The 56615-nt window shown below is 70.9% G+C and carries 51 protein-coding genes and 1 pseudogene (2 of these 52 only partly in view); 19 read left to right on the plus strand and 33 right to left on the minus strand.

Annotated elements, in window-relative coordinates; translation table 11 throughout:
• On the minus strand, positions 1–74 hold the 5' end (the start) of the coding sequence (locus Q9R33_RS05955) for an MFS transporter (RefSeq protein WP_056369765.1). The gene continues 1135 nt to the left of window position 1, outside the view; 74 of the gene's 1209 nt are visible here — the first part of the coding sequence; it begins with the start codon at positions 72–74; its stop codon lies off the left edge, out of view.
• A gap of 404 nt (positions 75–478) precedes the next feature.
• On the opposite strand from Q9R33_RS05955, the gene nrdH reads away from it, so the two are divergent.
• The 6 genes from nrdH (at position 479) to Q9R33_RS05985 (ending at position 6443) form a co-directional block, all read left to right on the plus strand.
• A complete protein-coding gene (gene nrdH, locus Q9R33_RS05960; protein ID WP_045299982.1) occupies positions 479–712 on the plus strand; it encodes a glutaredoxin-like protein NrdH in 234 nt (77 codons plus the stop codon).
• A gap of 1 nt (position 713) precedes the next feature.
• Positions 714–1160: a class Ib ribonucleoside-diphosphate reductase assembly flavoprotein NrdI gene (gene nrdI, locus Q9R33_RS05965; protein ID WP_311293146.1), complete on the plus strand. Its 447-nt coding sequence runs from the start codon at positions 714–716 to the stop codon at positions 1158–1160.
• A 38-nt stretch (positions 1161–1198) separates the two neighbouring features.
• Positions 1199–3298 carry a class 1b ribonucleoside-diphosphate reductase subunit alpha gene (nrdE, locus tag Q9R33_RS05970; protein WP_056369994.1) on the plus strand — a complete coding sequence of 700 codons (2100 nt, stop codon included), beginning with the start codon at positions 1199–1201 and terminating at the stop codon, positions 3296–3298.
• A gap of 33 nt (positions 3299–3331) precedes the next feature.
• Positions 3332–4306 (plus strand): class 1b ribonucleoside-diphosphate reductase subunit beta, encoded by a 975-nt coding sequence (gene nrdF / locus Q9R33_RS05975; protein ID WP_045299980.1) that lies wholly within the window; start codon positions 3332–3334, stop codon positions 4304–4306.
• Positions 4307–4458: 152 nt separating this feature from the next.
• A complete protein-coding gene (locus Q9R33_RS05980; RefSeq protein WP_311293147.1) occupies positions 4459–5475 on the plus strand; it encodes an alpha/beta hydrolase in 1017 nt (338 codons plus the stop codon).
• A 38-nt stretch (positions 5476–5513) separates the two neighbouring features.
• Positions 5514–6443 carry an alpha/beta fold hydrolase gene (locus Q9R33_RS05985; protein WP_056369769.1) on the plus strand — a complete coding sequence of 310 codons (930 nt, stop codon included), beginning with the start codon at positions 5514–5516 and terminating at the stop codon, positions 6441–6443.
• 26 nt (positions 6444–6469) lie between these two features.
• Here the strand turns inward: Q9R33_RS05985 and Q9R33_RS05990 are convergent, their stop codons facing one another.
• Positions 6470–6679, minus strand: a complete 210-nt coding sequence (locus tag Q9R33_RS05990) for a substrate-binding domain-containing protein (protein ID WP_311293148.1) — start codon at positions 6677–6679, stop codon at positions 6470–6472.
• Between the two features lie 10 nt (positions 6680–6689).
• Here Q9R33_RS05990 and Q9R33_RS05995 point away from each other — a divergent pair.
• Positions 6690–6896, plus strand: a pseudogene (locus Q9R33_RS05995) (family 1 glycosylhydrolase); the annotation flags it as partial.
• A gap of 289 nt (positions 6897–7185) precedes the next feature.
• On the opposite strand, the gene Q9R33_RS06000 reads toward Q9R33_RS05995, so the two are convergent.
• Genes Q9R33_RS06000 through Q9R33_RS06100 form a run of 21 tightly spaced genes read right to left on the minus strand, consistent with a single transcriptional unit; the run spans position 7186 to position 33936 of the window.
• The gene (locus Q9R33_RS06000) at positions 7186–7575 is read right to left on the minus strand and encodes a hypothetical protein (protein ID WP_311293149.1); all 390 of its coding nucleotides are present in this window, start codon (positions 7573–7575) and stop codon (positions 7186–7188) included.
• A 13-nt stretch (positions 7576–7588) separates the two neighbouring features.
• The gene (locus Q9R33_RS06005) at positions 7589–10807 is read right to left on the minus strand and encodes a DUF6519 domain-containing protein (protein ID WP_311293150.1); all 3219 of its coding nucleotides are present in this window, start codon (positions 10805–10807) and stop codon (positions 7589–7591) included.
• A gap of 21 nt (positions 10808–10828) precedes the next feature.
• Positions 10829–13006 carry a hypothetical protein gene (locus Q9R33_RS06010; protein WP_311293151.1) on the minus strand — a complete coding sequence of 726 codons (2178 nt, stop codon included), beginning with the start codon at positions 13004–13006 and terminating at the stop codon, positions 10829–10831.
• Positions 13003–15552 carry a baseplate J/gp47 family protein gene (locus Q9R33_RS06015; protein ID WP_311293152.1) on the minus strand — a complete coding sequence of 850 codons (2550 nt, stop codon included), beginning with the start codon at positions 15550–15552 and terminating at the stop codon, positions 13003–13005. Before Q9R33_RS06015 ends, Q9R33_RS06010 begins: the two co-directional genes overlap by 4 nt.
• Positions 15549–18272, minus strand: a complete 2724-nt coding sequence (locus tag Q9R33_RS06020) for a putative baseplate assembly protein (protein WP_310245803.1) — start codon at positions 18270–18272, stop codon at positions 15549–15551. The genes Q9R33_RS06015 and Q9R33_RS06020 overlap by 4 nt, the downstream gene beginning before the upstream one ends.
• Positions 18269–18643 (minus strand): GPW/gp25 family protein, encoded by a 375-nt coding sequence (locus tag Q9R33_RS06025; RefSeq protein ID WP_310245805.1) that lies wholly within the window; start codon positions 18641–18643, stop codon positions 18269–18271. The genes Q9R33_RS06020 and Q9R33_RS06025 overlap by 4 nt, the downstream gene beginning before the upstream one ends.
• Entirely contained in the window at positions 18640–18957 is a 318-nt protein-coding gene (locus Q9R33_RS06030; RefSeq protein WP_310245807.1) for a hypothetical protein, read from the minus strand. Before Q9R33_RS06030 ends, Q9R33_RS06025 begins: the two co-directional genes overlap by 4 nt.
• 8 nt (positions 18958–18965) lie before the next feature.
• Positions 18966–19493 (minus strand): phage baseplate assembly protein V, encoded by a 528-nt coding sequence (locus tag Q9R33_RS06035; protein WP_056369786.1) that lies wholly within the window; start codon positions 19491–19493, stop codon positions 18966–18968.
• Entirely contained in the window at positions 19490–20629 is a 1140-nt protein-coding gene (locus Q9R33_RS06040) for a hypothetical protein (protein ID WP_310245809.1), read from the minus strand. Before Q9R33_RS06040 ends, Q9R33_RS06035 begins: the two co-directional genes overlap by 4 nt.
• Entirely contained in the window at positions 20622–20996 is a 375-nt protein-coding gene (locus Q9R33_RS06045) for a LysM domain-containing protein (RefSeq protein ID WP_310245811.1), read from the minus strand. Before Q9R33_RS06045 ends, Q9R33_RS06040 begins: the two co-directional genes overlap by 8 nt.
• Position 20997: 1 nt before the next feature.
• Positions 20998–21642, minus strand: coding sequence for a hypothetical protein (locus Q9R33_RS06050; RefSeq protein ID WP_311293154.1), 645 nt, complete (start codon positions 21640–21642; stop codon positions 20998–21000).
• On the minus strand, positions 21639–23315 hold the full coding sequence (locus Q9R33_RS06055) for a DUF4157 domain-containing protein (protein ID WP_310245813.1): 1677 nt from the start codon (positions 23313–23315) through the stop codon (positions 21639–21641). Before Q9R33_RS06055 ends, Q9R33_RS06050 begins: the two co-directional genes overlap by 4 nt.
• Positions 23312–23812 (minus strand): hypothetical protein, encoded by a 501-nt coding sequence (locus Q9R33_RS06060; protein ID WP_310245815.1) that lies wholly within the window; start codon positions 23810–23812, stop codon positions 23312–23314. Before Q9R33_RS06060 ends, Q9R33_RS06055 begins: the two co-directional genes overlap by 4 nt.
• Positions 23809–27060, minus strand: a complete 3252-nt coding sequence (locus Q9R33_RS06065) for a DUF4157 domain-containing protein (RefSeq protein ID WP_311293155.1) — start codon at positions 27058–27060, stop codon at positions 23809–23811. The genes Q9R33_RS06060 and Q9R33_RS06065 overlap by 4 nt, the downstream gene beginning before the upstream one ends.
• Positions 27057–27317, minus strand: a complete 261-nt coding sequence (locus Q9R33_RS06070; RefSeq protein ID WP_311293156.1) for a hypothetical protein — start codon at positions 27315–27317, stop codon at positions 27057–27059. Before Q9R33_RS06070 ends, Q9R33_RS06065 begins: the two co-directional genes overlap by 4 nt.
• Positions 27314–29185 (minus strand): ATP-binding protein, encoded by a 1872-nt coding sequence (locus Q9R33_RS06075; protein ID WP_311293157.1) that lies wholly within the window; start codon positions 29183–29185, stop codon positions 27314–27316. Before Q9R33_RS06075 ends, Q9R33_RS06070 begins: the two co-directional genes overlap by 4 nt.
• Positions 29182–30507, minus strand: a complete 1326-nt coding sequence (locus Q9R33_RS06080) for a DUF4255 domain-containing protein (protein ID WP_311293158.1) — start codon at positions 30505–30507, stop codon at positions 29182–29184. Before Q9R33_RS06080 ends, Q9R33_RS06075 begins: the two co-directional genes overlap by 4 nt.
• The gene (locus Q9R33_RS06085; protein ID WP_311293159.1) at positions 30504–31145 is read right to left on the minus strand and encodes a hypothetical protein; all 642 of its coding nucleotides are present in this window, start codon (positions 31143–31145) and stop codon (positions 30504–30506) included. The genes Q9R33_RS06080 and Q9R33_RS06085 overlap by 4 nt, the downstream gene beginning before the upstream one ends.
• Positions 31142–31882 (minus strand): hypothetical protein, encoded by a 741-nt coding sequence (locus tag Q9R33_RS06090; RefSeq protein ID WP_311293160.1) that lies wholly within the window; start codon positions 31880–31882, stop codon positions 31142–31144. Before Q9R33_RS06090 ends, Q9R33_RS06085 begins: the two co-directional genes overlap by 4 nt.
• Before the next feature lie 9 nt (positions 31883–31891).
• Positions 31892–32413 carry a phage tail protein gene (locus Q9R33_RS06095; RefSeq protein ID WP_056369810.1) on the minus strand — a complete coding sequence of 174 codons (522 nt, stop codon included), beginning with the start codon at positions 32411–32413 and terminating at the stop codon, positions 31892–31894.
• 17 nt (positions 32414–32430) lie between these two features.
• On the minus strand, positions 32431–33936 hold the full coding sequence (locus tag Q9R33_RS06100) for a phage tail sheath subtilisin-like domain-containing protein (protein WP_311293161.1): 1506 nt from the start codon (positions 33934–33936) through the stop codon (positions 32431–32433).
• Positions 33937–34369: 433 nt separating this feature from the next.
• Here Q9R33_RS06100 and Q9R33_RS06105 point away from each other — a divergent pair, with 433 nt between their 5' ends.
• A complete protein-coding gene (locus Q9R33_RS06105) occupies positions 34370–35053 on the plus strand; it encodes a hypothetical protein (RefSeq protein WP_311293162.1) in 684 nt (227 codons plus the stop codon).
• A gap of 3 nt (positions 35054–35056) precedes the next feature.
• On the opposite strand, the gene Q9R33_RS06110 is transcribed toward Q9R33_RS06105, so the two are convergent.
• Positions 35057–36160 (minus strand): methyltransferase, encoded by a 1104-nt coding sequence (locus Q9R33_RS06110; protein WP_311293163.1) that lies wholly within the window; start codon positions 36158–36160, stop codon positions 35057–35059.
• Between the two features lie 89 nt (positions 36161–36249).
• On the opposite strand from Q9R33_RS06110, the gene Q9R33_RS06115 reads away from it, so the two are divergent.
• Together Q9R33_RS06115 and Q9R33_RS06120 are read left to right on the plus strand one after the other, a co-directional pair.
• Complete coding sequence (locus Q9R33_RS06115) at positions 36250–36669, plus strand: MarR family winged helix-turn-helix transcriptional regulator (protein ID WP_082497048.1); 420 nt, start codon at positions 36250–36252, stop codon at positions 36667–36669.
• Between the two features lie 60 nt (positions 36670–36729).
• Positions 36730–37194, plus strand: coding sequence for a DUF3817 domain-containing protein (locus tag Q9R33_RS06120; protein ID WP_310244442.1), 465 nt, complete (start codon positions 36730–36732; stop codon positions 37192–37194).
• Between the two features lie 81 nt (positions 37195–37275).
• On the opposite strand, the gene Q9R33_RS06125 is transcribed toward Q9R33_RS06120, so the two are convergent.
• Positions 37276–37647: a VOC family protein gene (locus Q9R33_RS06125; protein WP_311293165.1), complete on the minus strand. Its 372-nt coding sequence runs from the start codon at positions 37645–37647 to the stop codon at positions 37276–37278.
• Between the two features lie 168 nt (positions 37648–37815).
• Between Q9R33_RS06125 and Q9R33_RS06130 the strand changes: the two genes are divergently transcribed.
• The 6 genes from Q9R33_RS06130 (at position 37816) to Q9R33_RS06155 (ending at position 45191) form a co-directional block, all read left to right on the plus strand.
• Complete coding sequence (locus Q9R33_RS06130) at positions 37816–40374, plus strand: ATP-dependent Clp protease ATP-binding subunit (protein ID WP_311293166.1); 2559 nt, start codon at positions 37816–37818, stop codon at positions 40372–40374.
• 239 nt (positions 40375–40613) lie between these two features.
• Complete coding sequence (locus tag Q9R33_RS06135; RefSeq protein ID WP_311293167.1) at positions 40614–41489, plus strand: LLM class flavin-dependent oxidoreductase; 876 nt, start codon at positions 40614–40616, stop codon at positions 41487–41489.
• The gene (locus tag Q9R33_RS06140) at positions 41486–42250 is read left to right on the plus strand and encodes an LLM class flavin-dependent oxidoreductase (RefSeq protein WP_311293168.1); all 765 of its coding nucleotides are present in this window, start codon (positions 41486–41488) and stop codon (positions 42248–42250) included. The genes Q9R33_RS06135 and Q9R33_RS06140 overlap by 4 nt, the downstream gene beginning before the upstream one ends.
• Positions 42247–42648: a hypothetical protein gene (locus Q9R33_RS06145; RefSeq protein ID WP_056368176.1), complete on the plus strand. Its 402-nt coding sequence runs from the start codon at positions 42247–42249 to the stop codon at positions 42646–42648. The genes Q9R33_RS06140 and Q9R33_RS06145 overlap by 4 nt, the downstream gene beginning before the upstream one ends.
• Complete coding sequence (locus tag Q9R33_RS06150; protein ID WP_311293265.1) at positions 42645–43616, plus strand: DUF1731 domain-containing protein; 972 nt, start codon at positions 42645–42647, stop codon at positions 43614–43616. Before Q9R33_RS06145 ends, Q9R33_RS06150 begins: the two co-directional genes overlap by 4 nt.
• A gap of 42 nt (positions 43617–43658) precedes the next feature.
• A complete protein-coding gene (locus Q9R33_RS06155; protein ID WP_056368174.1) occupies positions 43659–45191 on the plus strand; it encodes an ATP-dependent DNA ligase in 1533 nt (510 codons plus the stop codon).
• Between the two features lie 13 nt (positions 45192–45204).
• Here the strand turns inward: Q9R33_RS06155 and Q9R33_RS06160 are convergent, their stop codons facing one another.
• Both Q9R33_RS06160 and Q9R33_RS06165 read right to left on the minus strand, forming a co-directional pair.
• Positions 45205–45861, minus strand: coding sequence for a response regulator (locus Q9R33_RS06160; RefSeq protein WP_056368173.1), 657 nt, complete (start codon positions 45859–45861; stop codon positions 45205–45207).
• The gene (locus Q9R33_RS06165; protein ID WP_082496945.1) at positions 45858–47510 is read right to left on the minus strand and encodes a sensor histidine kinase; all 1653 of its coding nucleotides are present in this window, start codon (positions 47508–47510) and stop codon (positions 45858–45860) included. Before Q9R33_RS06165 ends, Q9R33_RS06160 begins: the two co-directional genes overlap by 4 nt.
• A 180-nt stretch (positions 47511–47690) precedes the next feature.
• On the opposite strand from Q9R33_RS06165, the gene Q9R33_RS06170 reads away from it, so the two are divergent.
• From Q9R33_RS06170 to Q9R33_RS06180, 3 genes are all read left to right on the plus strand, one after another.
• A complete protein-coding gene (locus Q9R33_RS06170) occupies positions 47691–49223 on the plus strand; it encodes a CitMHS family transporter (protein ID WP_056368171.1) in 1533 nt (510 codons plus the stop codon).
• A 141-nt stretch (positions 49224–49364) separates the two neighbouring features.
• The gene (locus Q9R33_RS06175) at positions 49365–49985 is read left to right on the plus strand and encodes a hypothetical protein (protein ID WP_311293169.1); all 621 of its coding nucleotides are present in this window, start codon (positions 49365–49367) and stop codon (positions 49983–49985) included.
• Positions 49982–50686, plus strand: coding sequence for an NAD-dependent deacylase (locus Q9R33_RS06180; protein WP_056368168.1), 705 nt, complete (start codon positions 49982–49984; stop codon positions 50684–50686). Before Q9R33_RS06175 ends, Q9R33_RS06180 begins: the two co-directional genes overlap by 4 nt.
• Positions 50687–50744: 58 nt before the next feature.
• Here Q9R33_RS06180 and Q9R33_RS06185 read toward each other — a convergent pair whose 3' ends face one another.
• The 6 genes from Q9R33_RS06185 to Q9R33_RS06210 form a co-directional block, all read right to left on the minus strand.
• A complete protein-coding gene (locus Q9R33_RS06185; RefSeq protein ID WP_056368166.1) occupies positions 50745–52013 on the minus strand; it encodes a sugar ABC transporter permease in 1269 nt (422 codons plus the stop codon).
• On the minus strand, positions 52010–52840 hold the full coding sequence (locus Q9R33_RS06190) for an ATP-binding cassette domain-containing protein (protein WP_056368164.1): 831 nt from the start codon (positions 52838–52840) through the stop codon (positions 52010–52012). The genes Q9R33_RS06185 and Q9R33_RS06190 overlap by 4 nt, the downstream gene beginning before the upstream one ends.
• Before the next feature lie 93 nt (positions 52841–52933).
• The gene (locus tag Q9R33_RS06195; RefSeq protein WP_310245868.1) at positions 52934–54010 is read right to left on the minus strand and encodes a substrate-binding domain-containing protein; all 1077 of its coding nucleotides are present in this window, start codon (positions 54008–54010) and stop codon (positions 52934–52936) included.
• A 298-nt stretch (positions 54011–54308) separates the two neighbouring features.
• Entirely contained in the window at positions 54309–55556 is a 1248-nt protein-coding gene (locus Q9R33_RS06200; RefSeq protein ID WP_310245870.1) for an ABC transporter permease subunit, read from the minus strand.
• On the minus strand, positions 55553–56485 hold the full coding sequence (locus Q9R33_RS06205; protein WP_311293170.1) for an ATP-binding cassette domain-containing protein: 933 nt from the start codon (positions 56483–56485) through the stop codon (positions 55553–55555). The genes Q9R33_RS06200 and Q9R33_RS06205 overlap by 4 nt, the downstream gene beginning before the upstream one ends.
• 51 nt (positions 56486–56536) lie before the next feature.
• Positions 56537–56615, minus strand: the final stretch of a protein-coding gene (locus Q9R33_RS06210) for a substrate-binding domain-containing protein (RefSeq protein ID WP_311293171.1). It continues 1019 nt past the right edge of the window; 79 of the gene's 1098 nt are visible here — the last part of the coding sequence; its start codon lies off the right edge, out of view; it ends in the stop codon at positions 56537–56539.

The raw sequence follows: 56615 nt of genomic DNA on the forward strand, positions 1-56615 counted from the left end.
AAGCGCGCGGTGAGCTGCGCCGCGATGATGCGGGCCACCCCGGGGGTGCGCAGAAGTTCCCGGTAGCCGGCCACCCGACAACGTTACGGCACGCCCTGCGTCGTCCTCGCACGGCCCCGCCGACGGCCTCGACGCACACCCGTTCGCGACACGCCCGCGACACGCCGGGAGCGTTGTCCACAGGCGAATCCGATGTCGGAGGGGCTGGCTAGCCTGCAACCTGTGGACGGACGCGGCCGTGGCGTTCGAAAGCCCCGTGATCCTGGCCTTTTCCAGACCCTGGCGGCTGTGGATGAATCCGTGGACAACCTGTGTTGTACATGGGGAGAACGGTGGAAAATCACACCGATGTAACTACTAGCCCTTGTGGTGCTATCGAATGTCGGTACCCATATGTAGTATTGGACTCCCGGTGGGGGGACTACCGGGAAAGAGCACCGGATGCCACCGGGGGAAGCACTGAGGAGACGGAATCGACATGGCGATCACGGTTTACACGAAGCCCGCGTGCGTGCAGTGCACGGCGACGTATCGAGCACTCGACTCCAAGGGGATCGAGTACGAAATCCACGACCTCTCGGAGGACCCCACGGCCCTCGAGCAGGTCAAGGCGCTGGGCTACCTCCAGGCGCCGGTCGTCATCACCGATGAGGACCACTGGTCGGGCTTCCGTCCCGACAAGATCGACGAGCTCGCCTCACGTCTGGCCTGACATGTCGGCGGTCGTGACGCAGCGCGTCGCGACGGACGCGCCACTGCTGGTCTACTTCTCGAGCGTGTCGGGCAACACCGCACGCTTCATCGAGAAACTCGGCGCTCGAGCGGTCCGGATCCCGCTTCACTCCACGGATCCGGCGCTCGTGGTCGCCGAGCCGTACGTCCTCGTGACACCCACCTATGGCGGAGGCCAGGGCAGGGGAGTCGAGAAGGGCGCTGTTCCGAAGCAGGTCATCCGCTTCCTCAACGACGAGCGCAATCGGAGCCTCATCCGCGGAGTCATCTCCGCGGGGAACACCAACTTCGGCGAGCATTTCTGCGTCGCCGGCGACATCATCAGCCGCAAGTGTCACGTGCCGCACTTGTACCGGCTAGAGGTATTCGGCACGCCTGAAGATGTGGAACGCGTGAGCGCGGGATTGGAACGCTGGTGGGAACTCTGACGGAGACCGACTTCAAGACGCAGGCACGCTTCGAGGGCATGGACTACCACGCCCTCAACGCGATGCTCAACCTGTACGACGCGGACGGCAAGATCCAGTTCGACGCCGACAAGCGCGCTGCGCGGGAGTACTTCCTGCAGCACGTGAACCAGAACACGGTGTTCTTCCACTCTCTCAAGGAGCGTCTCGACTACCTCGTCGAGAAGGAGTACTACGAGCCCGCCGTGCTCGAGCGGTACTCGTTCGCGTTCATCCAGCAGCTCAACGACTTCGCGTACGGCAAGAAGTTCCGCTTCGAGACATTCCTGGGCGCGTTCAAGTACTACACGAGCTACACGCTCAAGACCTTCGACGGCAAGCGCTACCTCGAGCGCTTCGAGGACCGCGTCGTCATGACCGCGCTCGCCCTCGCCGACGGCGACGAGCTGCTGGCCACCAACCTCGTCGACGAGATCCTCTCGGGGCGCTTCCAGCCTGCGACGCCGACGTTCCTCAACGCCGGCAAGGCGCAGCGCGGCGAGCTCGTCTCGTGCTTCCTGCTGCGCATCGAAGACAACATGGAGTCGATCTCGCGCGGCATCAACTCGTCGCTGCAGCTGTCCAAGCGCGGCGGCGGCGTGGCGCTGCTGCTGTCGAACATCCGCGAGGCGGGTGCGCCGATCAAGCAGATCGAGAACCAGTCCAGCGGCATCATCCCCGTGATGAAGCTCCTCGAAGACTCCTTCTCGTACGCCAACCAGCTCGGCGCGCGTCAGGGTGCGGGTGCGGTGTACCTCAACGCCCACCACCCCGACATCATGAAGTTCCTCGACACCAAGCGCGAGAACGCCGACGAGAAGATCCGCATCAAGACGCTGTCGCTGGGCGTCGTCGTCCCCGACATCACGTTCGAGCTCGCGAAGAACGGCGAGGACATGTACCTGTTCTCCCCGTACGACGTCGAGCGCGTCTATGGCGTGCCGTTCGGCGACATCTCGGTCAGCGAGAAGTACCGCGAGATGGTCGACGACCCGCGCATCAAGAAGACGAAGATCAACGCGCGCGAGTTCTTCCAGACCCTCGCCGAGATCCAGTTCGAGTCGGGCTACCCGTACATCATGTTCGAGGACACGGTGAACAAGGCCAACCCGATCAAGGGCCGGATCAACATGTCCAACCTGTGCTCCGAGATCCTGCAGGTGAACACGCCCACCACGTACAACGAGGACCTGTCCTACGCCCAGATCGGCAAGGACATCTCGTGCAACCTGGGCTCGCTCAACATCGCCCTGGCGATGGACGGCGGCGACCTCGCGAAGACGGTGGACACCAGCATCCGTGCGCTCACGGCGGTCAGCCAGCAGAGCCACATCGCCTCGGTCCGCTCGATCGAGGACGGCAACGACCGCTCGCACGCGATCGGTCTCGGCCAGATGAACCTCCACGGCTACCTCGCCCGCGAGCACGTCTACTACGGGTCGGAAGAGGGTGTCGACTTCACGAACATCTACTTCTACTCGGTGCTGTTCCACGCGCTGACCGCGTCGAACAAGATCGCGATCGAGCGCGGCGAGACCTTCGACGGGTTCGAGGACTCGACGTACGCATCGGGCGAGTTCTTCGACAAGTACATCGAGCAGGAGTGGGTGCCCGCGACGACCAAGGTCGCCGAGATGTTCGCCGGTCACCACATCCCCACGCAGGACGACTGGCGCGCGCTCAAGGCCTCGATCCAGCAGCACGGCATCTACAACCAGAACCTGCAGGCGGTGCCGCCGACCGGCTCGATCTCGTACATCAACAACTCGACGTCGTCGATCCACCCGATAGCGGCGAAGATCGAGATCCGCAAGGAAGGCAAGCTCGGCCGCGTCTACTACCCGGCGGCGTTCATGACGAACGACAACCTGGAGTACTACCAGGACGCGTACGAGATCGGCTACGAGAAGGTCATCGACACGTACGCCGCCGCCACCCAGCACGTCGACCAGGGTCTGTCGCTCACGCTGTTCTTCAAGGACACCGCGACCACGCGCGACATCAACAAGGCCCAGATCTACGCCTGGCGCAAGGGCATCAAGACGATCTACTACATCCGCCTCCGCCAGATGGCGCTGGAGGGGACCGACATGAGCGAGTGCGTCAGCTGCACGCTCTGACGGTCTGATCAGGATTCCGAGAGAAGAAGGACGATGAGCGAGAAGCTCCAGCTCCTGGACCACGTCCAGGCCATCAACTGGAACCGCATCCAGGACGACAAGGACCTCGAGGTGTGGAACCGCCTCGTGAACAACTTCTGGCTGCCCGAGAAGGTGCCGCTGTCGAACGACATCCAGTCGTGGAACACGTTGACGCCCGAGGAGCAGACCCTCACGATGCGCGTGTTCACGGGGCTCACGCTCCTCGACACGATCCAGGGCACGGTGGGCGCGGTGTCGCTCATCCCCGACGCCATCACTCCGCACGAGGAGGCCGTCTACACGAACATCGCGTTCATGGAGTCGGTGCACGCGAAGTCGTACTCGTCGATCTTCTCGACGCTGTGCTCCACGAAGGAGATCGACGAGGCGTTCCGCTGGTCGGTCGAGAACGAGAACCTTCAGAAGAAGGCTCAGATCGTCATGGAGTACTACCGCGGCGACGAGCCCCTCAAGCGCAAGGTCGCCTCGACCCTGCTCGAGTCGTTCCTCTTCTACTCGGGGTTCTACCTCCCGATGCACTGGTCGAGCCGCGCCAAGCTCACCAACACGGCCGACCTCATCCGCCTCATCATCCGTGACGAGGCCGTGCACGGGTACTACATCGGCTACAAGTTCCAGCGCGGACTCGAGACGGTCGACCAGGCCAAGCGCGACGAGATCAAGGACTACACGTTCTCGCTGCTCTACGAGCTCTACGACAACGAGGTGCAGTACACGCAGGACCTCTACGACGGTGTCGGCCTCACCGAGGACGTCAAGAAGTTCCTGCACTACAACGCCAACAAGGCCCTCATGAACCTGGGCTACGAGGCGATGTTCCCCTCGACGGTCACGAACGTGAACCCGGCCATCCTGTCGGCGCTGTCGCCGAATGCCGACGAGAACCACGACTTCTTCTCGGGGTCCGGCTCGTCGTACGTCATCGGCAAGGCCGAGGCGACCGAGGATGAGGACTGGGACTTCTGAGACCCGAACCATCGAAAGCCCGCGGTTTCCGCGGGCTTTCGTGTTTTTCAGCCCGCCCGATCCTCGTGCAGCGATCTGATCTGTGACGCCGGCATCCCGCGGAACGCTGATCGCCGTGCGGTTGTCACAACTGCGCGCTCTGCCCGGTCTTTGTGTTCAAGCCGGTGAATGCCGGCGGATCCGACGAACCGATCACCACACACAGATGGGCCTGCGACATAACCGAACACATCCTGCAACCGGAGGCACGCGCGTTCGCAGAGGCGGCGGCAGCTCCGCCCACCCTCGTCGAACGCGGCGTCGACGGGGCGCGAAAGCTGCTCGACGACGTGCAGTCGGGGCCGGTCGACCTTCCCGATGTCGAGGACGAGTGGATCACCGTGCCGGCTGCTGTCGGCGACGTCAGGGTCCGGATCGTCAAGCCGGCCGGCACGACGGGGTTGCTTCCCGTGGTGCTCTACGTCCACGGCGGCGGCTGGGTTCTGGGCAACGCGGGCACCCACGACCGCCTGGTGCGCGACCTCGCCACGGGCGCCCGCGCTGCGATCGTGTTCGTCGAGTACACGCGTTCGCCTGAGGCGCAGCATCCCGTCGCCATCGAACAGGCGTACGCGACCGCCCGGTGGATCATGGACAACGGTAGGCAGAAGGGACTGGATGCTGCGCGCCTGGCCGTCGCCGGAGATTCTGTCGGCGGCAACATGGCGGCGGTGCTCGCGATCCTCGCGAAGAAGCGCGGCGATGTCAGATTCATCCACCAGTCGCTGTATTACCCGGTTACGGACGCGCGGCAGGACACCGCCAGCTATCGCGAGTTCGCGGAGGGCTTCCACCTGCGTGCCGACGCGATGGCGTGGTTCTGGGACAACTACCTCCCCGACGTGCACAAGCGCAGCGACGTGACCGCGTCACCGCTTCAGGCGCCCGTCGACGAGCTCAAGGGGCTGCCCGAGACCCTGCTGATCGTCGACGAGAACGACGTGCTGCGCGACGAGGGCGAAGCCTACGGTCGCAAGCTCATCGAAGCGGGTGTGTCGACGACGCTCGTGCGCTACGACGCCACCATCCACGACTTCATGATGCTCAACCCGCTGCGCCCGTCGGCCGCGACGACCGCCGCGATCGACCAGGCGATCCACACGCTCCGCAAGGCGTTCGCCCGCGACTGACCCCACCGGAACCGACCCACCCTCCCGAGGAGTCCCTCATGATCGATGCGAACGTGCGGATCCGCCATGTCCCCGCCGGCGTCCTCGACGTCGCTTACTACGACCTCGGGCCTGCAGGCGGCGAACCCGTCGTGCTGCTGCATGGATTCCCGTACGACGTCCACAGCTATGCCGAAGTGGCTCCGCTCCTCGTCGAGGCGGGCTTCCGCGTTCTCGTGCCCTACCTTCGCGGACACGGTCCGACGCGCTTCCTGAGCGCGGACACGCCCCGAAGCGGACAGCAGGGGGCGCTCGGAGCCGACCTGCTCGCCTTCCTCGACGCGCTCGGACTCCACGAGCCGATCCTCGCGGGGTACGACTGGGGTGGACGTGCCGCCGGGGTGGTGGCCGCCCTGCACCCCGATCGGATCGGCGGGCTCGTCTCGGCAGGCGGCTATCTCATTCAGGACATCGCCTCCGCGAACACCCCCATCGATCCGGACCGCGAAGCCGGCTTCTGGTACTTCTGGTACTTCGCGACCGCCCGCGGCCGGGCGGGTCTGGAGCGCAACCGGCGCGAGATCGCCCGCGTGATCTGGCGACGCAACTCGCCCGAGTGGGACTTCAGCGAAGGGGAGCTGGTACGTGCTGCTCGTGCGTTCGACAACCCCGACTACGTCGACGTCGTGATCCACTCCTACCGGCATCGACTCGGCCTCGCCGAGGGCGCCGACGCCTACGCGGACGTCGAGGCGCAGCTCGCCGCGCTTCCGCCGATCAGCGTGCCGACGATCACCCTCGACGGGACAGCGGACGGCAACTTCCCGGCATCCGACGGCAGCCACGACGCCCAACTCTTCGCAGGTTGGCGCGAGCACCGCAAGGTTCCCCACGCCGGTCATCACCTGCCCGCCGAGGCGCCGCGGGCGTTCGCCGATGCGATCCTCGCCGTCGCCGAGACCCCCGGTGACGGCGCGGGAACGCCCTGACCGCAACCGCAGGACACCGGTCCGCGTCAGCCTCGCAGTGGAGCGGTCGACGAGCGGATGACCAGCGTCGTCGACAGCTCGGTGCGCGCCGCGGGGTGCGGGTGTCGGCCGGCGCGCACGCGGACGATCACGTCGACGGCGGCGCTGCCCATCTGCGCGAGCGGCTGGCGGATGGTGGTCAGGGGCGGGTCGATCCAGGATGAGTGCGGGAGATCGTCGGAGCCGATCACCGACATGTCATCAGGGATGGCGGACGGCTGCGACGTGCGCGGGTACCTGCACTGGTCACTGCTCGACAACTACGAGTGGGGCTCGTTCCGGCCCACGTTCGGGCTCATCGCCGTCGATCACGAGACGTTCGCCCGCACGCCGAAGCCGAGTCTCGGCTGGCTGGGCGGCCTCGCGCAGCGCAACGAGATCCCCGCGACGCCCCGGGTGCAGCTGTCCGTCTGAGCGGCGGTTCCCACTGGACCGGGAGGACGGATGCCGCGGGCCGCGGCATCCGTCCTCCCGTTGCCGTCGAAATAGGCCCGGATCAGCCATTCACTCACGGCGCGGCGTGGCGCCGGTGAACCCGTTCCAGAAAGCCGCCCGAAACTCGCGTAATAGATTCCCTAGGGCGTTGTCTCTTCAGTGGGGGATAGCGCCGGAGCCCCGGTCCGGCACCCCGGCCGTGGGTCCCGAGCTCGCGGCTACCGGGGGCGCCGGCATTCTCGCGTCGGCCCCCCGGTCAACCCCCGCGTCATGCGCCCGGGTCACGCAGCGCCTTGAGGGCCATGAGCCACTCCTTGCTCGCATCGTGCAGCTGGGACCGCGCCTGCTCGGCGGCCGCGTCCTGACGATCCAGCTCCGCGCGGGCTGACTCGATGCTCGTGCCGAGTTCGGGCACGCGTCGCGCCGCTGCCCTGAGCTCACGGGAGCCGAGCAGTCCGCGGGCTGACTCGGCGCGAGCCCGGCGGGCCTCCTCGCCGCGTTCGAGAACTTCGGGCAACGCCGCGACGCTGTCGGTCAGCACGTCGAGCAGCGCGGTGACGGCCGCATCGTCGGCGACGCGATCCTCGCGCGGCGCCTCGTCAGCCTTCGACCGGCGGCGGGGCTTGGGCTGAGGCTTGGGCTTGGACGTGGGAGTCATGATGCTGCCTCTCTCAGATGCCGATGACGTTGAGGGCGTCCCATGGCGGGGGGACGGGCGCGCCGTTGAGGAACAGGATCCCGGTCGAGATGTTGCCGAGGACCGACGCCCCCGAGAGGAACAGGTCGGTCGTGGGCTCCCTGCCGCCCCAGAACCGGTTCTGGGCGACGGTGCCGGTCTCCGCGCGCAGGCGCAGCGCGGTCGTGCCGAACTCCCGGTTGCCGCGGATCTGGTTCGAGGTGACGATCGCATCGCCGCGCAGCCCGACGATCATCGCGGGGGGCGCATCGGCGGCTCCGCCGGCGACGATGTTCGCGTCGACGGTCACGAGCGGGGCGACGATGCGGGCCGATCCGACCGCCGCCGCGGCGGCGACTCCGAAGACCAACGGGCCGAGTCCGGTCACGATGCCGCCCGCTTTCGTGAGGCCGAAGTCGAGTTCGCGTTCGTCGCCGCTGCCGACGAGCAGCCCGATGAAGCGACCGCCGTTGGGGTCGAAATCGGGGTCCGCGGGGTACCTGCGCGACGCGTTGCCTTCGATCTGAGAGCGGGCGAAGCCACGCACGGCGATGCCGATCTCGCCGCGGCCGCCGTCCACCGGACCCACGCGCTCCACGGTGTTGCCTGCGACGCGCGACTCTGTGACGGCGACGACGTCGATCCCGATCGATTCGCCGCCCATGCTGCGCGCCGTGCCGACACCGCGCACGGTGTTCGATTCGACGGAGGCGTGCGCGGCGTTGACGACGCGGATCGCGAAGACCCCCGCCGCCTCGTCGGTGTCGCGGGAGCCGATGTCCATCAGCGTGTTCCCCGAGACCGTGGCGATCTCGACCGTGGCCTTCTCGTCGATGACGATGCCGTGCTGGGCGAGCTCCACGCGGTTGTGGGTGACCTCGAGCGTCTGCACCGACGCGTAGTCGACGATGCCGTGGCCGCCCAGGCCGCGGACGCGATTGCCGTCGATGCGCACCACGTCGCGCACGAGCTCGCCCGGGGGTGTCGGCACGATGGCGATGCCGTCGGTGCGAGCCGGCTGGTCGGAGCGCGGCGCGCCGATCTGGTTGCGGGTGATCGCGAATCCTCCCTCCGAGACCGAGATCCCGGTGCCGCCGACGATCACCGTGTTGTCCTCGATCGCGAAGGAGCTGCCGGGGATGACCGTGCTGGGATAGACGAAGCCGGTGGCGACGATGCCGCCTTCGCGCGCCCGGATGACGGTGTTGTCGGCGACGCGGTTGGCGAGGAGGAACGCGGTGGTGCCATCGAGCCGCATCCCGAAGTCGCGCCCGATGACGATGTTGTCGCTCGCCTCGAACTCGGCGACGAGCAGCACACGTCGCCGATCCTCCGCGCCGGCGCCTGCATGGCCGATGCCGGTCGGACCGGCGACGATGTTGTCGCGCAGGGTGGTGAGCAGCGCGGTCCCGGCGAGCGCGATGGCGGATCGCGACGGGCCCTCCTGTGCGAGGACGAGGGCGGTGACGCGCTCCACCCTTGCCGCGACCGTCGTGTCGAGCACCACGGCGGAATCGTTCGCGGCGAGGACCGCGAGATCCTCGATCGTGACGAACCTGCTCTTGGTGACGACGAACCCGTCCGAGGCCGACGCCACGACGATGGATCCGGCGCCCTGTCCGCGGATGCGCAGCGACGTCGCACCGTCGACGCGCACCGGCTCACGGAGCGGGTACAGCCCGATCGCGAGGCAGACGGTGCCGCCGCCCGCGGCCTTGACCTTGTCGACCGCGTCCTGGATGGTGAGCTCGCCGCTGACGTGCGACACCGGCGTCACGCAGACGGTGCACTCGCAGCCGCATTCGTCGCAGTTGCCTTCACCGGGCGTCGGCCACTTCGGCCGGCAGTCGGTGACACCGCCTGAGGTGAGGATGCCGAGCCGGACGTAGTGGTGATGGATGCCGAGCGGCGGCGCCGCATCGAGCAGCGGGTCCGGACCCGAGATGTCGCCCGCCGCATCCGCCGCTCGCGCGGGCACGATCCAGTGGTCGCCGGTGCGGAACGCTCCGCCGGCGGAGGAGAACCCGACGACGAGCCCGTGCTCGAGCACGATCCGATCGGCCGCCGTCGCCGGAACCGGGATCGCGCCGGTCGCGGCGGCCTGGTCGAGGTCGACGACCGTGCCGCCCGCGGTGTTCTTGACGACGCCCACCTGATCCCAGCGGCGCACGCGGAGGTGGCGCTCGGCCGCCTCGTCGATCGTCAGTCGGAGGTCGGCGGGAAGCGCCGACCCGGCGAAGGCGATCGTCCCCTCGGCGTCGTCGACCTCGATGCGGCGCAGCTCGCCGGGCTCGCCCCGCAGCTCGCGGTGGTCGTCGACGACCTCGACCCAGTCGCCGTCGTGGAAGCCCAGCACGTCGTCTCGGCCCAACGACGCGGGGCGCACCGCGGCGCCGGCGTCCAGGACCTCAACGACGGCGCTCGCCACGGAACCGTTGTCGCGCGACCACTTGAACGACGCGGTTCCCGGTTCGCCGGGATCGTGGATCTCGATCCGGTACGTCTGGTGCTCGAGCCCGCGGTACCCGCCGGTCGGCGGCAGCTCGCACGGGTCGTCGTCGGCGACCGAGATCGTCTCCACCGTGACCCGTGCGCCGGAGGCCGCGGTCAACGCGGTCCACCCCTCGATGTCGTCGTCGGGGGTCCCGCACGTCGTGCCGGCGGGCGCCGCGAAGTGCTTGACCTGCCACACCGTCTGTGTGCGCGCCGTCGTGTCGACGCCGATCGCGGGCTCGATCAGACCCGGCTCCTCGAGGTGTGTGACCTCGCGCGGCCATACGTCGAGGTACACGAGGTGGGTGCCGTCGGCGGGGAGATCCGGTGGGGCGGGCAGGTACGGCTGCGCCGAATAGGTCACGGTGTCGGGCCCCACCGATTCGGCGAGGATCGGGTCGAACGTGTCGCCGGGTTCGGCGCCGTGGTTCTCGACCAGGAGGCCGTCGACGTAGAGCCGCCCGCGGCCGATCGCAAGATCCCCGCCCGCAAGCGAGAGCGCGAAGGCGTCCGGCGTCACTTTCGACACCGCGGCCGTGCCCTGGATGCCCGGCTGGGGCCCGGGACCGTCCAGGTCGGCGACGTTCGCGCGCAGCCGCCGCTCGAGGATGGCGACGAGTTCGTTCCAATCGCCGTCCAACAGCAGACGGCCCTGCTGCAGCACGACGCCGGAGTGATCCTTGCGTGCGTCGAACGGCACACTGCTGAGGTCAGCACCCATCAGTTCGTCCCCTTCCCGGATTCATGTCGCGAAGACGCGGTCGGCCGCGAGGCCGAACCGCAGGTACTCGTCGAGGCGGATGCGCAGGTTCGCCTCGCGCTGCGGCGCGTAGAGGCGGTGCGTCACACCCATCTCGCCCTCGTCGTCGGCGCCCAGCCGGATGCGGTCGGGCGTGCCCTCGTGCAGCCGCAGGTAGTCGTGGTCGCCGTAGCGCATCGAGCCGAAGCGCGGGCGAGAGGCCCGCTGCACCGCGAGAGGGTCGTCGGGTCGGGGCGCGCAGTGGAAACGACGTCCGGTGCGCGACCCGTCCGGCAGGAACGAGTACCGCACGCACCCTTGCTGTTTCCGCTCGGCGTGCACGGGGTGCGGCCGAGGGTCGCCTTCGGCCGGGGCAGCGACGAGCAGCGAGTTCGAGGCATCCAATCGGATGCAACGGATGCTGCCGACGACCGTCGACGCGACGATGTCGAAGTCGCCGGCGGCCGCGGTGCCGTCGCCCGTCTCCCAGTCGGCGACGGAGGACACCGAACGCGGCGACGTGCCGTCGCGGCCGGTGATGGCCACGCCCGTCCGCGACGAGGCGTCCACGATGGAGTCGACGATCTCGATCGCCGCGCCCTCGACCGCGATGATCGGTCCCATGACGCTGCGTTCGATCCGTACACAGGCGAACGGGTCGAGCACGATCAGGCTCGCCCGGGTGGGCGAGGCCGGCGCCCCGGTGGTCGTCCGGGTGATGCCCGGCACGAGCGTCGTGTCGCGGATGACGATGGTGCGGCGCTCGCGATCAGGCGGGTCGATCTCGTCGAGCACGACGGGGGCACCCGAGACGAGCAGGCCGTCGAGCACCACCGTGCTCTTCGCCGCCATGTCGAGCCTCAGCGGCGACGAGAGCTCCAGCGAGGGCCGCGCGACGGCATCGGCGGCGAGGCACACCGCCGCGTCGTCGCCGGCCGTCGGATCGGGCGTGAGCGCGGTGATCGTCACACTCTGCGCATAGCGATCGGAATCGACGATGAGCACGGTGCCCGCCTCTTGCGAGAGGTCGAGTTCCGCCTGCAGGGATCCGCCCGCCGAGGCCGTGCGGCGGGGGAAGGGGAGCGGGTCGTCGCCCCGGCGGCGGTTGCCCGCCCCGACGGGCACCGCCATGCCGATCGAGAAGGTCGCGAGCACCCGTTCGTCGGCGGCGAGCGGGTCGCCGAACCAGACGCGGCCGAGAGAGGGGTCGATGTGCACGTCGCCCGCCGCGGGCTCGTGCGCCCAGGCCCCGCCGCCGCCCGGCACATCGGACAGGTCGGCGAATCGGACCACCGCGAGCGGGATGGGGGCAGGTTCGCCGCCACCCGTCTGCCGTTCGAGGAAGATCGACCGGCGCGCCCGCGACATCGTCGGCCCGTAGACGGCGGGTGCGTGGTCGGCGGCCCACCGCACGGTGAGAGGCTGCGGCACGTCGGGCGGCTCCGCGAGGTGCGCGATGTCGGTCTCGATCCGCGGCTGGCTGAACAGCCGCACATCGGCGCCGAGCGGGTCGAACCGGAACCTGCGGCCGTCGGCGGACGGGTCGGGTGCGAGGGGCGAGCGCTCGATGAGCACCGGCTGCGTGCGCCAGAGGAAGATCGGCACTTTCACGATGCCGTAGCGACCCCGCCGCTCCCGCCAGGTCGAAGCAAGGGGACGGGCGTGGGCCGTGTGCGCGAGGTCGTCGAACGCGGCGCCCTGCTGCGCGACGTGGTGGAGGGCTTCGTGGTCCCGCAGTCCCGCGCTCGCCGCCGCATGCGGACGCGTGTGGTTCAGGTACTGCGTCGTCGCGACGCGTTCGAACGACTCATACACGCGGGCGGGCCACCCGGTGACATCCCGGGCGAGCTGCTCGATGACCGCGGCGGTCCCTTTGCGACGGCGATAGGCGACCGTGTTCGCGACCTCGGCGCGCGGCGAGACCACCTCGGGCACGACGCCGTGGATCGGCCGGTACCCGACGACGCCGCCGACGTACGGCGTCGCCCATGGCGCGGCCGTCTCGACGAACTGGTCGTCGTACAGCTGCGCGAGCTCCTCCGCGAGCACCTCGAGCTGATCGCCGAAGACATCGAGGAGCTCGGCGAGCACGCCTCCCGCCTCGCCGTCGCGGAGGCGATAGACCGCCGGCAGAAGCTGCCAGAGGTGCGCGGCGGCCGTTCCGGCCTCGGGCTCGGTCATGGCATCTCCTGGAGGGGCGGGAAGGGGTCGGACGAGAGCGCCAGCAGCTCGGAGCCGAGCGGATCGGGCACCGCGAGAGCCGCGGATGCCGCGACCAGGCGCTTCGCGAGACCCGGTCCGGTTCCGCGGTGGAACTGGTCGAGATCGATCCCGACGACGCCGACGACGGATGCGGCGACCGCGACGAGCTCGGAGGCACGGACCGGATCGCCCAGCTCGCGGGCGACCGCGCCGAACGTGTCGCGCAGAGCATGCTCGAGCGACACGAGCACCTTCCCGCGCTCGCGATCGGGGTCGGTGTCGACCTTGAGGGCGATCCGGAAGTCCACCAGCCGGACGGGCACGACCGAGACCCGCACGAGCGGATCGCCCCAACGCCGGAGTTCGCGCTCGAGCCGCTCGACGATCTGTGCGGGCGGCGCCGCGCCCGCAGCATCCGTCACCGTCACGACGATGAGCGGTCCGCCGTTCGCCGGCAGCACGTCCGCCCGGGCCTTGCCGATGCCGGCGAACGCGAGCGAGAAGTCGGCGTAGTCGAGGAGCGAAACCGTGCGGCCGAGGGTGCGCACGGGGATCGGGATGGCCCGTCGTGCGTCGGCTTCGGTCTCAGGGTCCACGCCGCCGACGGCGGGCGCGGGGTTCGTCACACCCCGCAGTCCGAGCGGTCGGTCGAGGGCGATTCCCAGCTGGTCCTTGCGGACGTTGCCCGCCGCCCCGACGCCCTTGCGGTGGCGGGCCCGCACGTTCGTCGATCCCGACGACGGCCGCGCGCCGTGGACGCCGTCGCCGAACACGACGCTGATGCCGCCGTCCGGGTCGTCCCGGGTCTCGTACACGCGATCGGTCGCGCCGGCGGTGGCTGTCGTCGGCACCTCGGTCCAGCGCACATCGTCGACGCGCACTTCGAGGGTCGACGCGGTGCCGCGCGGTGTCTCGGCACGGACGAAGGTGAGGGGGGACTGCTGCAGGCGGTACGCGGCGAACGGCACTCGGGCGTCACCCGAGCCGAGCAGCTGCGTCACGGTCTCGCCGTGCGTCGCGCGGGCGGCGTTGCCGAAGACGACGGCGGAGGAGCGGGTGGGGGCGATCGTCGGCGCGGACGCGAGCGTCAGAAGCGTCCTGCCGCTCGCGACGGGGTCGGCGGATGCGACCAGGACCGGCTCGCTGACCGCCGTGCCCGCAGCATCCGTCCCCGACAGGATCACCGTGCGTCCCGCGATCATCTCGTGCGCGTCCCCGTCGACGAGGAGCGTGGTGCCCGAGATCGCGGAGGTGACGGGAACCCCGGCGAGCGTCAGAGGCTCGGGGACGGCGAGCACCGTCACGTCACGCGGGGAGAGGTCGACACCCAGGGCGGGCCCCGTCAGGCCGAGTGCCGTCGTCCTGCCGGTGACGCCCCAGATCGCGAGCGAGGCCTCGCGCACGGTCGCGACGCGGAACCGGCCGTTGGTCGCCGCCGCGTCGAGCACGAGCCACGATCCGATCGGGATCTCGGGGTGGGCGCCGTCGAGGAACGCCGAGGTCGTGTCGCCGGAGGACGTGGTCGCGAGGAAGCCGCTGTCGGTGTCGGGATTGAGGTACGTCGGCGGGTCGGCCTCGGGGTCGGCGAGCACCCAGACGGGGGCGTTGTGGGCGAAGACGGCGAACCGGCGGCGGAAGACGAACACCCGCAGGTCGGTGATGGGCATCGAGGGCGGCATGGTGGATGCGACGCCGCCGGTCCACGTGACGTGCGTCACGCCGGCCTTCTCGACCACATCAACGGAGTCGAGGTTGCGAAGGTCCCACTCGGTGCCGAGCTCAGGCCCCGTGAACAGGAGAACGTCGCCACGCGCGAGCCCCAGGGCGGTGCCTTCGAACCACGCCTCGGTCGGCGCGGCCACCTGAGGGAAGGGGAGGGTCGGCACGACGGGCAGAGCGTTCCACTCGGGGCGCGCCTCGATCTCTTCGACGGTCTCGAACGTCTGCGGCTGCTCGTCCGGCCCCGGCACGCTCTGCACCCGCAGCCCGACGGGCAGCGTGAGCGCGGTGGGCACGGCGGGCGGAGCGATCCCGGGATCCTTCATCGACTCGGGCAGGGGTGCCGGCGGCTTCTCGAGCGAGAACGCGAGGGCGGCCTCGGCGGCCGCACCACGACCGAGGCGATACGCGACGAGGGCGCCGAGCTCCTGCAGCGACGTGCGCTCGGCCGCGGTGCCGAGATACGCCTCGTTCGCGAGGCGCTCCGTGTAGAACGTGAGGATGTCGGCGGTCACGGCGAACGCGTCGAGGAGCGCGATGGTCGCGTCGTCGGCGTCGCGGGTGCGCAGCCCCCGCAGTGCCGGCCGCGCCTCGTGCGGCTGGGGCGGGTCGATGGCGGGAGGGATCGCCTGCGTCGGCGGACTGGTGTCGCGGGAGAGCCCCGCGATCATGGCCGAGAGGAAGTCGCCGTGCGTGCCCGCGCGGTACCGGATGGACCGCAGGCCCGGACGGTTGGCGACCGGCAGCGGCGGTGCGGCAGCCGCGCGGCACGCGGCGCAGCCGCAGGCCGAGTGATGGGCGCTCATGATCCGCCTCCGTAGGTCAGCGCGAGCACCCCGCGCTCGGGGAAGTCGGGATCGTCGTCGAGTCTCGCGATCTCGAGGCGCCCCATCGGCAGGACGCCCGAATCGATGCCGCTCGACCAGGGCTCGTGCTGTCGCTGGAAGCTCAGGACCTCCACGGACTCGACGCCCGGCACCGCGTGAGCGGCCGCGAGGATCGTCGAGAGGTAGACGGGCCTGCCGAACGTGAAGCGGTCGGGGTGGAACAGCCCCAACCGCCCGTCGGGCAGAACCGCGTCCGACAGCGCCGCCCGCAGCTCGCGGGCGACCGAGGAACGGTGGTGGCCGTGCTCGACGCACACGAACAGCGAGACGTCGAGCGGCACGAACGCCGGCCCGTCGACCTCGAGGTCGTACCCCGCCATGCGATAGCGCTCGAGCTGTGCGCGCAGCGCCGCCTCGAACCCGGCGTCGACCCCGCGTCCGCCCCGGCGATCCGCCGTGACGAACACCGTGTGCCACGACCCGGTCCAGCGGAACGTCGCCTCGGCCTTCTCGACTCCGGGATGCAGCTGCGCTTTGGCCGCGTAGTCCGAGGTCGTCACCGCCCGTTCCTGGATCGACAGGGTCGCCGGGGCGTCGCGCCGGATCTCGTCCCCGGTCTCGGCGTCGACGCCGCCGAACGCCGCCATCGGGTTCACGACTGCGACGAGGTCGGTCTCGTCGCCCACGAGGTACGCGAGGCTCTCGCGCCCGATGTTGCCGGCGACGCCGTTGCCGACGCGGTAGGTCGCGCGGAACGCGGTGCCCTCCGGTGGCCGGGCGCCGTGCTCGTCGTCGCCGAACCTGAGCAGCACCGTCCCGTCGTGCTCCTGCTCGACCACGAACGCGCGGTGCTCGCCGTCGCTCGCGATGAGATCGGGGCTCGGGTTCCAGTCGTGCCCGGCGCCGCCGGGCTCTTCGCCCGTGAGCGTCACCGCCGGCGCCGCGGAGCGGAGATCCCCGGACCGGGCCGCGGAGGCCGACTCCCACTCCTCGAGAACCTCGAGCGTGTCGTCGGTGACGTTCTCGCGCAGCAGCCAGGCGCGTCCGCCGAAGCTCAGGGAGTGCAGCATCCCTGATCCCCGCACGATGGCCTCGTCCCCGATCTGCGCGATGCCCGCGGCGGCGAAGAGCGCCTGCAGCTCATCCTTCGACGCGCTGCCCTGCAGCTCCGCTCGCAGAGCCGCGGTGAACGGGGCCGTCGCAAGCACCTCGCGATCATGGACGACCGTGCGCGTGAGCGGCAGCTGCATCAGCGAAGGGCGGTACCGGGCGGGAACGCGCTCGCCCTCGTCGTCACAGTCGGCGCCGGCCCGCACGAGTCGCGAGAGCGGCACGGCCCCCAGCGGCTCGCCGTCTCCGCTCTCGCCGGCGACGGTCGCCCCGTGGTCGGCGAGCACGATGTTGCCCCACGCGGCCGCGGTCTCGATCCCGTCCACGGCGATGCACAGCGCGGCGGGAAGGGCATCGTCCTCGTGCCAGCGGATCTCGGTGACGTCCTCCTCACCGCCGTCGAAGAGGGTGCCGGAGGGGTCCTTCGACGCCCGCACCTCGACCAGTCGCACGGCGAAACGGCGGCTCGGGTCGGCATCCGCCGCAACGCGCGTCGAGGGGGAGACGGTCTCGGCGAGCACGAGCACCTCGCCCGCGCGCAGCGCAGGGTGATCGCCCCGCAGCGTCGCCGATGTCGTACCGGGCCTCAGCGTCTCGTCGAGGCGCCCCCAGGTCCAGAAGCGCAGCTCGGAGAGGTCGTGGTCGAGCAGCGCGCCGTGCACGGTCTGGAACTCGACAGGCTGCGCGTCGATGACCCGCTCGTAGTCGCGCGTGTCCTTCTCCAGGCGCTGGTCGTCGACTCCGGGAACGCGCGTGAGCAGCCGCGTGCCCGCCGCGAGAGGGACGTCGACGGCGCCCTCGCCCACGAGGACCCGCACCCAGACCCGGGCGCTCGCGCCGTCGTGCACGCGGTAGTCGACGAGGCGCGCGTGGCGGCGCAGTGAGATGCGGCTGCGGGCAGTGCCGAGGTAGGCCTCGGTCGCCACGGCGTCCTGCCGATACGACAGCTCGTCGGCGGCGTAGGCGAGTAGCTCGACGAGCATGACGCCGATGTCGGCCGACGACCGCTCCGTCCATCCCGGTGCGAGCAGCGCCATCCGCTCCAGCATGACCCGGCGGAAGCCCTGATAGTCCTTCGCGAGGTAGTCGATCGGCGGCGGATGGTGCACGCCCGCCGGGCAGGTGCACGGCCGGAGGCAGTCGAGGTCGCTCGGGCACTCCACCTTGAACGAGAAGGGCACACCTGCCAGCAGCGGGTCGAAACCCGTCGGCGGGTCGGTGGTTCCGGGCGTGCGCACGCGGAGCGTGTACAGGGAGAAGTCGCCCCACCGTGCCGTGCGCACGACGAGCAGCGTCGCGGGGTCGTCGTACCCGTCGATGAGGTCGAGCTCGGAGCCGGTGAGGTCCGTGCCGGCCTTCGCCCACTCCACAGCGACGGGGCGGATGCGCTCGCCGCCTTCGAGCGCGATCCACGTGCGGTCGAGGCCCGCCGGCACCGCCAGCAGCAGGCGGACGACGAGCGTCCGCTGGCGCAGCGCGTCGTCGGGCTCGTCGTGGTCGCGCACCTCGAGGAACTCGATGCCGTTGAGCAGCCCCGCGAGCTTCACCGCCATGAGGCGGCGCTGATCGCCGCACGTGTAGCAGGTCATGGCGACACCCCCGGCGGGGTGCGGAACGTCTGCACCTCGTGCGACCCGGTCGCGCGCACGACGTACGCGATCGTCGCGACGAGGGCTGCGTCCTGGGCTTCGACCTCGACCGACTCGATCGCGATGACGTTCGCGAGCTCGTGCTCGAGCGACGCCTGGATCAGGAACTGGGATGCCGCGGCCGCTTCCGGTCCGCCGGGTGCGAAGACCTGCGCGAGCAGCCCCGCCCCGAACTCGGGCCGCATGACGCGCTCGCCGGGAGATGTGAGCAGCACCTGCTCGATGAGGTCGCGCACGTGCTCGTCGCGCCCGGTGGTCGCCGTGCGCCCGGTGCCGTCCACGGCCCACGGGAAGTCGAGCGTGCCGCTCATGACGCGACCGCCCTCGGCTGCACGGCGCCCGGGATCAGCGGCGCGCCGGTCGCGACGGTGATGGACGACCCGGTCGCGATGGCGACGGGGACGCCGCCCGCCAGCACCCGGACGGCTCCGGCGACCCATTGCCCGCTGACGTCGAACGGGCCCGACGACGTCGAGAGGGAGCATCCCGCGATCGCGTACTGCGTCGCGAGCGTGACGACGGGCGCGCCCGCCACCAGCACCCGCGGGAAGGGTGACACGGCCGTCGCCACCCCGCCGTGCGAGCACAGCACGGAAGAGGCCTGAGTGAGCACGGGTCCCGGCATCCTTCCTCCTACGTCACCGTGAGGGCGCCCGCGTTGATGCTGACGGTCGGACCGACCATCGAGATCACGGCGCCCTTGCCGTTGCTGATCGTGATGCCGACGTCGCTGACCGAGATCATCGCGCCCGTCGTGGTCTTGATGAGGATGCCGCCGGTCGGCCCTGGCGTGTCGCTGATGGTGATCGAGTTGCTCAGCAGCGTCTGGAAGGTGAGCCCCGACACTCCGGGCGGCACGATGCGCGCGGCTGCCGGCACATCGGCGGGGGAGTAGAACCCGCCAACCCACACCGGGTAGTCGGGATCGCCGCCCTCGAACTCCACCCACACGCCCGCCCCGATGGCCGGGACGGTGAAGATGCCGGTCTGGGTGCCGGTGACGGGCAGGCACGGCATCGCCCACGAGCTCGGCGGGATGCCGATCGACGGGACGAGCACCTGGATGCGCCCCATCTGCATCGGGTCGATGTTGTTGACGCACGTCCCCCGGTATTTGCCGAAGAGCTTCTTGGTGGCGACGGCGGTCTCTGTGTCGCTCATACGGGCACCTCCGGGACAGTGGACAGAAGGGCGTTGCGGGCGAGGGTGAACGACTGCGTGTAGCTGCCACGCGCGATCTTGTGGGTGACGCTGCTCACGTAGTAGAGACCGTTGAAGGCGTCGCCGGCGCCGCGCACTCCCACGAGCCCTCGCGATCTGAGGACGCGGCCGTAGCGGGCGACATCGAGCTGACCGGTGCCGGTGACCATGTCGTCGTGCTGCCCCGCGTACGCGATGCCCTTCATGATCGCGGCAGGCGCGCTGAGCTTCGCCGTGCCCGGGAGGAACGTGAGCTTCGGCGGCAGGGGAGGGACGACGCCGAGCATCGGCCGCAGCGGATTGATGTCGGGGATGGGGATGGGGATCGGCGCCTTGCTCCACGGCTCATGCACCGTCACGACCGGCAGCTCCTTCGCCTCTTTGTTGAGCGTGAAGTTCAGCCCGGTGACGTTGTCGTGCGGGCCGTCGAGCCCGCCGTCGAGCGCGCGCTGCGGGATGCCGAGACGCACCTCCGGTCCCCAGTACGCCTTGCTCAGGCCCGGGACCGGACCGGGGTCGATGTAGAAGACGTAGCCCGCCTCGTGCGCGAGGTTCTTGAGGTACGCGTAGTCGGTGCCCTGGTGCCGCGGGATCTTCTCGGTGGGGATCGGCGGGTCCTCGACGAGTGCGGGGATGACCAGGGGGGCGACGCCGAGCGCCGCGTACTTCGCGAGGACGGCGAGCGCGCGCACCGCGACCGGCATCGCGGGGTAGGGGATGCCGTCGAGCTCGAAGATGTCCATGACGGCCGTGAGGTCCTTGCCCCTGACGTGCAGCGTCGCGGTCGTCCCGTCGGTCTTGAACTCGTGGTCGGTCATCACGCCGTCGGCGAGGACCTCCGTGGTGCCGCCGATCGTCACGGCCAGCACGATGCGGAAGAGGGGGATCGAGACGCCTCCGGTGAGGAGGAACAGGGTGGACAGCGGCGACTTCTTGGGCACGTCGAAGACCAGCTCGAACCCGCTCTGGGTGTCGCCCGAGCCGTTCTCGATCGTCACCTCTCGGAGAGCCTCCACGAGCGCCTGCGGAGCCGGCACGGCGATCGCGGGTCCCGCGTACAGGTGCAGCCGTACGGGCTGCGGCGGCAGCTCAGCCATCGGCCCCCCTCATGTCGACGGGCAGGGTGACGCGCACGACGTGCCCGGGAGGGCCGGCCATGCCGGCGGGGTCGATCACGCCGTTGGCGTCGGCGAGGCGCCACCACAGTTCGGGGTCGCCGTAGTGCCGTGCCGCGAGGAGGTCGCGCCGGTCGCCCTCGACGCACCGCACCTCGTAGAGGGTGCTGAAGCGCTCCGGCTTCGGCACCAGCCGTCGCCGCAGGAAGGCGACGGGCGCGGGCTCGACGCCGGGCTCGGTTTCGGCCACGTGGTGGGCGATGCCGACGCCGGCGTACCGGCTCGTGGGCGGCAGCGGATTCTGCGGCACGACGCCGGCCGAGAGCAGTTGCTGCAGCGGATCCACCACGTCAGAGCTCCTTCACGCCGAGCGCCGACAGTGGCGCCGAACCGGCCTTCTTGGCGAGCGCCTCACGGGACCGGAGGTGCGCCATGAACAGCTGGCCGCCGCGGTGCTCGAACCCGAGGTCGTCGACGGTGAGCACCCTCATCCCCAACGACACCGTCGCCCGGATCGGGTTGAGCTGGGCGTCGAACGCGTCTTCCGTGATGGAGAGGTCGGTGATGTGCACCGGCACGACGCGGTTCGGTCCCCACACGAAGAGCAGCAGAGGCGTCTCGATGGCGAGGACCTCGAGCGCGCCGCCCCGGGCGATCGAGTCGTTGCCCTGCAGCGCGTCGCTCGTCGGCTGCACGAGCAGCTCGAGCGCGGCGAGCTCCGGATGGATGCCGACCTCGGCGGCCGTCCGGTTCTGATCGGGATGTTCGAGCCGGTCGGTCGCGTCGATCTCGGCCTCGACCTTGATGGTCTCGGCCGCAGCGCCCTTGATGCGCAGCGCTTGGGACTTGTCGCCTCCCGACTCGCCCGCCGCCTGCACCTGCATCGTGCGGCTGAGGGAGTCGGGGTTGTACTGCAGGGCGATCGTGCGCAGCGTCCGCCCGCTCTTGACGTCGACCTGCACGAGGCCGCCCTTGATGAGCCGAGGTGAAGTCATGGCCGCTTCGCCGCCTTGTCTTTCGGGAGAGCATTGTCGAAGTACGCGTAAGTCGCCGGACGCAGGGATTGCAGCAGTTCGGGGGACGACACGTACAGCGCGTACGCCTCGGCGTAGCTCTCCTTCCATGCGGTGGTGCCGTACTGGGTCGCCGCGCCCCCGTCCTTCTCGGTCGCCTCCCGGAACGGCTTGCCCTTGGCGTCGCCGCCATCGTCGACGTTCGCGGTGGTGCCGCTGAAGCTGACGGTCGACCCCGACTCCGTCGTCGTCGCGGCGAGGGCATCGCGCGCGGTCTTGGTCGCACCCTCCGCAGCCTTGATCGCCTTCTCCGCAGGACCGCCGAGAGGGTAGTTGCCGGCGGCGTCGGCGTGCTTCGCGAGCGTGGCAGCCTGGGCTGCGCCGGCGGATGTGTACTTCGCCATCGCCTTGCGCATGTTGCGGTCATCGATCGCGTGCCCGATCTCGTGGAGGATCACCTGCGACGCGTACGAGAGCGCGGAGCCCTTGCCGGCGAAGCGCACGTCGGAGGCGTCGAAGGCGGTCTTGCGGATCGTCACGGTATGCGTTCCCGCGTCGTATTCCCCGTCCTCGCCCGCTGGCGGGTCACCCACGACCACGCTGATGCCCTGCACGAGAGCCAGATGCGCCGCCGGGACGCGTGACACCGCGCCGCGCAGCGCTTCGAGCTGGCCGCCCGTGAGGGAATGCGTGATGCCGGCGGTCTTGATCTTTCCGGCGATCGGGTCGGGCGGGGGCTTCTTTCCGGGTTCGGGCGGTCCGGGCACCGCTTGGCCGGGCGGTGCGGTCGCGGCGCCGAGCTGCTCGACGAGCACCCTCGTCGTCGCCGTCCCACCGGCGGGTGTCGGCGGCGCGGTGTGGGTGAAGCGGTAGAGCCCGTCGATCCCGCCGTGCTTGGCGAGGTCGAGCTTCAGGGTGATCGTGCTGTTCTCCGGCAGCACCGTGGGCGTGGCATCCATCAGCTGCCCGACCAGATTCTGCATGCCCGTCACGGGCACCGCGCTCGCCGAGCCGTCGATCGTGATGGTCGTCTTCGCGGGCGGCGTGTACGGCGTGGCGTTCGCCTGGAACGACGTGTCGGGCGACGGGATGCTCACCGGCATGTCCGCCGTGATCTGAATCCGCTTGCGATCGGCTTCCGGAAGGGTCATGAGCGTCGTCGCCGGCGTGACAGGAGCCTTCGGCTGACGGCGCACGATCGGAGGATCGCCGATCCGGTGCTGGGCGACGTGCGCGAGCTCGTGCGAGAGCATCCGCCGGCCCTCCTCGGTGCCGCGCTGCTCACGCCCCGGCGCGAATGCGATACGACGGCCGACCGTGAGCGCCTCCGCACCCGCACGCTCGGCGGTGTCGGCGGACGCGGCATCCGTGTGCACGCGGACGTCGCGCGCGTCGAGGCCCGGTGGCGCAGACAGCCGCTCTGCTGAGTCGAGCGCGCGCCCCTCGCCGTCGAGCCGCACGTCGAGCTCTGTCGACGCCGACGACCCGTGCGTGGGCACGGCCGCGAACGACCAGCCGGACGGAGCAGGGGCGACGGATGCCTCGGCGAACCGCTCGGCCGCGCGCTCGGCGGGCGCGTCCGCACGCCCGACGGCGTGCACCCCGCTCGGGCGATCGGCCGCGGGAGCAGTGGAGTGGACATGCGCGGGACTCACGGCGCACCCCCTCCCGTGAGACGCAGCTCGGGCACCGGGACGGGGCGCAGATGCCGGCGGTAGTCCTCGGGCGTCGTCGGCGCGTATCCGCGCACCGCGAGCAGCACACCGCTCTTCGGATTGACGCAGACGGCGAGACCGCGCGTGGCATAGACGCGCTCGCCGCCGGCGATGGTCAGGGGCCCGAAGACGTGGTCGAGCTCGGCGTCGGGTTCGCCGAGCTCGGGGATGGCGAGAAGGCCTCCGTCACCGTCGACGGGCATGACGCCCTCGACCAGGACGACGCGGCCCGCCCGGACCCACGCGCGCAGGCCGTCGCTGAAGAGCCGTGTCGAGAGCGGGACCCACGAGGTGACCGCGGGCGGATCGCCCAGCAGCCCGTCGAACGTCGATGGGGTGCCGCCCACGACACCGAGCGCCTCCGCGGCGTCGGCGGGCAGGCCGGTCCACCCCGACACGTCGGCGGCGTCGAGGAGCCGTGACAGCGCATCCGTCATGGCCGCCTCCCGCCCGCCGTGCCGCCGATGCGGTCGACCTTGCCCAGGAAGTAGGCCGTCCACACGTTGTCGGCGCCCACGACGTCGACGAGGCGCTGCGCTTCGGTGATCGAGGCGTACGCGCCGGGTGGGGTCACGGTGATCGGGGGCAGCGCCGCCCAGGACTTGCCCTCGACCAGCTCACGCGTCGGCCGGTGCGCCAGGAGCCTGCGACCGCTCTTCGACCACACGACGTCGGTGAGCAGGCTGTCGACGCCCTCCATGAGGGTGTTCCACTCGCGCTCCGACTTCTCCTTGAGCTTCACGGCGTACCGCCGGTAGTCCGCGTGCGCGAGGGTGTGGCCGTACTCGTGGATGAGGGTCTGGAACATGTCCCACCGCGCCGCGCGGTCCTCGTCGACGTCGCCCGTCTGGAACATGTCGACGTAGATCTGCCCTCCGACCTGTGCTCCGCCCCAGTTGCGGTCGATGTAGATGAGCTTGTCGGCGGTGGTCTGGGGATCGTCCTCCCACTTCTCGCTCACCCCGTCGACCACCGCGGCCTGAGCCACGTCCTCCAGTGCCTGCGCCTCGTCGTTGCGCTTGTCGCCGATCGTCTCGGGCCGCGCGTCGCACTCGGCGTTGATGGCGTCGAACGCGGCGTCCGAGCGGAAGTAGTAGCGGATCTGCTGCAGGGCCCACGCGACGCGGTCGGCCGGATCGGCGGACGTGACGGCGGTGGTCTGCCGGTGGTGCCAGGAGAACAGCGTCTGCGGCTTGCCGTCGCCGCCGAAGGTCAGCTCGGGCCGCGCACCCGGGTTGTAGAAGTTGCCGAAGACGCCGTCGGTCGCATCCTTCGCCGGCTTCGCCATGCGTTCGATCTCGGAGGGCTTGGACGCGGTGCCCGCCGCGCGGGCGTTCTCGTAGGCCTTCTCGATCTTCACCGCCAGCGCCGCTGCGACCAGCGTGCGGTACTTGCCTCCGGGCGCGAACATCGCCTTGCGCTCGGCCTCCTCCTTCGCCTTCGCCTCGGCTTCGGCCTTCCTGCGGGCGGCCTCCTCCTTCCGCTTCGCTGCCGCTTCCTTGCGGCGTTCAGCCGCCGACTTCTTCGGCTTCGCCGACGCCGTCGTCGGCGCGGCCGTCGGCGGTGTCGCCGGGTCGGGTGGCGTGGTGGGTGGCGTCGGCTTCGGCTTCACCGGGCGAGGCGGGGTGAGCGCTTCGCGCGCTGCCTTCGCCTCGTCGCCGGTGACCGGCGAGGTGGCGGCGAGGGCGTCGTCGGCCGAGGCGGGCAGGTCGCGATGAAGCGTGTCGGCGATGAACAGGTCGAGTGCGCGGACTCGGTGACGGAGCTTCCGCTCCTTCTTCGCGAGCCGGCGGCGCTCGGCGTCGTCCGTCGCCGCGACGCGCTCCCTGGTGACCGCCTCGAGCTCGCCCTGCCACCGTGGGCGCGTCGTGTGCAGCACATGGTCCCGCGCCTTCCTGCGATCGGCGGGGGAGAGGCGGGCGACGACGGCGGCGGGGTCGTCGCCGTAGTAGTCCTCCTCGAACCGGGCGTCGAACCGGGCGCCGTCGAACGCGAAGGACGGCGACCCGGCGGGGATCTCGGGTCCGACCACTTCGACGGTTCCCCGGGAGAGGGCCGTGCCTCCTCCCGCGAAGCGCCGGGCGACGAGATCGTCGAGGCGATCCTGCTGGGCGCCATGGAGGTTGTCGTCGAGCGACGCGTAGCGCTTCGCCGGTTCGCGGAACACCACCAGCAGCTCGTCCGGCGTGGCGAGCTCGACGAGGTCGAGGATGGCGTCCTCGTCGTCGTCGAGTGTGGGTCCGTCGATCATCTCGTCGATGAGCAGGCCCATCTGCTTTCCCGTGAGCTCCCACCCGGGGCTCCCGGCCTTCCATTTGCGCACGACCGCGCGGGCCTTGTTGTCGGCGTCGTACGAGCCGTCGTGCGATCCGGCCTTCGTGATCGCCTTCACGTATGCCAGCAGCTCGGCGTCGCTCCACGAGCCCTCGGCGCCGAAGAAGACCGCGAGACTCTCCCAGAAGCTCCGCCGTTGCACGCGGGCCGGCGCCCCGGTGGAGCGCGGTGCGGCGCCCCCACGCTGCTGCACGACGTGGGCGAGCTCGTGGGCGATCAGGTGCCGACCCGCCGGGCTCGACGGGTCGAAGCGACCTGAACCGAACACGATGTGCTCGCCGACCGTGAACGCCGTCGCATCGACTCCCGCGGCGGCGCTCGCCGCCTGCGGGTCGTCGTGCAGCCGCACCGACGAGAAGTCGTAGCCGAAGCGCGCCTCCATCGAGTGCCTGAGGCTCGGGTCCAGCGCCCGGCCGCCGCCTCGGGTCGCGGCATCCACTCCCGTCGTGTCGAAGTCCTCCGCGGGCGCCGCTTCGCTCGTCGTCGCCGGGGCACGCTGCACCTCTTCGCGCTTCTTCTGCTCTTCCGCCTTGACGGCGTCCTCGGGCTTCTTCTGCTGTTCGGTCTTCGGCGTGGCGAGCGGCGGCACGAGCGGGAAGGGGAGACCTGGCACCTGGCCGGCCGGGGCGAACTTCTGACGCGCCACGACGGACGCGATCGCGGCGTCGCTCAGCTCCTTGTCCTGCTGCGCCTGGAGGCTCTTGATGATCGGGTCGTTCCTCAGCCGTGCGGTGTCGGCGGCGATCGCCGCCGTCTTCTTGTCGGCCGCGCTCTGTCGCTTCCTGCCTCCCTTCGGAAGCTGTTCCGTATAGCCGAGCGTGAGTCCGAGTCCGACGTCGCTGAAGCCCACGCCGCGGCCGCCTGGGCGCGGATCGCCCGCGAGGAGCCCGGGGACGCCCTCCGCCCTCACACCGACGCTCAGACCGGGCGGCACGATGTCCTTGACCTTCGGAATCGACCCGAGCGGCAGCGGCACGTCCTTCCCCGAGAGCGCGAGGCCGCTCGCGGCGGCGGCGGACAGCAGGGGGCTGTCCTCGATGACCTCGCGGACCTTCTTGCCGCTGGGCAGCTCGGTCTCGGTGGCCGCCTCCACCGCCTTGCCCGCGCCCTCCTTGTACGCCTCGGCCCGGGGCCGCGGCTTGTCCTCGAGCTTCTTCGGCTGGTCCTCGTCACGATGGACGGATGCCTCGGCCGGCACGTTCGCGAACGACCAGCCCGTCACGCTCCCGCCGCGGGCGACGATGTCCGCGGCGCGGTCCGCCTGACGCTCCGTCGCGTCGTGGCGGTGCGACACGCGCCGCGGGGGTGCGGCATCCGTGCCCTTCGCCGGGGGAGCGGGAGTCCTGCTCATCGCGACACCCCCTCCCGGACCCGGTCGCGGGCCGTCGCCCACGTGTCGCGCGCCACCTGGGCGGCGAGGCCCTCGCGATCGGTCACCGGTCGCACGCGGCGCGGTGCGGCGGCCCAGCGCGGCGGGCTGTCGCCGCGCCGGTCGGCGGTCGCCAGCTCGCTCAGGCGCTCCGCGACGAGCGGGCCGATGCCCTCGGCGAGCTCGGTGGGGACGCCCCGCAGCACGAGGCACTCGATGTCGAGGTCGATGCGCGTCATCTCGCACCACCTCGGAGCGCCCCGGTCTCGGCGGCGGTGAGTGCGCGCTCGGACTTCGCCGCCTCGCGCGTGGCGGCGCGCAGCAGGTGCTCGGGGCCGACGGCGACGCCCTCGTCGGCGGCGGCGAAGGCCGCCGAGAGGGCGATCTGCCGGATGGCGCCGCCGCTGAACTGGATGCGGGCGAGCGTCGCAGGATCGACGTCCGCGAGCGGCGTCGCAGCGGGGAAGACGCGCCGCCAGATCTCGGCGCGAGACGCCTCGTCGGGGAAGGGGAACTGCACGACGAACCGGATGCGGCGCAGGAACGCCCGGTCGACGTTGCCCCGCAGGTTCGTGGTGAGGATCGCCAGCCCCCGATAGGACTCCATACGCTGCAGGAGGTACGCGACCTCGAGGTTCGCGTAGCGATCGTGGCTGTCCTTGACGTCGCTGCGTTTGCCGAACAGGGCATCGGCTTCGTCGAAGAGCAGGACGGCACCGGATGCCTCGGCGGCGTCGAACACGGTCGACAGATGCTTCTCGGTCTCGCCGATGTACTTGCTCACCAGCGCGGCGAGATCGATGCGGTAGAGGTCGAGGCCCAGGGAGCCTGCGAGCACCTCGGCCGCCATCGTCTTGCCGGTGCCGCTTTCGCCTGCGAAGAGCACGGTGACGCCCAGTCCGCGGTCCGAGCGGCTCGCGAACCCCCAGTCGTCGAGCACGGTCGCGCGGTGGCGCACGTGCCGCTCGATCTCGCGCAGCAGCTCGCGCTGGCCTTCGGGGAGCACGAGGTCGTCCCACCTCGCGCGCGGCTCGATGCGCTGTGCGAGCGCACCGAAGCCCGTGCGGGAGCGCTCGCGCACGAGGCGGCGCAGGGTCGCGACATCGCGGTCGGGAAGGGCGAGCCACTCGGCCGCGACCGCGGCGACGACCCCCGCGGGCAGGCGGAAGTGCTGCGACAACTCACGTTCCGCGACGACGATCGCGTCGGCCGTCCTCGCTGCGTCGACCTCGAGGGCCGCGCGCCACAGCGCCGCCTCCTCGCTCGCGGTGGGCAGGGGCACGGTGCGGGCGAGCGTGACCCTCCCGGCGACGTCGCCCGGGCCGTCCGTGACGACGACCTCCGCCTCCAGCAGTGCGAGCAGTCGCGCGTCGTCGGTGGCGATGAGCCGCCCGTCGAGGACCGCCTCCCGGTCGAGGACGGCGGCGGTGTCGGCCGGGTCGCGCTCGGCGGCCGCGGCATCCCGCACGGAGAGCACGCCGCCGCCGAGTGCTGCCGCCAGGCGGGCGACGACGCCCGCACGCGTGTCGGCATCCGCGCCGTCGAGCCGCACGAGCACCCGCCCGTCGACCGCGCGCACCGCGGCGGCGAGCTCGTCGGCCAGCGCCGCCTGCGCCGCGGTGAGGCCGCCGGCCAGAGGGTCGGCGACGAGTCCGTCGAGGCGGCCCGGCCCGAGGCCGGTGAGGCGGTGCAGCACGGCTTCGTCGATGCGGAGAGGGCGCAGCGCCAGGATGTCGCCCGCCCCGAGCCTCACGAGCCGCCGACGTCGCAGGGGCCGGTCGGGCGAGAGCGCGTCCCAATGCGCGGCGGGCAGCACCGAGAGCGCGAGCCCGAAGCTCGGCGACGGCGTCCCGCCCTGCGCCGCCGCGACATCCGCGGCCACGCGCGCGTCCAGTTCCACGGCGGCGGCGAGCATGAGCACGTCGCACTCGAACGCGGAGAGCCCGAGCCGGTGGCCGAGGTCCGCGAGCGGCGAGTCGTCGGTCTGGGGTCGCGGCGCGTCGTCGCCGCGCAGCAGCGCCGCGATGCGCGTGAGCTCCGACACGAGCCGGTCGCGCGGCGCGTCGCGCAGCCGGTCCGGCTCGTCGAATGCGGCTGTGGTGCTCATGGGACCGTGATCCTCTGCAGCGGATCGAATGCGGGCGGGTCCGGCGGGATCTTCGGGCTCAGGAGGATGAGCCGGCTCTCGGCGCCGTCGACGGCGAGGCGCACCCACTGCGGCCCGCCGGGGACGTCGCCGTACTCGAAGACCAGGGTGTCGGTCACCGTTCCGTGGGGCTCCGCCTGTGCCACATCTCCGCCGAGCGCGAGGGTCGCCCGCTGGCCGGGCCGGACTGCGGGCGAGACTTCGATCGTCGCGGTGACGTCGCCGGTGCCGCCGTCACGGACCGCGCCGGTGGCGCCGCCGAACCGGATGACGGGAGCGAGGAGCATCGCCGCGGTGTTCGTGTCGCGGGGGATCGTCTCGGTGGGCGGCGTCAGCGAGACGCGCACGGTCCACACGCCCGCGGGCCATGCGGCGTCCGCCCCAGGGCTCGCCGGGAGGGGCACGTCGACGACGTCGCGGCGCGTGTTGGCGCCGATCGGCACGACGATCGGAGCGGCGAGCGCAGGATGCGAGAAGCGCACCTCCACGCCGGTCCCGTCGAGGTGGGCCCCCTCGACACGCACGCTCTCGCCGAGTGCCGCGGCCGGCTGCGGCGCCGGCGGGACCACGCGGAACACCGTGGGGACGGGTGGCAGTAGATCGGGGTGCACGAAGACGCCGGGCTCCCGCCCGCCGTTCGCCGCCGGATCGCCCCGCGTGAGCACCGGCAGCCCGCTGCGCACCGGCTTGGTCGCCTCGATCAGCACCACCGTCACGAGATAGCCCACGCTCGGGCGGTAGTTCGCCTGGATGGCCGACCACAGCCGCGACATCTCCTCGGAGTCGATCGGCTCCGTGGTGACCGTGAGCTCGGCTGCCTGATCGGCGAGGTCCGCGGCCGCCAGCGCCTGGTAGGCAGGCGGCAGAATGCTTCCGCTCACCACGCCGGCTTGCAGTGCCGTCCGTATCGACGCGCGATCGAGGACCGGCTGGTCGTGCAGGATCGACATCGCGTACCCGAGCAGGATCTCGGCCTCGAAGTCCGCCGTCCCGTAGGCGGTGAGCAGATAGTGCAGGTCGAGCGCCAGCGGCGGGTTCGCGGTGCGCGTGCCCGCGGAGTCGAAGCCGGGAAGCCCCGCGTTGCGCCACCCGGCGTTGGGGCTGACGCGGTACAGGAAGAGGTTGAGGCTCGGCTCGCTGTCGGGCTCGTTGAGCTTGATCGCGTCGGGCGCGAGCGCGGTCACCTTCACCGTTCCCACGGCGGGCCCGGCCTGCACGATGCCGTTGTCGAGCAGGTTGCGCAGCACCGCGCTGACGCCCCCGATCGCGAGCGGGCCGCTCATCGTGGCCTCCCCGTGAGGTAGTCGTGGAGCGTCCGCTCGGGGTCGCGCGCCGGGCGCGCGCTGCGGGGAGCGGCGGCGGGCGGCGCGAGGGTGGCGCGCACCTCGATGCGCCCGATCGTGACGTGCACGACATCGGGCTCCGGAACGGGGACGGATGCCTCGTCCCGCGCGCTCGCGGACGCCGCCGGCGTCGTGACGGTCGGAGGTTCCGCACGCCGGGGCGGTGCCGCTTCGACGCGAGGGGTGGCGGGGGGAGGAGTCGGGAGCGCAGCGGTGTCGCTGCGGTCGGAGTCGACGGCAACGGCCGAGCGTTCCGGCGCGGGCTCCGCGGTGCCGACCTCCGACGCGGTCCTCGTGGCCGGCAAGCCGCGGTCGTCCCGGTGGGAGGGGATCGCGCGATCGCCCTCGCCGCGAGCCGGACCGGCCGGCTCGACCAGTGCGCGGGCGTCGGTGTTCCTCGGCGGACCGGGCAGGTCAGCCTGGGCGGGGACTTCCGCGGCCGTCGCGATCGTGGGGGGAGCCGCCGTATCCGTCGATCCGTCGCCGGTGCTCGGTTCGAACCGGGACGGCAGCCGCGGACCCGCGGCGGCGGGAGCCCCACCCGCACGGGCGGCGAGACGTGCGAGGTAGCCGCTCATGCTCCCTCCCGCACGATCTCGAGGTAGGCGGCGCGGCGCTGCTCCGGGAGCGCGAGCACGTCGGCCTCGGTCCAGCCGTAGGCTCGCGCGAGCACGTCGACCTCGCGCAGCACCCGCCGGGCGCGCGACTCGACCTCATGCCAGACGAAGGCGATCGGGTCGACGTCGGCGTCGAACAGCGCGCCGCACTCGGGGCAGTCCAGCCCGACGGTGACCTCGGCGAGCGGGTCGGCGGCGGCGAGCGCGGCCTCGATGTGCTCGACCACTTCGACCGGGGCGAGCGTCGCGTCCTCGCCACTGGGGCCGGTGACATCGCAGCACCGCGCGAGAAGGGTGGCGGCAGCATCCGTTCGCCCGGCGACCTCCGCGAGATCGCCCGCCGTCGGCACCCGCCACCGCACCCGCCAGGCACCGGCCTGCGTGGGCACGGTCAGGTCGCCCGAGGCCGCGGTGCCGCTCAGTCCGCGCAGGGAGTCGGCATCGAGAGCGAACTCGACAGCCGATGCGCACGCCGGGCAGGTGACGACCGCCTCGAGCCGCGGACCGGCGAGCGCCGTGTGGAAGCCGAGGGTGGCAGCGTGCAGGTGCCCGAGCGGCGCCTCACGCAGACCCGCCGTGTCTTCGCCGGCTGCCGCCGCGACCCGCAGCGCACGGGGGATCGGCGCCTCGCCCCGCGCCGCGTCGGCGAGGTCGAGGATCGTCTGGGCCCGCACCGGAGAGGCTGCGGCGGCGGCCACCGTCGGCTCCTAGGGTTCGGCGAAAACAGGTTCGGACGGCTCGACGACCGCGTAGTCCCGCTCCCAGCCCTCGTTCTCGAGCTTGAGCGTCTGGATGGCGACGGCGTTCGCGTTGGCGTCGAGGTCGGGGAGCGCCTGGTATTCCGAGACCCACGCGCGGAACACCTTGTACGCGATCACGAGCTGGCCCGCCTCGTTGTAGAGCTCGACGATCAGGTCTTTGCGGAAGTCCTTGAGCGACACCTCCGCTCCGAGCCCCGACCCGAAGTTCCACACCTTGTTCGCCCATTGCTCGAACTCGACGTCGTGCGTGACGCCGCGCTCGAGGGTGATCGCCTCGAACTTGACCCTGCCGGGCGACTTGCGCGACGTCGACGGATCTCCGCCCTCGCGGTGCTCCACGACCTCCGTGGTGCGTTTGAGGCCGCTCACTTTGCTGACGCCCGCGACGTACTTGCCGTCCCACTTCACGCGGAACTTGAAGTTCTTGTACGGGTCGAACCTGCTGGCGTTGACGCTGAACTGTGCCATGTCCCGATTCCTTCGGCTCAGACGGCGCTCGCGCCGGCGATCTGCTGCAGTCGGATGACGACGAACTCGGCGGGCTTGAGCGGCGCGAACCCGACGTGGATGTTGACGATGCCCCGATCGATGTCGGACTGCGTCGTCGTCTCCTTGTCGCACTTGACGAAGTACGCGTCGCGCGGCGTGCTGCCCTGGAAGGCGCCCTGCCGGAAGAGGTCGTTCATGAACGTGCCGACGTTGAGGCGGATCTGCGCCCACAGCGGCTCGTCGTTGGGCTCGAAGACCACCCATTGGGTCCCGCGGAAGAGCGACTCCTCGATGAAGAGCGCCGTGCGCCGCACCGGGATGTACTTCCACTCGTTCGCGAGCGAATCCGCGCCCTTCAGCGTGCGCGCCCCCCACACGACGCGACCGGCGCCGGCGAACGCGCGCAGGCTGTTGATGCCGAGCGGGTTCAGCTGACCGATCTCGCCGTCGCTCAACGGGATGGAGAGCTCGGGCACGCCGTTGAGGGTCGCCTCCAGGCCTGCCGGGGCCTTCCAGACGCCGCGGGTCGCGTCGGTGCGTGCGAGCACGCCGGCCACCGCGCCCGACGCGCCGAACGTCTCGAGCTGGTTGTCGCGCAGCGGGTTGGTCTGCCGCAGTCGCGGGAAGTACACGGCTGCGTTGGCGCTCACCGTCCCGAGCGACGCGAGGCCGGACTTCGCGTCGCCGACGGATTGCCAGGTCGGTGGTGCATCGATCACGTAGAACGCCCGCCGTGCCTCGGAGTACGTCGCCGCCTCGGTGACGACATCGGCCTCGACCTCACCGCCCGGACCGTCCGGCGACACCCCCTGATACGGAGGGATGACGAGAAGGTTGAAGATGTCGGCATCCTCGAGCGCGTAGATCCCCGACTTGGCGCCGAGCGAGCCCTTCACATCGGCGGCGACGAGATCGTCGCCGTCGTCTCCGCCTGCGAGCCGTTGGCTCGCCTCCTGCGAGGGATCGCCCGGCGTCGGCGTGATGTCGTCCCAGATCGTCTTGCCCGCGGCGGGCGTGCCGGTGTGGACCTTGGGGCGACTGCTGCCGGGCACGGTCCCTGCCGTGCGCACGAGGTCCGACTCGTTGTCGAGCACCCGCGACAGCAGTCGCGGATGATCGGCGGGCGTGAGGACGACGTTTCGGTGCGCCTCGACGACTCCCGTCGCGCCGTCGCGGACGGTGAGGTTGAACAGGGTGTCGGGTTCGTCGCCGAGGGCGGGGTCTTCGGGACGCGTGTCGTGGTCGATGCGCACGCGCAGGCCGTCGCCCCACAGCCCCACGTCGACTGCCTGGAGCGTGAGGAGATCCGCACCGGTGTCCAGGGCGAGGTCGACCGAGGACGATGCCGGATCGTCGGCGTCCGAGGCCGCATCGTTCACGACGCGGACGATCACGGCCGTGCCGCCGCCGTTGAGGAAGAAGTCGCGGACGGAGAACCCGAGCCTGCTGAGCTTCCACAGTCCGCCGAACGTGCGTTCGTACTCACCGAAGTTCGTCACCACGATGGGTCTGTCCACCGGTCCGCGGGGCGCCCGCCCCACGAAGGCGGTGACCGAGGTGGAAACCCCGACGATAGTCCGGACCCCGCTCGCCACCTCCTCGATGTACACGCCGGGATAGGTCAGTTGGGACGGCATGGCTGTCTCCAGAGAGGATGCATCGATCTTGGGGCCCCGCCGGCGGTACCCGAAGCCGACGGGAGGGTGGCGACCCCACCACGTGGCGTCGTCGGCGTGGCCTCGACGGCCACGGTGCGAAATGCAAGGACCTCGATTCGAGAGTCAATCCCTCGCGGTGAGGGCTGTCAAGAGCCCGGCGTGCAGGGACGAATTCCCGGCGAACAGGTGACACGGGGCATCCGCGTTCCTACAGTTGAGTCACGACGCCGAGGCTGTGGGAGTCCGGCGTCGAAGACGCGGTGGAAGGTGAGGTGCCGTGGTCCAGGACGCGCAATCGACCGAGGACCCTGCGCCTGCGGCCGCCGCCGCACACGTCGCACCTCCGGTGACCCGCGGCACACTCATCTGGTTCGGGCTCGGCTTCGTGCTCCTGTCGTTCTTCGCCGCCTTCCTCGGATCCTGGCTCGCGCGCTCGGTCGACACGGCCACGCCCGCGCCGGCGCCCGAGCCGTCGGCTTCGGCCACGGCGTCGCCGGAGTACGAGGACGTGCTAGCCGAGATCCTCCCGGCCGGATCAGCGGTCCGCGCCGGCTCCGGCGCACCGGAGGAGGGCAAGGGCTACGAGGGCGACGTCTACATCGACATCCTCAACGCCGACGTGTACCTCTTCAAGGACGACGCGTGGACGCTCGTGGGCAATCTCCGCGAGGCGGCCGCCGAAGGCCTCACGGGCGAGCAGGGCCCGGCCGGCGCGCAAGGCGAGCAGGGCGCGCAGGGGGAGCAGGGGGCGCAGGGTGCGCAGGGACCGACCGGCGCCCCTGGGGCACCGGGAACGCAGGTGATACTCGGCACGGCGGCGCCCGAGGACGACACCTGCACCGCCGACGGCGACGTGTTCATCGACACCGCCGCGGTCGAGTTCTACGAGTGCAGCGACGGTGCCTGGGTGCTGTTCGGACCGACGACCGGGCCCGAGCCGTCGCCGGATGCCGGTGAGTAGCCCTCAGCGCCGGGTGGACGCTGTCACGGTGAACTTGGTGTTCCGCGCGACCTGCCGCGTCGGGCCGACCGCTCGCTCCAGCGCCGGGCGGTAGCGCAGGCCCGAGTTCCACACCGCCCAGAGCTCACCGCCCGGCCGCAGCACGCGGGCGGCCTCGGCGAACATCCGCGGCGCGATCCCTTCGTGCACCGCCGAACCCGAGTGGAACGGCGGGTTCAGCGCGATGAAGCTCGCACTCGCGTCCGGCTGGGCCCCCAGCATGTCGTCGCGGACGACCTCGACGCGGTCGGCGACGCCGTTCGCGTCCGCGGTCGCCCGGGCGGAGGTGACCGCCGCCGCCGATTGGTCGCAGGCGAGCACGTGGAGGGATGGATGCCGCAGCGCGAGCGCCGTCGCCACCACGCCCGTTCCGCAGGCGAGGTCGATGGCCGCCCCGTCGGGGAGCGGGGGCAGGTGCTGCAGCAGGAACCTCGTGCCGATGTCGATCGACGCGCCTGCGAAGGCGCCTCCGAAAGCGCACACGATGATCCCGTCGTGCCTCGCGCAGAGCGGCACCGGGTCGCGGCCGCCGTGAGGTCCGCGGGAGACGAGCACGCGCGACTTCTGGCGGGCATGCGTGACGTCGAGCCCGGTGAAGCTCTCGCGCAGCACGTCGTTCATGGCGAGCGTCATGTGCTTCACACGGCCCCCGGCGAAGACGACGACGTCGGGTGCCGCGTGCGCGGCGATCAGCCCAGCGATGTCGCGGAGCGCGTCGAGTGAGCGCGGCAGCCGCAGCAGCACGACGCGCGCGTCGCGCACGAGTCCCGGCGAGAGGGGCAGCGACGCGAACGCGTCTCCGAGCCCGAAGCGCTCGGCGTTGGCCGCGAGCGCGCGCTCGCCCGTGAGCGGGTCCTGATGGACACGGATGCCGCGACCGCCGTCCGAGGCTGCGCCGAGCGTGAGCGCGCCGTAGCCGTCGCCGATCACCACGAGCTCGCCGTCGCCGGCGTCGGTCCGGGCGGGGGCGGACTCGTCGAGGAGCAGCCGGTCCGCCGCATCCGCCGCCACGAGGTCGGGAGCCTCGACGTCGGGCCACCGGCGCAGGTCGTCGAGCGAGAATGTCACCGTCCCACGGTAGCCGGACGGGCGGCACCCGGTTCGGGGAACTGCGGGAGATGCGTGCCGTCCCGCGGGAGCGGGACTAGCATTCAACGGTGCCAGACCGTGCGTTCAGTCCCGTCATCTCGCTGCTGACCGTGGCCGCCGTGTGGGACGCGCACCTCGGCGCGCAGCTGCGCGATCTCGGGCTCACCACGCGGAAGTACGGACTGCTCGCCCACATCGAGGCGACGCCGGGCATCTCGTTCAGTGAGCTCGCGCGGCGCTCGCAGATCACCGTGCAGTCGGCGCACACCGCCGTGCAGACCCTTGTCGCCGACGGGCTCGTCGCGGATGCGACGAAGCACGCGGGCGCGGCATCCGATCTGCGCGTGACCGACCGGGGCAGCGAGGTGCTGCAAGCCGCCGAACAGCGTCTGGCGGCTCTCGACGCCGGACTCGCCGCGGGGGCTCCGGCGCTCGCCACGGCGCTCGAGGGGCTGCATGAGCAGCCGTTCGGGCTCGCCCCCGAGTAGATCACGCCGCCCTCGGCCAACCTTCAGAAAGCCTGAAGCGCTTTCAGTTAGGCTGAAGGTGTGTTCCGCAACCCCCACACCCTGTTCCGTGCGCTCGCGATTCTCGAGGCGATCTCGTGGACGCTCCTCATCGCCGGCCTCGTCATCCGCGCCACCACCGACTGGGCGCTGGGCGTCACGATCGGCGGCGGCATCCACGGCTTCATCTTCCTGTCGTACGGCGCGACCGTCATCCTCGTCGCGCTCAACAACCGGTGGCGCGTCGGGCCCACGGTGCTCGCGCTTGTGAGCGCCGTCATCCCCTACGCCACGATCCCGGCGGAGCTGTGGCTCCAGCGCAGTGGTCGTCTTGCGGGCGCGTGGCGTCTCGAGGCCACGGACGACCCGCGCGACGCCACCTGGTACGACCGGCTCATGCGGTGGTTCCTTCGGCGCCCCTGGGTGCTCGGCGCCCTGATCGCTCTCGCGGTCGTGCTGCTGTTCGTCGTGCTCCTCATCCTGGGCCCGCCCGGAGGTCGCGACTGACGACACCCGACCCCGGCCGCCTCACTCCCTCGGGAGCGGGGCGGCCGTATCGCGTCGTGGATCGGTAACGGATGCCGCGGCTCAGCGCCAGGCGGGCAACTGCTGCAGCGTCCAGGTGTTGCCGTCGGGGTCGTCGAACTGGACGAACCGGCCCCAGTCCTGCTCGTCGACGCCGCGCCCCTCGACGCCGTTCGCCCGCAGGTGGGCGAGCGCTTCGTCGGCATCCGGCACGACGATCTGAACCGTGTTCTGCTGGCCGGGCTCGAGGGTGTTGCCGAGACCTGTGCCGAAGGCGATCGAGCAGGCGGAGCCGGGCGGGGTCGCCTGCACGAAGCGGAGGCCTTCGACGGGCGTCTGATCGTGGTCGATGTTCCAGCCGATCCTCTCGTAGAACTCCTTCGCGCGGTCGACGTCCGTCACCGATACGAAGATGAGCTCGATCTTCCAGTCCATCGTGTTCCCTCTCGTCTCTGAAGCAGGTCCCCCGTGGAGGAGACGTTACGCCCGGGGTCCGACATCCGCCGCTGGGGAATACCTGCGGATGAGTGCGGTTGAACTTGACAATGCCTGTGTCAAGTTCAAAACTTGATACTCCTCCACTCAAGTTTCAGGAGAGATGGAATGCCAGAAGACTTCACCCCCCAGGCCGGCGACGACGCGAGCTCGTTCGACGAGTTCCTGGCGCGCTACCTCGCGGGCGAGCGCGCCCGTGCCGAGCGCTCGATCGACCTGAGCCGCTACCTCGGCGCCGGTACCCAGGAGCTGCTCCAGCGCGCCGGCAAGTACGCGCTCGAGCGCGGCCAGCAGGAACTCGACGCGCTGCACGTCCTGCGCATCCTCGTGGCCGAGGCTCCGGCGCGTGACGCCGTGCAGCGCATCGGCGCCGACGCCGACGCGATCGCGCGCGCCACCGAGGAGCGCCTTCCCGCCGCGACCGCGGCGGCCGACGTCGACGGGGCCGTCGTGACCTCGTCCGTGCAGCGGGCGCTGTTCCACGCGTTCCAGGTCGCCCGCTCGTCGGGATCGACCTACGTCGACCCCGAGCACCTGTTCTTCGCCCTCGTGCTCGCGCAGGACACGCCCGCCGGCCAGGTGCTGGCCCGTGCCGGCGTGACGGCCGAGGCACTCATGCAGGGTGCGCGCGAGACCGTGACGCCGGGCGAGAGCGCGCAGGCGGAGGCGCGGCCCGAGGGCGCAGCATCCGACACCCCCATGCTCGACGCGTACGGCACCGACCTGACGGCGCGCGCCGTCGCGGGCGAACTCGACCCGGTGATCGGGCGCGCCGACGAGCTCGAGCAGACGATCGAGATCCTCAGCCGCCGCACCAAGAACAACCCGGTGCTGGTCGGCGAGGCCGGCGTCGGCAAGACCGCGATCGTCGAGGGACTCGCCCAGGCGATCGTCGACGGTTCCGTGCCCGAACAGCTGCTCGGCAAGCGCGTGATCGCGCTCGATCTGCCGGCCATGCTCGCGGGCACCCGCTACCGCGGCGACTTCGAGGAGCGCCTCACCAAGACGATGGACGAGATCGCCGCGCACAAGGGCGCGCTGATCGTCTTCATCGACGAGGTGCACACGGTGGTCGGCGCCGGTGGCGCCGGCGACGGCGGCATGGACGCGGGCAACATCCTGAAGCCCCGCCTCGCGCGCGGCGAGCTGCACCTCGTGGGGGCGACGACGCTCAAGGAGTACCGCGTCATCGAGAAGGACCCCGCTCTCGAGCGCCGGTTCCAGCCGGTGCGCGTCGGCGAGCCCTCGATCGAGGACGCCGTGCTCATCCTCCGCGGCCTCAAGCCGGCCTACGAGGAGCACCACGGCATCGTCTACACGGACGAGGCGCTTCGTGCGGCCGTCGAGCTCAGCGACCGGTACCTCACTGAGCGCGTGCTGCCCGACAAGGCGATCGATCTCATCGACCAGGCCGGCGCCCGACTGCGCCTGCGGCTGGGCTCGAAGGTCGACGTGTCGGGTCTCATCGAGCGTCTGGCGACTCTCGAGGCAGACAAGAACGCCGCGGTGTCGGCAGAGCACTACGAGGAGGCGTCGCAGATCCGCGACCAGATCGCCGAGGTGCAGGGGCGCCTCGAGCGCGCCACCGCCGCGGGTGCTGCCGTGCGGACCGACGCGATCGTCGACGAGCCCGAGATCGCCGCGGTGATCAGCCGTGCCACCGGCATCCCGGTGAACCGCCTGACCGAGACCGAGCGCGAGCGCCTGGCGTCCCTCGAGGACGAGCTGCACGACCGCGTGATCGGCCAGGACGACGCGGTGACCGCGGTCGCCAAGGCGGTCCGCCGCAACCGCACCGGCATGGGCGACGCCCGTCGCCCGGTGGGCTCGTTCCTCTTCCTCGGCCCGACGGGCGTCGGCAAGACCGAGCTCGCCAAGGCACTCGCCGCGTCGTTGTTCGACGACGAGGGCGCGGTGATCCGCTTCGACATGAGCGAGTTCGGCGAGCGGCACACCGTGTCGCGCCTCGTCGGCGCCCCTCCCGGATACGTCGGCTACGACGAGGCCGGGCAGCTCACCGAGCGCGTGCGGCGCAACCCGTACTCGATCGTGCTGTTCGACGAGATCGAGAAGGCGCACCCCGATGTGTTCAACCTGCTGCTCCAGGTGCTCGACGACGGGCGCCTCACCGACGGCCAGGGACGCACCATCGACTTCCGCAACACGGTGGTCGTCATGACCTCGAACCTCGGTTCGGAGTTCCTCGCGTCGCGCGGCGGTGCAATCGGCTTCCTCGCCGACGGGGGAGGGACGACCGGCTTCGGTTCCGAGAAGGATCTGCGCGACCGCGTCTTCGGCAAGCTGCGCGAGGCGATGCGCCCCGAGTTCCTCAACCGCATCGACGAGATCGTGCTGTTCCGCAAGCTCGAGAAGCCGCAGCTGCAGCGCATCGTGCGACTGCTGCTCGGGGCATCCGATGCGCGCCTCGCGAAGCGCGAGGTGTCGCTGGTCGTGACGGACTCCGCGGTGGCCTGGCTCGCCGACAACGGGTACGAGCCCGAGTACGGCGCCCGGCCGCTGCGTCGCCTGATCCAGCGCGAGGTCGACGACCGCATCGCCGACCTGTTCGTCACAGGCTCGCTCGTGGACGGCGGGACCGTGACGGTGGATGCCTCGGCCGAGGCGCTGTCGGTGCGCTCGGGGATTCCCTTCGCCGCCGCGGCCTGATCCCGAACGATCCGAGAGGCGCAGGGCCGACAGGCCCTGCGCCTCTCGCTCTGCGTAGGGCAGGGGTGTGGCGAGCATCGCACCGCTTCGACAGGTCAACCACGGCTGCGCAGGTCCGATCCGGGCCGAGATCTCCTGCGGAATCCTGGTTGACCTGTTGCAGCGGTGGGCACACCGATGCCGCCCGTCGCCGACGCCGTGCTTCTCGCGTGTCGGCACGGCCTGACAGAGTGGGATGCATGACCCGCATCGGCGCGATCTTCAACCCGTACACGCACAGCCCCGACGAGTTCCGCGACGCGGTGCGCGCCGCCGAATCCGGGGGACTGCCCGAGCTGTGGATCTGGGAGGACTGCTTCCGCCAGTCCGCCTTCGCCACGGTGGGCGCGGCCCTCGCCTGGACCGACGCTCTGCGCATCGGCATCGGGATCGCGCCGATGCCGCTGAGGAATGTCGCCGCAACGGCGATGGAGATCGCCACGGTCGAGCGGCTGTTCCCCGGCCGGCTGCTTCCCGGGGTCGGCCACGGCGTGCTCGATTGGATGGGGCAGGTCGGGTCGCGCGTCGCCTCGCCGCTGACCCTGATGCGCGAGTACGTGCCGGCGCTGCGCGGCCTGCTCGCCGGTGACCAGATGAGCGTCGACGGACGCTATGTCACCCTCCGCGACGTGCGTCTGGACTATCCGCCGGTCGCGCCGCCGCTCGTGTACGCGGCGGCAGAGGGTCCGAAGACACTGCGGCTGAGCGGCGAGGTGGGCGACGGGACCGTGCTCGACAGCGGGCACACGGCGGGGGAGTACGCCATCGCGACGGCCGCCATCCGCGAGGCGCGTGCCGCGTCGGGTCGCACCGGTGACCACGACGTGGTGGCCTACGTCGTCACCGCCTTCGGCGCGGGTGCCGAGGCGCGGGCGATCGCCGACGTGGGCGACAAGCCCGATCCCGCCGAGCGCTCGCTGTGGGGCGACCCGGCGGACGTCGCCGCCGACGCGCAGCGCTTCTTCGACGCCGGCGTCGACGACGTGGTGCTGCTGCCCTCGTCCCGCGGCGACATCGCGGAGTTCTACCGGGCGGCCGCCGAGGTCTCCAAGCTCGTCGGCGCGCACGTCGCATGACCGCGGCGCTCTCGATCGGGATCGCCGCGGCGGCCGGCGCAGAGGTCGGTGCGCGTGTCGCGGCGGTGGCGGAGGCCGCGGGACTGCACGCCTTGTGGGTCAACGACACTCCGGGCCACGACGCGCTGGCCGTGCTCGCGGCCAGCGCGGGTGCGACCGAGCGGCTCGTGCTCGCCACGGGAGTGCTTCCGATCGACCGTCGCACGCCCGACGACATCCTCGCCCGCGCGGCAGGACTCCCCGCCGACCGCCTCGTGCTCGGCATCGGCTCCGGGCAGCTGCGCCACGGTGCCGTGGATCGGGTGACGGATGCTGCCACCGCCCTCCGCGCGGGCACCGAGGCGCGTGTCGTGGTCGGCGCGCTCGGCCCGAGGATGCGGCGCACGGGGGCGGAGGCATCCGACGGGCTCCTTCTCAGCTGGCTCACCCCGGAGATCGCGGCCGACCAGGCACGGCATGCTCACGAGCTCGCCCGCACGGCGCACGTCGCGCTGTACGTGCGGACGGCGGCCGACCCCGACGCGATCTCCGCGCTCGATGAGGAGGCGCAGCGCTACGCCGGGTACCCCGCCTACGCGGCGAACTTCGCCCGACTGGGGGTCCAGGCGGCGGAGACCGTCATCCGGCCCGCTGCGCTGCGGGACCGGATCGCCGCCTATCGCGCCGCCGCCGACGAGGTGGTCCTCCGGGCCATCACCGCCTCGGGCAGCCTCGACGAACACCTCCGCTTCATCGACGCCGTCGCCGAGGCCCTCGGGTGACGCGGGTCGTCGCCCGCTGGGCGCTCGCGACGCTGCTGGCCGCCGCGGGCGCCTCTCACCTCTTGTGGGGGCGCCGCGGTTACCGCATCGTCGTACCCGATTGGGCGACGCGGCTGTTCCACACCGACACGGACACGATCGTGGTCGCGTCGGGGGTCGTCGAGCTGATGCTCGGCAGCGCGCTCGTGGCCTTTCCCGCCGAGCGCCGCCGCGTCGGCTGGGCGGTGGCCGCGTTCTTCGTGGCCGTCTTCCCGGGCAACGTCCATCAGTGGCGGACGGGCCGGTCGGCGCCCATGCTGCGCACCGATCGGGCACGGTTCGTCCGGCTGCTCCTGCAGCCGCTGCTGGTCGGATGGGCCCTGTGGAGCACGAGCGGCACGCCGGGCAGCAGCCGATGAGCCGGCCGGTCGCCGTCCTCGCCGGCGCATCGGGCTTCGTCGGCCAGGCGCTCGTGCGCGCCTTCGCCGAGGACGGGTACGACGTGCGCACGATCGGCCGCTCGAACGCCGATGCGACGTGGGACGACGGCGGCGGCATCCGTGCACTCGTCGAGGGCGCCGCGGTGCTCGTGAACCTCGCCGGAAAGTCGGTGGACTGCCGCTATACCGACGCGAACCGCGACGAGATCCTGCGGTCGCGGGTCGAGACGACGAAGACGCTGCGCGAGGCGGTGACGGATGCTGCGACCCCGCCTCCGCTGTGGCTCAACGCCAGCACCGCCACCATCTATCGCTACGCGATGGACCGGCCGCAGACAGAAGCCGACGGGGAGCTCGGTGAAGGATTCTCGGTGGATGTGGCGCGGAACTGGGAAGAAGAGTTCTTCGCGGGCGATCTGCCGGCGACGCGTCGCGTCGCGCTGCGGATGGCCATCGTCATCGGCGACGGCCCGGCGACGCGTATGCTCCTTCGGCTCGCGCGGCTCGGTCTCGGCGGCCCGCAGTACGACGGCTGGTGGTGGGCGCACCGTCGGTACCGCGGGATCGGCGCCCAGCCGACGGGGAACGGGAGGCAGCCCTGGCACCGGTCGCGCGGGCGGCAGCGATTCAGCTGGATCCACCTCGACGACGTCGTCGGCGCGGTGCGCTTCATGCGCGACCGGCCCGAGATCGACGGTCCCGTGAACCTCGCGGCTCCGGAGGTGAGCGACAACCGCACGCTCATGGCGACGCTGCGACGCGTCGTCGGGCAGCCGATCGGCCTTCCCGCCTACCGCTTCATGCTGGAGCCGGCGATGGCGGTGCTGCGCACCGAACCCGAGCTCGTGCTCAAGAGCCGGTGGGTCTCGCCGCGGGTGCTGCTGTCGGCCGGCTACGAGTTCGCGCACCGCGACCTGGAGTCCGCGCTGAGGACGGTCGCGCGTTAACAGCCGGGGACATGTGTCGGGGGCCGGTGCCAGAATGCCGATGTGCTGCTGAACGAGCTGGTGACCGCGACGGGCGAAGTCGCGTCGACCTCGTCGCGCTTGGCCAAGATCGCCGTCCTCGCCACGTTGCTGCGCGCGCTTCAGCCCGACGAGGTCGCTCCCGCCATCGGATTCCTCACCGCCAGTCCGCGGCAGGGGCGGCTCGGCGTCGGGTGGCGGAGTCTCATGGGCCTCGACGTCGTCCATGCCGAGACACCGACGCTGACCGTGCTCGATGTGGACGCGTCCCTCAGCCGACTGGCAGGGGCCGATGGTGCGGGCTCGGTGCTCGCGCGTCGCGGGGAGCTCGATGCGCTCGCCGCGGCCGCCACGGCCGACGAATGGGACTTCCTGGCGCGCGTCATGACCGGCGAGCTGCGCACCGGGGCGCTGGAGGGTGTGCTCCTCGATGCGATCGCGAAGGGTTCCGAACGTGAAGCGCCCGTCGTGCGGCGGGCCGCCATGCTCTCCGGTGACCTGGGTGCCACGGCGCGCATCGCGCTCACCGGCGACGCCGACGAGCTCGCGGCGGTCGGCCTCGAGGTGGGGCGCGGAGTGCTGCCGATGCTCGCTGCGACGGCGGGCTCGACGACGGAGGCGCTCGAGACTCTCGGGGCAGCAGCATCCGTCGAATACAAGCTCGACGGGGCGCGCATCCAGGTGCATCGCGACGGCGACGACGTTCGCGTCTTCACACGGAGCCTCGCCGACATCACCCACCGCGTGCCCGAGCTCGTCGAAGCAGTGCGGGCACTGCCCGCCGAGCGGGTGATCCTCGATGGCGAGACGCTGTCGCTCGACGAGGACGGCGGTCCGCGGCCGTTCCAAGACACGATGTCGCGGTTCGGATCGATGGGCGACGACGCGGCGGCCACGGTGCTGAGGCCGTGGTTCTTCGACATCCTCCATCTCGATGGCCGCGACCTGATCGACGAGCCGCTCGCGACGCGGCTCGAGCTGCTCGATCGAGCCGTGGGCGATGCACGCATGCCGGGCGTCGTCACCGACGACCCGGCGAAGGCCGAGGAGTTCTCGCGCCAGGCGCTCGCGGCGGGCCACGAGGGCGTCATGGTCAAGGCGCTCGACGCTCCCTACGCCGCCGGGCGGCGCGGCAAGAGCTGGCTCAAGGTCAAGCCGGTGCTCACCTACGACCTCGTCGTGCTGGCCGTCGAGTGGGGGTCGGGCCGCCGCACCGGACAGCTGTCGAACCTGCACCTGGGCGCCCGCGACCCGGAGGGCGACTTCGGCGAGCCGGGCGGCTTCGTGATGGTGGGAAAGACGTTCAAGGGCCTCACCGACGCGACGCTGAAATGGCAGACCGAGCACTTCCCGACCATCGAGACCCACCGCTCCGCGTACGCCGTGCACGTGCGCCCCGAGACGGTGGTCGAGATCGCGATCGACGGCGTGCAGCGGTCGACGCGCTACCCGGGCGGGGTCGCTCTGCGCTTCGCCCGGGTGAAGGGCTATCGCCCCGACAAGCGTCCCGACGAGGCCGACACGATCGAGTCGCTCCGCGCCCTTCTGCGAGGATGACGGCGGCGCTGCGTCATCGTCGGGCAGCGACGTACCGGTGCTCGGGTCTTCCGGTGGTGCCGTAGCGCAGCTGCACCTCGACCTGGCCGCGTGCGGCGAGGGTGGCGAGGTGGCGCTGCGCGGTCGCGCGCGAGATGCCCACGCGGTCGGCGACCTCGGCCGCTGACGCCTCGTCGTCGCCGAGGCCCGCGAGGATCAGCTGTTCCGTCGCCGATCGGGCGACGGTGGCAGGTTCCGCGCTGCCGTGGAGGATCGTGAGGGCGCGGTCGATCTGCTCCTGCTCGAGCGGGCGGTCGGTGGCGAGGAGATTCCGCATGCGCGCGTAGCGGTCGAGGCGCTCCGCCAGCACGCGGGCCTCGAACGGCTTCGTCAGGTACGCGAGTGCGCCCGCGCGCAGCGCACGACGCACGGTCGCAGCATCCGTCGCAGCCGACAGCACGAACGCGTCCACGTCGACACCCGCGATGAATTCGACTCCGTCCCCATCGGGGAGGAAGGCGTCCACGAGCAGCAGGTCGGGGGCGTGGGCGCGCACGGCCTGGCGCGCGGCCCCCAGCGAATGCACGGGGTCCAGCGCGGTGAAGCCGGTGCGAGAGGCCACGACGTCGCGGTGCAGTCCGGCGACGCGGAAGTCGTCGTCGACGACGAGCACACGGATGGGCTGACTCATGCGTTCTTCTCCTCTCGAGAGACAGTCGGCTCGCGGCGCAGCGCGCCCGGAAGTCGCGCCCCGAACACGGCGCCCGAACCGTGGCTGCCGGCATCGATGAGCCACACGTCGCCGCCGTGCCGGCGAGCGAGGTCGCGGGAGAGCGGCAGACCGTAGCCGTGTCCGTGCACCGCGTCGTTGCGATCCGGATCGGCCTCGCGAGATCCGGCGCGGATGAACGGATCGCTCCCGAGCGGGCGGATGCCGCGGCCCGAGTCGGCGACCGTGACCACGAGTTCGTCGTCGTCGCCCAGCAGCGCGACCTCGACCCAGCGGGGTTCGTCGCCGGCGACGGCTGCGGTCACCGCGTTGCCGACGAGGTTGCCGAGGATGGCTGCCACATCCTCTGGCAGTGCGACCTCGCTCAGCAGCAGGGTGTCGTCGGAGACCCGCAGGCTCACGCCCCGTTCACGCGCCGCCACGCCCGTCGCGCCCAGAAGGGACTGGAGGAATGCGTCGGGAACGCGCTCGAGGCCGGAGACGGCGAAGTCGACGGCTCCGCGCTCGGTGAGGTCGCCGAGGAACGCGCGCGCCTCGTCGACGCGGTCGGCGTCGATCAGCCCCGATGCGACGTGCAGGCGATTGGCGAACTCGTGCCGCTGCACGCGGAGCGCCTCGGTCATGGCGCGGACGGTCTCGAGCCGGCCGGCGAGCGCCTCGACATCGGTGCGGTCGCGCACCACGACGATCTCTCCGAGCGCGCGGGCGTCGCGGCGCACCGGACGCGTGTCGATGTACAGCACACGGTCGCCCACCACCGCCTCGACGGCGGTCGCGCCCTCGCGCGCGGCCCGGAGCACGTCTTCCGGCAACGCCAGTTCGTCGAACCGGCGGCCGACGGGATCGTCGAGTCCCAGCATCCGCTCCGCCGCCTCATTGCACACGCGCACGACGCCGTCGGGATCGAGGGCGACGACGCCGTCCCCGACGCCCTCGAGCACCGCGGCCTGATTCTGAACGAGGGCCACGAGCTCTTCCGGCTGAAGTCCGAGGGTCAGCCGTTCGAAGCGCCGCCGCAGGAGCAGCGTCGCCAACGTCGCCAGGGCCACTCCACCGAGCGCGGCGACCGCGATCGTCGTGAGGAGCGCAGGGAGGTCGTCGAACACGCTCGCACGCTCGAAGCCGACGCTGACCTCGCCCGCCGGGACACCACCGGCCTCGGCGTAGATCGGCACCTTCGCGCGGGCGGACTCGCCGAGCGTGCCGACCTCCCAGTCGACCACCTCGTTGCCCTCGAGCACCTCGGCGAAGGGGGTCGAGACCACCTGGCCGAGCAGGTCCTGATTCGGGTGGGCGAGACGGATGCCATGGTCGTCGGTGATCACGACGAACAGCGCGTCGGTGCGTTCGGCCACATCCGTGGCGATCTGCTGCAGCGGACCGTCACGGAGGTCCGCGGCATCCGGAGTTCCCGGGTCAGCTGAGAAATCGGCGACGAGGGACTTGACGTCGGGGTCCTCGGCGACGGTGCGGGCGATGTTGAGCGCGGCGGCCTCGGACTCCGCGCGCAGCTGACGCACGCCCAGCCATCCGAAGACGAGCGCGCACACGGCGACGACGGCGGCGACCGTCGCCAGCTGCACCAGCAGCAGCCGTGTCGCGAAGCGCATGCCACCTCCCGGGTGTGTGAGCGGACTGCGCGTGAGCAGAATGCGCAGAACACACGCTACGCGCACAACGTGAGGGAATGCGACTTACCGCGCGCCGGTCCGGGGCTCGACCTAGTCTCTCCCAGACGCACCGCGAAACGGTGCGGGAGACCTGACGCACCCCACGACGAAGGAGTCGACATGAACGCGGCAGCACCGTTCCTCCTCCAGGCCGCCGAGGCCGACGAAGGCTACGCGACGGCCTTCGTCCCGCCCGAATGGGTGCTGGTCGCCCTCGGGTTCACGATGGTGCTCGTCTTCATGGCGCTCATCATGACGCGGCGGCTCACGCCGATGGTCGCGCTCATCCTCGTGCCCACGGTGTTCGGCCTGTTCGCCGGCGCGGGGCTCGGGCTCGGCGACATGATCATCGACGCCATCAGCAGCATGGCTCCTACCGCCGCGCTGCTCATGTTCGCGATCATGTACTTCGGCATCATGATCGACGTCGGACTGTTCGACCCGCTCATCCGCGCGATCACGAGGCTGCTGGGCGACGACCCGGCGAAGGTCGTGCTGGGCACGGCGCTCCTCGCGGGAGCGGTGTCGCTCGACGGCGACGGGTCCACGACATTCATCATCACGACCTCCGCGATGCTGCCGATCTACCTGCGTCTGGGCATGAGCCCCGTCGTGCTCACGTGCGTGGCGGGTCTCATGAACGGCACGCTCAACATCGTGCCGTGGGGTGGTCCGACCGTGCGTGCCGCGACCGCGCTGGGCCTGCAGCCGACCGACATCTTCGTGCCGATGCTGCCGTCCCTCGCGGCCGGCCTGGTCATCGCGCTGACGTTCGCGTGGTTCCTCGGCCTCTCGGAGCGCAAGCGCATCGGCAGCATCGACGCCTCGCGTCTCGGTGACGGCGGCTCGCTCGCCGGCCCGCGGATCTTCCGCGGCGCCGACACGAAGCCGGGCGCCCGTGCGACGCTGCGCACCGGCAACATCGTCACCCTCGCCGGCGGTCACGGTGGCGTGCCCGCGGCGACCGCGGTGGTGGACCGTGAAGACACCGCGATGGCGGACACGATGCTCGACCCGAACCGCGCGACGCTGCGGCCGAAGCTGATCTGGTTCAACCTGGCGCTCACGCTCGTGGTGATGGTGCTGCTGGTGCTCGATATCTTCCCGCTCGCGTACGTCTTCATGGTCGGCGCCGCGATCGCGCTGGTGGTCAACTTCCGCAAGCTGAAGAGCCAGGCCGACGAGATCGTCGCGCATGCTCCGAGCATCGTCGGCGTGGTGTCGATGGTGCTGGCCGCGGGCGTGCTGGTCGGCGTGCTGAACGGCACGGGAATGGTCGACGCCATGGCCACCTGGATCACGACCGTGATCCCCGCCTCGCTCGGCCCGTTCCTCGCCGTGATCACCGGCATCCTGTCGATCCCGTTCACGTTCTTCATGTCGAACGACGCGTTCTACTACGGCATCCTGCCGGTGCTCGCGCAGAGCGCGGAGCACTTCGGGATCGCCCCGGTCGAGATGGCGCGGGCATCGATCACCGGCCAGCCGGTGCACCTGCAGAGCCCGCTGGTGCCGGCGATCCTCCTGCTGGTCTCGCTCGCGAGCGTGAACCTCGGCGACCACCACAAGAAGGTGCTGTGGCGCGCCACGATCGTCTCGCTCGCGATGCTCGCGGTCGGCGTGCTGGTCGGCGCCATTCCGCTGATGGCCTGACGACGCGCTCCTTCGCGTGAGACCACAGCCGGCCGCCGAGACCGTGGGTTCTGCCCGCCGTCTCGGCGGCCGACTGTCGTTTCACGGTCGTGGGGCGATCGGTGCCCCCAACGCGCATCGGAGGGCTCGTAGGATTTGGCCATGACCAAGGGAGCCGCGCCCGACGCCTCGTACGAGAACCGCAGCTTCGGGGCGCCCGGCGCGGAGCGCACGGTCGTGCTGCTCCGTTCGGGGGTTTCGACCCTGTCGGATCCACGCCCCGACGCCACCGTACGGCGCGACGCGAGGATCGTCGCGGTGGGGCTCACGGTCGACGACATCGACGATCCCGCGGCGTACCGCGGCGCGACCCCGGCGGAGGCGACCGCGAGCGTCATCGCGCGGTTCATCGCAGAGGAGGCCCACGGGCGCCCGATCGGGCTCGTGGGCGTCGGCGAGGCCGGGGAGCTCGCGATCATGATCGCGGCGCACCTCGGCGACGGCGTCGACCGGCTGGCGCTCGTCGCTGTTCCCCGGCCCGAGTCCGAGCTCGGCGCGAGCGAGGTCGCCGTGCTCCTGGACCGCATCGCCGCCAAGACGCTCCTCATGAACGGGCAGGCTGATCCGATGGCCGCTTCCGGGGCTGCCCGCTGGTTCAAGGACCACCTGTCGTCGGCGCGGATCGAGATGGTGCCGCGGACGGACGACATCGAGGCGCGGCTCATCCTCGCGGACGTCTGGGAGCGCGTGCTGTCGCACGTCGCGCCCGGAACCCTGCGATGAACCGCGTCGTCGTGCTGACCGGCGCCGGTATCTCGGCCGAGAGCGGCGTGCCCACGTTCCGCGGCGCCGACGGGCTCTGGGAAGGGCACGACATCGAAGACGTCGCGACGCCGGAGGGCTTCGAGCGCGACCCCGACCTCGTCCAGGCGTTCTATGACGCGCGACGGCGGGCGGCAGCATCCGTCGTCCCGAATGCCGCGCACCGCGCGCTCGCCCGTCTCGAGGGCGCCATCGGCGACGACCTGCTCGTCGTCACGCAGAACGTCGACGACCTGCACGAGCGCGCCGGCAGCCGGAACCTCGTGCACATGCACGGCGAGCTGCGGCGCGCGCTCTGCCTCGCGTGCGGATCCCGGCCCGAGTGGGACGCCGACCTCATCGACCGCCCCGCCTGCCCGGTCTGCGGAGAACGGATGCTGCGCCCCGACGTGGTCTGGTTCGGCGAGATGCCGTACGAGCTCGATCGCATCGAGCAGGCCGTCGTCGCGTGCGACGTGTTCGTCTCGATCGGCACGTCGGGGGAGGTGTACCCGGCGGCGGGGTACGTGGCGCTCGCGGCAGCCTTCGGCGCGCGCACCGTGGAGCTCAACCTCGAGCCGAGCGACCCGGCGGTGCCTTTCGACGAGGCGCGGGCCGGCCTCGCGAGCGAGCTCGTGCCGGCGTGGGTCGACGAGGTGATCGCGGCGCGGAGCGCCGGATAGGCGAAGAGAGCGCCGGGTGGATGAGTCCACCCGGCGCTCTTCGCGTGCTGTCGCGACGCTAGCGCGCGCCGCCCGACCGCACCCTCGAGAGGGCGTCGACGGTCGCGGCGAGGATCAGCACGCCGCCCGTGACCAGCAGGTTGACGCCGGCGGGCAGGTTGAGCAGCCCGAGGCCGTTGGTGATCGTCGCGATCACCAGCGCACCGATCGCCGCATGCATCAGACGGCCCTTGCCGCCGAACAGGCTGACGCCGCCGACGACTGCTGCCGCGACACCCGACAGGACGATGTCGCGCCCCACGGTCGCGTCGACTGAGCCGACGCGGGCGACGCTCAGCAGAGCCGAGAACACGGCCAGGCTGGAGCAGATCACGAACGCCCACCACTTGATCCAGCGCACCTTGACGCCGGAGCGGCGAGCCGCCTCCGCGTTGCCGCCGATCGCGTAGATGTAGCGGCCGAACTTGGTGCGATCCAGCAGGAAGGTGCCGATCCAGAGGATGACGAGCACCACGGGCACCACGATCGGCACGCCGGCGACCTCGATCACGGACTGGCCGCGGTTCTGGTTCAGCACATAGACGACGACGCCGCCGATGACGGCGATGGCGGCGAGCTTGATCCACACCATCGACAGGGCCCGGTTGGGAACGCCCGCGCGCTTGCGACGCGCTCGGTCCCAGAACGACGTCCCCGCCGAGATGGCGAGCATGATCACCAGCATCGCCCAGCCGCCCCACACCGGCAGATTGCCGTTCTGCAGCGCGATGAGCTCGGGCACCTCGAGTCGGAACAGGCCGCCCGGGCCGATGATCACCAGCGCGAGCCCCTGGAAGCCCAGGAACAAGCCCAATGTCACGACGAACGATGGGATGCCGACTCTCGCCACGAAGAAGCCGATCAAGGCGCCGGTGAGGAACCCGAACCCGAATCCGATCAGCAGCGCGAGCGGCCACGGGATGCCGAACTGGGCGTTCAGCACGACGAACAGCGCCATGCCGACGCCTCCGGTGACACCGGCCGACAGGTCGATCTCGCCGAGCAGCAGCACGAACACGAGCGCCATGCCGAGCACGACGAGCGTGGCGGCCTGGTTGAGCAGATTCGCGAAGTTGCGTTCGGTGAGGAAGAACGGGCTGAGGATCGAGAACAGTGCTCCGAGGACGACGAGGCCGCCGATCGCGGGGAGGGCGCCCATGTCGCCGCCGCGCACGCGCTGCCACCACGCGCGAATCTGATCGCCGACGCCGCCTTCGACGCCGCTGCCGATCATGTCGCTGGCGAGTGGGTCGGGAGCGGCCTCGGTGCGGGTCACGTTGCTGCTCATTCCGCGCCTCCTTCGGTGCGAACGGTCGACGTGTCGAGGATCGAGACGCCGGCGGGTGTCTTGGTGCCGGTGATGTAGCCGACCACGTCGTCGCGGGTGGTCGAGGACGTCGGGATCTGCGCGACCATCTGGCCGAGATACAGCACGGCGATGTCGTCGGCGACCTCGAACACGTCGGCGAGGTTGTGGCTGATGAGGATCACCGCCACGCCCTGCTCGGACAGGCGCTTGACGAGGTTCAGCACCTGCTCGGTCTGCGCCACGCCGAGCGCCGCGGTCGGCTCGTCGAGGATGACCACGCGCGCCTTCTTGAGGACGGCGCGGGCGATCGCCACGGTCTGGCGCTGGCCGCCGGAGAGGCTGGACACCTTCTGGCGCACCGACTTCACGGTTCGCACCGAGAGCGAGCGGAGCGTGTCGGAGGCCTCCTTCTCCATGCGGCCCTCGTCGAAGGTGCCGAAGGAGAGCTCCTCGCGACCGAGGAACATGTTCTGCACGATGTCGAGGTTGTCGCACAGTGCCAGGTCCTGGTAGACGACCTCGATGCCGAGGCCCGAGGCGTCGCGGGGAGCGTGCAGATCGCGGTGCTGGCCGTCGATCAGGACTTCGCCCTCGTCGTAGGGCTGCACGCCGGCGAGGCCCTTGATCAGCGTGGACTTGCCGGCGCCGTTGTCGCCCACGAGGGCGGTGACCTTGCCGGGGTGGACCTTCAGGTCGACGCCCTTCAGGACGCTGACCGGTCCGAAGGACTTCTTGACACCGACCAGCTGGATGATCGGCTCGGCGCCGGCCTTGGCGGCCGGGGCGGTGGTGATTGTGTCTGACATGCTCGCTTCCTTGGGAATGCCATGGTCCGGCGCGAAGGGGCGTCACGCCGTGCGGCGCGACGCCCCTTGCGGTTCAGTCCGCAGACCGCTCCATTACTGGGCGGTGACTCCGTACTGCTCGCAGGCTGCCATCACGTCCGGCGTGCAGACATCGTCGTAGTCGGCGTCACCGGCGGCGACGACGTCCTTGACCTTGTCGGGTCCGACCAGGATCGGCGTGACCTGGATGTAGGGCGTGCCGTCTTCGAGCTCGGCCTGCGCGGTGACGTCCTCACCCTTGAGCAGGGAGACGGCGGTGTCGACAGCGGCCGTGGCCTCGTCCTTGACCGGCTTGTAGACCGTGGCGGTCTGCCAACCGAGCAGGATGTTTTGCAGTCCCGCGACGTTCGCGTCCTGGCCCGACACGGCGACACCGGTCAGGTTGTTGTCCTGCAGGACCTTGATGACGCCCGCCGCGTTGGTGTCGTTCGCGACCCAGACGCCGTCGACCTTGCCACCGAGCGAGGTGAGCGCCTGCTCGAAGTTGGTCTGCGACTTGGCCTGGTCCCACACCCCGGGAGGCTCGGCGGCCGCCTTGATGCCGGCGGCCTCCATGACCTCGACGGCGCCGTCGTGGAACATCGCCGCGTTGCCGTCGGTCGGGTCGCCGCCCATGTAGACGACGATCGCGGTGGCCGGGTCCTTGCCCGCCGTCTCGAGGCCGTCGAGCACGGTCTGGCCCTCCAGGCGTCCGACCTCCGTGTTGTCGAACGACACGTAGTAGTCGGCGCCGGTGAACGGACGGTCGTAGGCGATGACCGGGATACCCTCGGCCTTGGCCTTCGTCGCGACGGCCTCGGCCGCGCCCTGGTAGTCGACCAGGAGCATGACGCCGCAGCCCTGCGTGAGCTGCTGGTCGGCGATCGTCGAGTACTTGTTGACGTCACCCTGCGCGTTCTGGATGTCGGCTTCGAATCCGGCCGCCTCCAGGCCTTCCTGGAGGTACTTGCGGTCGAAGTTCTCCCAGCGCGGCGACGAGGCCGCGTCGGGCAGGATCACGCACGCACGGCTGGCGGCATCGCCGCCACCCTCGGTGGACCCACCGTTGCCGCTGCCGCTGGAGCAGCCGGCCAGCATCACCGCGGCGGCGCCCGTGAGGGCGACCACGGCGAGGATCGAAGACTTCTTCATCTCTTGCCTTTCGTCATTGAAGCGGGCGAGTCCCCAGGATCGTCCCTGGCGTTCATCGCGCTGATGCGATCATCGACGACGCGGATTCTTATCGTCAAGTCTTGAACATAACACTTTGGCAACGCCCCTGATAGAGCGCCGCGCCAGCAGGAGAAAGAGGGTCGGAGAGAGCGTTTACCGTGCAGAATGCGCCCAAAGCGGGCGAGAACTCCGGTTTTCGCGTAGTCGGAGCCACATCAGAACCTGTACTCTCGCTGGGAGCGTTCGTCAAGTGAAGACAGCGAGGGTGATGAAGCGCTCAGGCCCGACCCGTCGCAGCGCGGGTGCGGCGCGACAGCGAGTCGACGATCACGGCGAGCACGAGCACGACGCCGGTGACCATGAACTGCACCGACGAGTCGAGGTTGAGCAGCGTCAGGCCCGACGAGATCGACTGGATGACCACGATGCCGATCAGGGCCGAGAAGGCCGAACCGCGCCCGCCGAACAGGCTCGTCCCGCCGATGACGGCCGCGGCGATCGCGTTGAGGTTCACGTCTCCGGTCCCCGAGCTCTGGTTCGCCGAAGCCAGTCGTGCGGCCGCGAGGATGCCGCCCACCGCGGCCAGCGTGGAGCACATCGCGAAGACGGAGAGGTAGATGCGATCCACTCGGATGCCGGCGCGCCGTGCCGCCTCGACGGACCCGCCGACCGCGTAGACCGCGCGTCCCCAGCGGGTGCGGGTCAGGGCGAAGTTCATCGCCACCACCAGCCCGAGGAAGAACAGGAACATCACGCCGATGCCGCGGTAGAGGTTCAGGTACCACGTGGCCGCCAGGAGGAACGCGAGCAGCACGCCGCTGCGCACGGCGATCTCGCCGTAGCTCTGACTCACGAGGTTGGCGGCCGCGCGCCGTCGCGATCGTCGGACGAGCGACCAGGCGAAGGCGGTGACGGCGAGCACCGCCACGACGTAGGAGGCCCACGCGGGAAGGAACATCTGCTGCGCGAACTGCACGAGCCACGAGTCGAACGGGATCGCGATCGACCCGGTCTCGCCGAGCACCCACAGCTGCAGCCCGAGGAAGCCGAGCAGTCCGGCGAGCGTGATGACGAAGCTCGGCAGCCCGAACCTCGTGTACAGGAAGCCGTAGAGGAGCCCCACGAGGCAGCCGATCGCGATGGCCGCGATCAGTGAGAGCACGATGTTCCACTGCAGCTGTACGAAGGTCACCGCCAGCACTGCGGCGGCGAGGCCCGACACAGAGCCCACGGAGAGGTCGATCTCGCCCACGAGGAGCACCAGCACCACGCCGAGAGCGACGGTGCCGATGGCCGCGCACTGCATCGTGAGGTTCACGAGGTTCTCGCTGGAGAGGAACACGGGATTGAGCAGCTGGAACACCGTCCAGATCACCGCGATGCCGAGCACGACGGGGAGCGCCCCCAGATCGCCGCCGCGGACGCGGGCCACGAACGCCTCGAGCGCGTGGCGGATGCCGCTGCCGCTGAGGAGGCGCTCCTCCGCCACGGGCTCGGCGAGGCGCTCGTCGCCGCGCAGACTCATCGGGACCCGTCCCCGCGAGGACGCGGCGTGCGGGAGCCGGCGCGGGGCATGCGGATCACGGTGCCGCCGGCGGTGTGCTCGTCCAGCGGCGGTTGGTCCAGCGGCGGACCTGCGGGCGGCGGCAGGACCGCAGCATCCGTCCGTTCCGGTGCGCGACGGGTGGCCGAGTGATCGACCGCACCGGTGATGGCCGCGATGAGCGTCTCGCTCGTGACGTCGGCGACGTTGTAGACGCCGTTGTTGCGGCCCAGACGGAGCACGACCACACGGTCGGCGACCGCCATGACATCGGCCATGTTGTGGCTGATGAGGATGACGCCGTGCCCGCGCTCGCGCAGCCGCTCGATGAGGTTGAGCACCTCGGCGGTCTGCGCGACGCCGAGCGCGGCGGTCGGCTCGTCGAGGATGACGACGCGGGGCTCGCCGATGAGCGAGCGCGCGATCGCGACGGTCTGGCGCTGCCCGCCCGACAGCGAGGCGACGGGTACGCGCACCGACGGGATCTTCGCCGACAGCTCGCGCAGCAGGGTCCAGGTGCGCTGCTCCATGTCGACCTCGTCGAGCGTCGCACCGTCGCGCAGTTCCCTGCCCAGCCACAGATTGGCGACCACGTCGAGGTTGTCGCACAGGGCGAGGTCCTGGAAGATCGTCTCGATCCCGAGCTGCTGGGCGTCGGCCGGGGTGTCGATGCCCACCGGCTCGCCGTCGAACTCGATCGACCCGCTGTCGGGCGGGTGCACACCGGCGAGCACCTTCACGAGCGTCGACTTGCCGGCGCCGTTGTCGCCGACGAGGGCGACGACCTCGCCCTCGTTGACCCAGAAGTCGACGTCGGTGAGCGCCTTGACCGCGCCGAAGCGCTTGCCGATGCCGCGCATCGTCAGCACGCGTTCGCGCGGGCGTCCCGCTCGCGGGTGCGTCATCGACATCCTCGCCTCGTCCTCATCGATCCCCAGCCGACCCCTGTCAGAGTCAGGACCCTACCCGATGCCCGCCGCTTCGCACGCATCGGCGTACGCCGGGGTGCAGATGTCTTCGACGGTCCAGAACCCGTCGGCG

The sequence above is a fragment of the Microbacterium sp. PRC9 genome (assembly GCF_031844125.1).
Classification (GTDB): Bacteria; Actinomycetota; Actinomycetes; order Actinomycetales; family Microbacteriaceae; genus Microbacterium.

What these genes read in the sequence shown, in the direction of transcription:
- nrdH (WP_045299982.1), top strand. Translation starts at nt 479, where the DNA reads ATGGCGATCACGGTTTACACGAAGCCCGCGTGCGTGCAGTGCACGGCG.
- nrdI (WP_311293146.1), top strand. Translation starts at nt 714, where the DNA reads ATGTCGGCGGTCGTGACGCAGCGCGTCGCGACGGACGCGCCACTGCTG.
- nrdE (WP_056369994.1), top strand. Translation starts at nt 1,199, where the DNA reads ATGGACTACCACGCCCTCAACGCGATGCTCAACCTGTACGACGCGGAC.
- nrdF (WP_045299980.1), top strand. Translation starts at nt 3,332, where the DNA reads ATGAGCGAGAAGCTCCAGCTCCTGGACCACGTCCAGGCCATCAACTGG.
- Q9R33_RS05985 (WP_056369769.1), top strand. Translation starts at nt 5,514, where the DNA reads ATGATCGATGCGAACGTGCGGATCCGCCATGTCCCCGCCGGCGTCCTC.
- Q9R33_RS05990 (WP_311293148.1), bottom strand. Translation starts at nt 6,679, where the DNA reads ATGTCGGTGATCGGCTCCGACGATCTCCCGCACTCATCCTGGATCGAC.
- Q9R33_RS06000 (WP_311293149.1), bottom strand. Translation starts at nt 7,575, where the DNA reads ATGACTCCCACGTCCAAGCCCAAGCCTCAGCCCAAGCCCCGCCGCCGG.
- Q9R33_RS06005 (WP_311293150.1), bottom strand. Translation starts at nt 10,807, where the DNA reads ATGGGTGCTGACCTCAGCAGTGTGCCGTTCGACGCACGCAAGGATCAC.
- Q9R33_RS06010 (WP_311293151.1), bottom strand. Translation starts at nt 13,006, where the DNA reads ATGACCGAGCCCGAGGCCGGAACGGCCGCCGCGCACCTCTGGCAGCTT.
- Q9R33_RS06015 (WP_311293152.1), bottom strand. Translation starts at nt 15,552, where the DNA reads ATGAGCGCCCATCACTCGGCCTGCGGCTGCGCCGCGTGCCGCGCGGCT.
- Q9R33_RS06020 (WP_310245803.1), bottom strand. Translation starts at nt 18,272, where the DNA reads ATGACCTGCTACACGTGCGGCGATCAGCGCCGCCTCATGGCGGTGAAG.
- Q9R33_RS06025 (WP_310245805.1), bottom strand. Translation starts at nt 18,643, where the DNA reads ATGAGCGGCACGCTCGACTTCCCGTGGGCCGTGGACGGCACCGGGCGC.
- Q9R33_RS06030 (WP_310245807.1), bottom strand. Translation starts at nt 18,957, where the DNA reads ATGCCGGGACCCGTGCTCACTCAGGCCTCTTCCGTGCTGTGCTCGCAC.
- Q9R33_RS06035 (WP_056369786.1), bottom strand. Translation starts at nt 19,493, where the DNA reads ATGAGCGACACAGAGACCGCCGTCGCCACCAAGAAGCTCTTCGGCAAA.
- Q9R33_RS06040 (WP_310245809.1), bottom strand. Translation starts at nt 20,629, where the DNA reads ATGGCTGAGCTGCCGCCGCAGCCCGTACGGCTGCACCTGTACGCGGGA.
- Q9R33_RS06050 (WP_311293154.1), bottom strand. Translation starts at nt 21,642, where the DNA reads ATGACTTCACCTCGGCTCATCAAGGGCGGCCTCGTGCAGGTCGACGTC.
- Q9R33_RS06060 (WP_310245815.1), bottom strand. Translation starts at nt 23,812, where the DNA reads ATGACGGATGCGCTGTCACGGCTCCTCGACGCCGCCGACGTGTCGGGG.
- Q9R33_RS06065 (WP_311293155.1), bottom strand. Translation starts at nt 27,060, where the DNA reads ATGAGCAGGACTCCCGCTCCCCCGGCGAAGGGCACGGATGCCGCACCC.
- Q9R33_RS06070 (WP_311293156.1), bottom strand. Translation starts at nt 27,317, where the DNA reads ATGACGCGCATCGACCTCGACATCGAGTGCCTCGTGCTGCGGGGCGTC.
- Q9R33_RS06075 (WP_311293157.1), bottom strand. Translation starts at nt 29,185, where the DNA reads ATGAGCACCACAGCCGCATTCGACGAGCCGGACCGGCTGCGCGACGCG.
- Q9R33_RS06080 (WP_311293158.1), bottom strand. Translation starts at nt 30,507, where the DNA reads ATGAGCGGCCCGCTCGCGATCGGGGGCGTCAGCGCGGTGCTGCGCAAC.
- Q9R33_RS06085 (WP_311293159.1), bottom strand. Translation starts at nt 31,145, where the DNA reads ATGAGCGGCTACCTCGCACGTCTCGCCGCCCGTGCGGGTGGGGCTCCC.
- Q9R33_RS06095 (WP_056369810.1), bottom strand. Translation starts at nt 32,413, where the DNA reads ATGGCACAGTTCAGCGTCAACGCCAGCAGGTTCGACCCGTACAAGAAC.
- Q9R33_RS06125 (WP_311293165.1), bottom strand. Translation starts at nt 37,647, where the DNA reads ATGGACTGGAAGATCGAGCTCATCTTCGTATCGGTGACGGACGTCGAC.
- Q9R33_RS06130 (WP_311293166.1), top strand. Translation starts at nt 37,816, where the DNA reads ATGCCAGAAGACTTCACCCCCCAGGCCGGCGACGACGCGAGCTCGTTC.
- Q9R33_RS06135 (WP_311293167.1), top strand. Translation starts at nt 40,614, where the DNA reads ATGACCCGCATCGGCGCGATCTTCAACCCGTACACGCACAGCCCCGAC.
- Q9R33_RS06140 (WP_311293168.1), top strand. Translation starts at nt 41,486, where the DNA reads ATGACCGCGGCGCTCTCGATCGGGATCGCCGCGGCGGCCGGCGCAGAG.
- Q9R33_RS06150 (WP_311293265.1), top strand. Translation starts at nt 42,645, where the DNA reads ATGAGCCGGCCGGTCGCCGTCCTCGCCGGCGCATCGGGCTTCGTCGGC.
- Q9R33_RS06160 (WP_056368173.1), bottom strand. Translation starts at nt 45,861, where the DNA reads ATGAGTCAGCCCATCCGTGTGCTCGTCGTCGACGACGACTTCCGCGTC.
- Q9R33_RS06165 (WP_082496945.1), bottom strand. Translation starts at nt 47,510, where the DNA reads ATGCGCTTCGCGACACGGCTGCTGCTGGTGCAGCTGGCGACGGTCGCC.
- Q9R33_RS06170 (WP_056368171.1), top strand. Translation starts at nt 47,691, where the DNA reads ATGAACGCGGCAGCACCGTTCCTCCTCCAGGCCGCCGAGGCCGACGAA.
- Q9R33_RS06175 (WP_311293169.1), top strand. Translation starts at nt 49,365, where the DNA reads ATGACCAAGGGAGCCGCGCCCGACGCCTCGTACGAGAACCGCAGCTTC.
- Q9R33_RS06180 (WP_056368168.1), top strand. Translation starts at nt 49,982, where the DNA reads ATGAACCGCGTCGTCGTGCTGACCGGCGCCGGTATCTCGGCCGAGAGC.
- Q9R33_RS06185 (WP_056368166.1), bottom strand. Translation starts at nt 52,013, where the DNA reads ATGAGCAGCAACGTGACCCGCACCGAGGCCGCTCCCGACCCACTCGCC.
- Q9R33_RS06190 (WP_056368164.1), bottom strand. Translation starts at nt 52,840, where the DNA reads ATGTCAGACACAATCACCACCGCCCCGGCCGCCAAGGCCGGCGCCGAG.
- Q9R33_RS06195 (WP_310245868.1), bottom strand. Translation starts at nt 54,010, where the DNA reads ATGAAGAAGTCTTCGATCCTCGCCGTGGTCGCCCTCACGGGCGCCGCC.
- Q9R33_RS06200 (WP_310245870.1), bottom strand. Translation starts at nt 55,556, where the DNA reads ATGAGTCTGCGCGGCGACGAGCGCCTCGCCGAGCCCGTGGCGGAGGAG.
- Q9R33_RS06205 (WP_311293170.1), bottom strand. Translation starts at nt 56,485, where the DNA reads ATGTCGATGACGCACCCGCGAGCGGGACGCCCGCGCGAACGCGTGCTG.